General features: G+C 48.1%; 59 protein-coding genes, 1 pseudogene and 1 other annotated feature (2 of these 61 running past the window's edge). Of the genes and pseudogenes, 4 read left to right on the top strand and 56 right to left on the bottom strand.

Translation table 11 applies throughout. The features are described from left to right. The 14 genes and pseudogenes from ftsH to ACUUHJ_RS00760 all read right to left on the bottom strand — a co-directional run. Positions 1–1,733, bottom strand: the 5' portion of a protein-coding gene (gene ftsH, locus ACUUHJ_RS00825; RefSeq protein ID WP_173627493.1) for an ATP-dependent zinc metalloprotease FtsH. Its footprint begins 226 nt before the window's first position; the window shows 1,733 of its 1,959 coding nt (coding positions 1–1,733); the start codon lies at positions 1,731–1,733; the stop codon falls past the left edge of the window. A gap of 69 nt (positions 1,734–1,802) precedes the next feature. Further along, entirely contained in the window at positions 1,803–2,342 is a 540-nt protein-coding gene (gene hpt, locus ACUUHJ_RS00820) for a hypoxanthine phosphoribosyltransferase (RefSeq protein ID WP_012683892.1), read from the bottom strand. Further along, a complete protein-coding gene (gene tilS, locus ACUUHJ_RS00815) occupies positions 2,339–3,766 on the bottom strand; it encodes a tRNA lysidine(34) synthetase TilS (RefSeq protein WP_289675511.1) in 1,428 nt (475 codons plus the stop codon). The genes hpt and tilS overlap by 4 nt, the downstream gene beginning before the upstream one ends. After that, on the bottom strand, positions 3,738–4,190 hold the full coding sequence (locus ACUUHJ_RS00810) for a threonine/serine exporter family protein (RefSeq protein ID WP_012683890.1): 453 nt from the start codon (positions 4,188–4,190) through the stop codon (positions 3,738–3,740). Before ACUUHJ_RS00810 ends, tilS begins: the two co-directional genes overlap by 29 nt. 5 nt (positions 4,191–4,195) lie before the next feature. Further along, positions 4,196–4,945 carry a threonine/serine exporter family protein gene (locus ACUUHJ_RS00805; protein WP_289675510.1) on the bottom strand — a complete coding sequence of 250 codons (750 nt, stop codon included), beginning with the start codon at positions 4,943–4,945 and terminating at the stop codon, positions 4,196–4,198. A gap of 15 nt (positions 4,946–4,960) precedes the next feature. Further along, on the bottom strand, positions 4,961–5,929 hold the full coding sequence (locus tag ACUUHJ_RS00800; protein ID WP_179212522.1) for a serine/threonine protein kinase: 969 nt from the start codon (positions 5,927–5,929) through the stop codon (positions 4,961–4,963). Then, positions 5,886–6,647 (bottom strand): vWA domain-containing protein, encoded by a 762-nt coding sequence (locus tag ACUUHJ_RS00795; RefSeq protein ID WP_289675509.1) that lies wholly within the window; start codon positions 6,645–6,647, stop codon positions 5,886–5,888. The genes ACUUHJ_RS00800 and ACUUHJ_RS00795 overlap by 44 nt, the downstream gene beginning before the upstream one ends. Positions 6,648–6,768: 121 nt before the next feature. Further along, on the bottom strand, positions 6,769–9,243 hold the full coding sequence (gene spoIIE, locus ACUUHJ_RS00790; RefSeq protein ID WP_472298074.1) for a stage II sporulation protein E: 2,475 nt from the start codon (positions 9,241–9,243) through the stop codon (positions 6,769–6,771). Positions 9,244–9,620: 377 nt separating this feature from the next. Then, positions 9,621–9,767: pseudogene (locus tag ACUUHJ_RS00785) on the bottom strand (S1 RNA-binding domain-containing protein); the annotation flags it as partial. Continuing rightward, positions 9,764–10,072 (bottom strand): FtsB family cell division protein, encoded by a 309-nt coding sequence (locus tag ACUUHJ_RS00780; RefSeq protein ID WP_012683885.1) that lies wholly within the window; start codon positions 10,070–10,072, stop codon positions 9,764–9,766. The gene ACUUHJ_RS00780 and the pseudogene ACUUHJ_RS00785, both read right to left, overlap by 4 nt. Positions 10,073–10,090: 18 nt before the next feature. After that, positions 10,091–10,663, bottom strand: coding sequence for a spore cortex biosynthesis protein YabQ (gene yabQ / locus ACUUHJ_RS00775; RefSeq protein WP_064202222.1), 573 nt, complete (start codon positions 10,661–10,663; stop codon positions 10,091–10,093). Next, on the bottom strand, positions 10,660–10,944 hold the full coding sequence (gene yabP / locus ACUUHJ_RS00770) for a sporulation protein YabP (RefSeq protein WP_007726414.1): 285 nt from the start codon (positions 10,942–10,944) through the stop codon (positions 10,660–10,662). The genes yabQ and yabP overlap by 4 nt, the downstream gene beginning before the upstream one ends. A 123-nt stretch (positions 10,945–11,067) precedes the next feature. Beyond that, entirely contained in the window at positions 11,068–13,101 is a 2,034-nt protein-coding gene (locus ACUUHJ_RS00765) for a copper amine oxidase N-terminal domain-containing protein (RefSeq protein ID WP_472298073.1), read from the bottom strand. A gap of 60 nt (positions 13,102–13,161) precedes the next feature. Beyond that, entirely contained in the window at positions 13,162–14,940 is a 1,779-nt protein-coding gene (locus ACUUHJ_RS00760; RefSeq protein ID WP_472298072.1) for an ABC transporter substrate-binding protein, read from the bottom strand. Positions 14,941–15,039: 99 nt separating this feature from the next. On the opposite strand from ACUUHJ_RS00760, the gene ACUUHJ_RS00755 reads away from it, so the two are divergent. Continuing rightward, positions 15,040–16,320, top strand: coding sequence for an MDR family MFS transporter (locus tag ACUUHJ_RS00755; protein WP_289675504.1), 1,281 nt, complete (start codon positions 15,040–15,042; stop codon positions 16,318–16,320). 26 nt (positions 16,321–16,346) lie between these two features. On the opposite strand, the gene ACUUHJ_RS00750 is transcribed toward ACUUHJ_RS00755, so the two are convergent. From ACUUHJ_RS00750 to glmU, 12 genes are all read right to left on the bottom strand, one after another. Beyond that, the gene (locus ACUUHJ_RS00750; protein WP_472298071.1) at positions 16,347–18,482 is read right to left on the bottom strand and encodes a GDYXXLXY domain-containing protein; all 2,136 of its coding nucleotides are present in this window, start codon (positions 18,480–18,482) and stop codon (positions 16,347–16,349) included. 110 nt (positions 18,483–18,592) lie between these two features. Then, the gene (locus ACUUHJ_RS00745; RefSeq protein ID WP_012683879.1) at positions 18,593–18,886 is read right to left on the bottom strand and encodes an RNA-binding S4 domain-containing protein; all 294 of its coding nucleotides are present in this window, start codon (positions 18,884–18,886) and stop codon (positions 18,593–18,595) included. Then, positions 18,876–20,345: a bifunctional methyltransferase/pyrophosphohydrolase YabN gene (gene yabN / locus ACUUHJ_RS00740; RefSeq protein ID WP_472301123.1), complete on the bottom strand. Its 1,470-nt coding sequence runs from the start codon at positions 20,343–20,345 to the stop codon at positions 18,876–18,878. The genes ACUUHJ_RS00745 and yabN overlap by 11 nt, the downstream gene beginning before the upstream one ends. A gap of 9 nt (positions 20,346–20,354) precedes the next feature. After that, positions 20,355–22,019 (bottom strand): putative polysaccharide biosynthesis protein, encoded by a 1,665-nt coding sequence (locus ACUUHJ_RS00735; protein WP_087350646.1) that lies wholly within the window; start codon positions 22,017–22,019, stop codon positions 20,355–20,357. Positions 22,020–22,127: 108 nt separating this feature from the next. Next, on the bottom strand, positions 22,128–22,670 hold the full coding sequence (spoVT, locus tag ACUUHJ_RS00730; RefSeq protein WP_289675501.1) for a stage V sporulation protein T: 543 nt from the start codon (positions 22,668–22,670) through the stop codon (positions 22,128–22,130). A 231-nt stretch (positions 22,671–22,901) separates the two neighbouring features. Then, positions 22,902–23,969, bottom strand: a complete 1,068-nt coding sequence (locus tag ACUUHJ_RS00725; RefSeq protein ID WP_289675499.1) for a peptidylprolyl isomerase — start codon at positions 23,967–23,969, stop codon at positions 22,902–22,904. A 40-nt stretch (positions 23,970–24,009) separates the two neighbouring features. Next, a complete protein-coding gene (mfd, locus tag ACUUHJ_RS00720) occupies positions 24,010–27,558 on the bottom strand; it encodes a transcription-repair coupling factor (protein ID WP_472298070.1) in 3,549 nt (1,182 codons plus the stop codon). A 146-nt stretch (positions 27,559–27,704) separates the two neighbouring features. After that, the gene (locus ACUUHJ_RS00715; RefSeq protein ID WP_007726431.1) at positions 27,705–27,935 is read right to left on the bottom strand and encodes an anti-sigma-F factor Fin; all 231 of its coding nucleotides are present in this window, start codon (positions 27,933–27,935) and stop codon (positions 27,705–27,707) included. A gap of 61 nt (positions 27,936–27,996) precedes the next feature. Next, positions 27,997–28,566, bottom strand: a complete 570-nt coding sequence (gene pth / locus ACUUHJ_RS00710) for an aminoacyl-tRNA hydrolase (protein WP_289675495.1) — start codon at positions 28,564–28,566, stop codon at positions 27,997–27,999. A gap of 104 nt (positions 28,567–28,670) precedes the next feature. Next, positions 28,671–29,279, bottom strand: coding sequence for a 50S ribosomal protein L25 (locus ACUUHJ_RS00705; protein ID WP_289675494.1), 609 nt, complete (start codon positions 29,277–29,279; stop codon positions 28,671–28,673). A 90-nt stretch (positions 29,280–29,369) separates the two neighbouring features. Beyond that, the gene (locus ACUUHJ_RS00700) at positions 29,370–30,320 is read right to left on the bottom strand and encodes a ribose-phosphate diphosphokinase (protein ID WP_007726399.1); all 951 of its coding nucleotides are present in this window, start codon (positions 30,318–30,320) and stop codon (positions 29,370–29,372) included. A 22-nt stretch (positions 30,321–30,342) separates the two neighbouring features. After that, on the bottom strand, positions 30,343–31,728 hold the full coding sequence (gene glmU / locus ACUUHJ_RS00695) for a bifunctional UDP-N-acetylglucosamine diphosphorylase/glucosamine-1-phosphate N-acetyltransferase GlmU (protein WP_472298069.1): 1,386 nt from the start codon (positions 31,726–31,728) through the stop codon (positions 30,343–30,345). Between the two features lie 195 nt (positions 31,729–31,923). Between glmU and ACUUHJ_RS00690 the strand changes: the two genes are divergently transcribed. Beyond that, entirely contained in the window at positions 31,924–32,940 is a 1,017-nt protein-coding gene (locus tag ACUUHJ_RS00690; protein WP_289675493.1) for a CobW family GTP-binding protein, read from the top strand. Between the two features lie 54 nt (positions 32,941–32,994). Here the strand turns inward: ACUUHJ_RS00690 and spoVG are convergent, their stop codons facing one another. The 11 genes from spoVG to metG form a co-directional block, all read right to left on the bottom strand. Continuing rightward, on the bottom strand, positions 32,995–33,282 hold the full coding sequence (spoVG, locus tag ACUUHJ_RS00685) for a septation regulator SpoVG (RefSeq protein WP_007719936.1): 288 nt from the start codon (positions 33,280–33,282) through the stop codon (positions 32,995–32,997). 192 nt (positions 33,283–33,474) lie between these two features. After that, positions 33,475–33,855, bottom strand: coding sequence for a RidA family protein (locus ACUUHJ_RS00680; RefSeq protein ID WP_012683869.1), 381 nt, complete (start codon positions 33,853–33,855; stop codon positions 33,475–33,477). Positions 33,856–33,861: 6 nt separating this feature from the next. Next, positions 33,862–34,695, bottom strand: coding sequence for a pur operon repressor (gene purR, locus ACUUHJ_RS00675; RefSeq protein ID WP_012683868.1), 834 nt, complete (start codon positions 34,693–34,695; stop codon positions 33,862–33,864). 55 nt (positions 34,696–34,750) lie between these two features. Further along, positions 34,751–35,629 (bottom strand): 4-(cytidine 5'-diphospho)-2-C-methyl-D-erythritol kinase, encoded by an 879-nt coding sequence (gene ispE / locus ACUUHJ_RS00670; RefSeq protein ID WP_016740914.1) that lies wholly within the window; start codon positions 35,627–35,629, stop codon positions 34,751–34,753. 214 nt (positions 35,630–35,843) lie between these two features. Further along, entirely contained in the window at positions 35,844–36,023 is a 180-nt protein-coding gene (locus tag ACUUHJ_RS00665) for a small, acid-soluble spore protein, alpha/beta type (RefSeq protein ID WP_012683866.1), read from the bottom strand. 117 nt (positions 36,024–36,140) lie between these two features. Continuing rightward, positions 36,141–36,413, bottom strand: a complete 273-nt coding sequence (veg, locus tag ACUUHJ_RS00660) for a biofilm formation stimulator Veg (protein ID WP_005830485.1) — start codon at positions 36,411–36,413, stop codon at positions 36,141–36,143. Positions 36,414–36,628: 215 nt separating this feature from the next. Continuing rightward, on the bottom strand, positions 36,629–37,522 hold the full coding sequence (gene rsmA, locus ACUUHJ_RS00655) for a 16S rRNA (adenine(1518)-N(6)/adenine(1519)-N(6))-dimethyltransferase RsmA (protein WP_016740913.1): 894 nt from the start codon (positions 37,520–37,522) through the stop codon (positions 36,629–36,631). A gap of 3 nt (positions 37,523–37,525) precedes the next feature. Further along, a complete protein-coding gene (rnmV, locus tag ACUUHJ_RS00650) occupies positions 37,526–38,074 on the bottom strand; it encodes a ribonuclease M5 (protein ID WP_012683864.1) in 549 nt (182 codons plus the stop codon). A gap of 169 nt (positions 38,075–38,243) precedes the next feature. Further along, positions 38,244–39,341 carry a 3D domain-containing protein gene (locus ACUUHJ_RS00645; RefSeq protein ID WP_289675489.1) on the bottom strand — a complete coding sequence of 366 codons (1,098 nt, stop codon included), beginning with the start codon at positions 39,339–39,341 and terminating at the stop codon, positions 38,244–38,246. A 358-nt stretch (positions 39,342–39,699) separates the two neighbouring features. Then, a complete protein-coding gene (locus tag ACUUHJ_RS00640) occupies positions 39,700–40,470 on the bottom strand; it encodes a TatD family hydrolase (protein ID WP_012683862.1) in 771 nt (256 codons plus the stop codon). Positions 40,471–40,497: 27 nt separating this feature from the next. Then, positions 40,498–42,525, bottom strand: coding sequence for a methionine--tRNA ligase (gene metG, locus ACUUHJ_RS00635; protein ID WP_289675488.1), 2,028 nt, complete (start codon positions 42,523–42,525; stop codon positions 40,498–40,500). Between the two features lie 57 nt (positions 42,526–42,582). After that, positions 42,583–42,836: a binding site (T-box leader), on the bottom strand. Between the two features lie 445 nt (positions 42,837–43,281). Between metG and ACUUHJ_RS00630 the strand changes: the two genes are divergently transcribed. Next, the gene (locus ACUUHJ_RS00630) at positions 43,282–43,530 is read left to right on the top strand and encodes an AbrB/MazE/SpoVT family DNA-binding domain-containing protein (RefSeq protein WP_007719913.1); all 249 of its coding nucleotides are present in this window, start codon (positions 43,282–43,284) and stop codon (positions 43,528–43,530) included. Positions 43,531–43,590: 60 nt separating this feature from the next. On the opposite strand, the gene ACUUHJ_RS00625 is transcribed toward ACUUHJ_RS00630, so the two are convergent. The 14 genes from ACUUHJ_RS00625 to ACUUHJ_RS00560 form a co-directional block, all read right to left on the bottom strand. Next, positions 43,591–44,241, bottom strand: coding sequence for a class I SAM-dependent methyltransferase (locus ACUUHJ_RS00625; protein WP_472298068.1), 651 nt, complete (start codon positions 44,239–44,241; stop codon positions 43,591–43,593). A 202-nt stretch (positions 44,242–44,443) separates the two neighbouring features. Beyond that, positions 44,444–45,808: an IS1182 family transposase gene (locus ACUUHJ_RS00620; RefSeq protein ID WP_472298067.1), complete on the bottom strand. Its 1,365-nt coding sequence runs from the start codon at positions 45,806–45,808 to the stop codon at positions 44,444–44,446. Positions 45,809–45,933: 125 nt separating this feature from the next. Then, on the bottom strand, positions 45,934–46,806 hold the full coding sequence (gene rsmI / locus ACUUHJ_RS00615; RefSeq protein WP_472298066.1) for a 16S rRNA (cytidine(1402)-2'-O)-methyltransferase: 873 nt from the start codon (positions 46,804–46,806) through the stop codon (positions 45,934–45,936). Then, complete coding sequence (locus ACUUHJ_RS00610; protein ID WP_007719905.1) at positions 46,803–47,078, bottom strand: GIY-YIG nuclease family protein; 276 nt, start codon at positions 47,076–47,078, stop codon at positions 46,803–46,805. Before ACUUHJ_RS00610 ends, rsmI begins: the two co-directional genes overlap by 4 nt. Beyond that, entirely contained in the window at positions 47,053–47,820 is a 768-nt protein-coding gene (locus tag ACUUHJ_RS00605; protein WP_007719904.1) for a tRNA1(Val) (adenine(37)-N6)-methyltransferase, read from the bottom strand. Before ACUUHJ_RS00605 ends, ACUUHJ_RS00610 begins: the two co-directional genes overlap by 26 nt. Before the next feature lie 108 nt (positions 47,821–47,928). Then, positions 47,929–48,300, bottom strand: a complete 372-nt coding sequence (yabA, locus tag ACUUHJ_RS00600; RefSeq protein ID WP_012683858.1) for a DNA replication initiation control protein YabA — start codon at positions 48,298–48,300, stop codon at positions 47,929–47,931. A gap of 28 nt (positions 48,301–48,328) precedes the next feature. After that, positions 48,329–49,144 (bottom strand): PSP1 domain-containing protein, encoded by an 816-nt coding sequence (locus ACUUHJ_RS00595; RefSeq protein WP_012683857.1) that lies wholly within the window; start codon positions 49,142–49,144, stop codon positions 48,329–48,331. A 3-nt stretch (positions 49,145–49,147) separates the two neighbouring features. Next, positions 49,148–50,128, bottom strand: a complete 981-nt coding sequence (holB, locus tag ACUUHJ_RS00590; RefSeq protein WP_472298065.1) for a DNA polymerase III subunit delta' — start codon at positions 50,126–50,128, stop codon at positions 49,148–49,150. A 16-nt stretch (positions 50,129–50,144) separates the two neighbouring features. Next, complete coding sequence (locus tag ACUUHJ_RS00585) at positions 50,145–50,591, bottom strand: YaaR family protein (protein ID WP_012683855.1); 447 nt, start codon at positions 50,589–50,591, stop codon at positions 50,145–50,147. A gap of 92 nt (positions 50,592–50,683) precedes the next feature. Beyond that, positions 50,684–51,013: a cyclic-di-AMP receptor gene (locus ACUUHJ_RS00580; RefSeq protein ID WP_007719896.1), complete on the bottom strand. Its 330-nt coding sequence runs from the start codon at positions 51,011–51,013 to the stop codon at positions 50,684–50,686. A gap of 142 nt (positions 51,014–51,155) precedes the next feature. Further along, positions 51,156–51,797: a dTMP kinase gene (tmk, locus tag ACUUHJ_RS00575; protein ID WP_472298064.1), complete on the bottom strand. Its 642-nt coding sequence runs from the start codon at positions 51,795–51,797 to the stop codon at positions 51,156–51,158. Between the two features lie 39 nt (positions 51,798–51,836). Beyond that, positions 51,837–53,309: an aminotransferase class I/II-fold pyridoxal phosphate-dependent enzyme gene (locus tag ACUUHJ_RS00570; protein ID WP_472298063.1), complete on the bottom strand. Its 1,473-nt coding sequence runs from the start codon at positions 53,307–53,309 to the stop codon at positions 51,837–51,839. Positions 53,310–53,413: 104 nt separating this feature from the next. Then, positions 53,414–53,596, bottom strand: a complete 183-nt coding sequence (locus ACUUHJ_RS00565) for a sigma factor G inhibitor Gin (RefSeq protein WP_007719893.1) — start codon at positions 53,594–53,596, stop codon at positions 53,414–53,416. Positions 53,597–53,656: 60 nt separating this feature from the next. After that, positions 53,657–54,646, bottom strand: a complete 990-nt coding sequence (locus ACUUHJ_RS00560) for a hypothetical protein (protein ID WP_289675475.1) — start codon at positions 54,644–54,646, stop codon at positions 53,657–53,659. A gap of 195 nt (positions 54,647–54,841) precedes the next feature. On the opposite strand from ACUUHJ_RS00560, the gene ACUUHJ_RS00555 reads away from it, so the two are divergent. After that, complete coding sequence (locus tag ACUUHJ_RS00555; RefSeq protein ID WP_472298062.1) at positions 54,842–55,369, top strand: hypothetical protein; 528 nt, start codon at positions 54,842–54,844, stop codon at positions 55,367–55,369. A gap of 16 nt (positions 55,370–55,385) precedes the next feature. Here the strand turns inward: ACUUHJ_RS00555 and ACUUHJ_RS00550 are convergent, their stop codons facing one another. From ACUUHJ_RS00550 to recR, 5 genes are all read right to left on the bottom strand, one after another. Further along, positions 55,386–55,652 carry a pro-sigmaK processing inhibitor BofA family protein gene (locus tag ACUUHJ_RS00550; protein ID WP_012683850.1) on the bottom strand — a complete coding sequence of 89 codons (267 nt, stop codon included), beginning with the start codon at positions 55,650–55,652 and terminating at the stop codon, positions 55,386–55,388. A gap of 13 nt (positions 55,653–55,665) precedes the next feature. After that, positions 55,666–55,896, bottom strand: coding sequence for a DUF2508 family protein (locus ACUUHJ_RS00545; RefSeq protein WP_289675472.1), 231 nt, complete (start codon positions 55,894–55,896; stop codon positions 55,666–55,668). Between the two features lie 15 nt (positions 55,897–55,911). Continuing rightward, positions 55,912–56,889, bottom strand: coding sequence for a CPBP family intramembrane glutamic endopeptidase (locus ACUUHJ_RS00540; protein ID WP_289675471.1), 978 nt, complete (start codon positions 56,887–56,889; stop codon positions 55,912–55,914). A gap of 59 nt (positions 56,890–56,948) precedes the next feature. Further along, the gene (locus ACUUHJ_RS00535) at positions 56,949–57,422 is read right to left on the bottom strand and encodes an SRPBCC family protein (RefSeq protein WP_472298061.1); all 474 of its coding nucleotides are present in this window, start codon (positions 57,420–57,422) and stop codon (positions 56,949–56,951) included. 95 nt (positions 57,423–57,517) lie between these two features. Then, on the bottom strand, positions 57,518–57,671 hold the 3' portion of the coding sequence (gene recR, locus ACUUHJ_RS00530) for a recombination mediator RecR (RefSeq protein WP_012683846.1). The gene runs 443 nt beyond the window's last position; the window shows 154 of its 597 coding nt (coding positions 444–597); the start codon falls outside the window, past its right edge — the gene reads right to left on this strand; its stop codon occupies positions 57,518–57,520.

The following is a 57,671-nucleotide window of genomic DNA, read 5'->3' as shown; positions in this document are numbered from 1 at the left end:
AGCAATTCTGTACACTTTGCGTAGCACTCGTTGATAATATTTTGCATTTCTTGATCGATCTCGTAGGCAATCTTATCGGAGTAGTTACGCTCATTGCCATAGTCACGGCCCAGGAATACCTGACCTTGACTCTTACCGAATTGCATCGGTCCGAGCTTGCTCATTCCGTATTCGGTAATCATGCTGCGAGCGATAGCAGTCGCGCGTTGGAAGTCATTATGCGCCCCGGTACTAATATCCCCGAGCACCAATTCTTCCGCAACACGTCCACCCAACAGGCCGACGATTTTGTCGAGCAGATCTGTTTTGGTAGCAAAGAAACGGTCTTCCTTCGGCAGCATCACGGTGTATCCGCCAGCCTGGCCGCGCGGAATGATTGTTACCTTATGTACCATTTCTGCATTTCTCAAGTGGTAGCCGATGATCGTATGACCAGCTTCGTGGAAGGCAACCAGACGGCGCTCGTCTTCGCTCACTACGCGAGACTTCTTCGCTGGACCTGCAATCACGCGGTCAATCGCTTCGTCTACTTCCGTCATCGTGATTTGCTTTTTGTTTCTGCGGGCAGTCAAGAGAGCCGCTTCATTCAGCAAGTTCTCCAAGTCTGCACCTGTGAAGCCCGATGTACCACGAGCAATCACTTCCAGCTTCACGTCTTCGCCAATCGGCTTGTTGCGGGCATGAACCTTCAGTACCGCTTCACGGCCTTTGATATCAGGACGATCAACTGTAATTTGACGGTCAAAACGTCCCGGACGCAAGAGAGCTGGGTCGAGAATGTCAGGTCGGTTGGTCGCAGCGATCATGATGATCCCTTCGTTTCCACCAAAACCGTCCATCTCTACGAGCAACTGGTTGAGAGTTTGCTCGCGTTCGTCGTGGCCGCCGCCGAGTCCAGCTCCGCGTTGACGACCCACGGCGTCAATCTCGTCAATAAAGATAATGCAAGGAGCATTTTTCTTAGCATTTTCAAACAGGTCACGTACGCGGGATGCACCCACCCCAACGAACATTTCCACGAAGTCAGAACCGGAGATGCTGAAGAATGGCACACCAGCTTCGCCTGCAACAGCACGCGCGAGCAAGGTTTTACCTGTACCCGGAGGACCTACAAGCAGTACCCCTTTTGGAATACGAGCGCCTACCGCATTGAACTTGCGGTTGTCTTTCAGGAAATCAACGACTTCCTCCAGCTCAGCCTTTTCTTCGTCCGCTCCTGCTACGTCGTCAAAAGTAACGCGTTTCTTTTCTTCGTTGTAAAGCTTCGCGCGGCTTTTACCGAAGTTCATTACTCGGCTTCCGCCACCTTGGGCATTATTCAGAAGAAAGAAAAACAGGATGAAGATGATGACAAAAGGAATGATAGAGGTCAAGAACGTGAGCCAAATGCTGTTACCCTCGGCAGGATTAACAACTACATTCTTCATCTTTTGTGCATCAATTTTCTCTTCGACTAGCTTAATAATATCTGAGTCATACAAAAAAACATTGGTGAAGAATTTGTTGCTTTCCTGTCCCGGAATAGCTTTAGCCAGCGTACCCTCTACTCTGTAAGTACCATTTTCAGGTCGAATAGACAAATCGGTGACGTTGTCAGCTTTTAGCTGTACCCGGAATTCCTGATATGTAAGTTTCCCAACCTTATCAGTACCGGAGAGGATGAAATTCACGATCCCGACCGTGACAAGAAAAATCAGTAGGTAGAACCCGGTATTACGAAAAAAGCGATTCATTCCTTACCTCCTCTCACGAACAGACACTTTTCACATTTTATCATAGAAAGTACGGTCTCCACAACAAACCTACTTCGTGTAGACCTCAGGCTTCAATACACCGATATAAGGCAGATTACGGTAGTGCTCGGCATAGTCCAAGCCATATCCCACAACGAATTCGTCTGGAACATCGTAACCCTTGTAATCCGGTGAAATATCCACCTTGCGACGCTCTGGTTTGTTCAGGAGAGTCACCACTTTTACAGAAGCAGCCTCCCGATGGCGCAACAGCTCTACCAAGCGACTCAGCGTCAGTCCACTGTCCATGATGTCTTCTACAACCAGTACGTGTCTGTTTTCCACAGATGTATCGAGATCCTTCAAGATTTTCACCATGCCAGAGGACTCTGTTCCACTTCCGTAGCTGGAAACTGCCATAAAGTCCATTTCGCAGGGAATGCTCATATGACGGATCAGATCAGCCATAAAAATGACTGCGCCTTTCAGCACGCAGATGACCAATGGATTTTTATCCTTGTATTCTGCAGCCAGTGTCTCACCCAATTCTCGAACTTTACCCGCAATATCCTCTTCTGATAGCAAAATCTTCTCGATGTCTTGATTCATGAAAAAACCTCCCGCCAATCTTCTCCAAACTCTACCCGCACGTGTAGAAAACGCCTGGTCTGTCCATTGATAGGCGCTACGGCGGAACGGCGCACACCTGGTACTAAAATCACCTCATCGCCCGCCGTCAAAAGCGGAAGCTTGTCACGCCATGCTCGTGGAAATTTGGCATCAATCAATAAATCCTTTAGCTTCTTTCCATTTGCTGAGCCAAACAGGGTGATGCGGTCTCCAGGTTTTCGGTTACGCAAATACAGCGATCCTGGCAACTGATCGGCATCAAAGACCGCTTCATTCGCCGAGAGTCGCTCCCAATCCATGGGACCTTCCAGGTAAGTAATATGTACCGTGGCCTTGCTCTCGTCGATCCAGGTTACACCGGGAACGGCGAGTTCGTAACTATACGTATGTATGCGATCCTGTCGCTTTCTACGACGAAAAGTGATTCGCTCGTACACCCGGTCGACTACCAGGTCATTGGGCAAATGCAATTCCGCAGAAGGGCGACTTCCCCCTAGCATGTGCAAAACGGTCTCCACATGTTGCGAAGACCATTCGGTATGTTTTGAGAGATAACTTAATATTAGAGTAATCATTCTCCTTTGTAAAGCAACGTCACAAGTTTGAAACTTGTCATTGTCCATCAAAAATGCTTCAGGTTTTTTCTCAATCATTACCTTTTCCAACTGCTCATTCGCCAGCCGCATTAAAAGCGCTTCGTCCTGCCGAATTGCCTCTGCAGTTTCCAAGATATGCTCTCGATACTTGTCATTCACTTTTTCTAATAAAGGCATGACATCCAGACGTAGCAGATTGCGCATATACTTGCGCGATTGGTTGCTACTATCCTCACGAGGGACGAGTTGATGTTCCCGACAGTAGCCTTCCAGTTCTTGACGCGTTTTATGCAAGAGCGGACGCACGAGCTCAATCGGGCAATCCGCAAGCATTCTTCGCTTCGGCATCCCTGTCAGTCCATGCAATCTGCTGCCTCGCACAAAACGAAAGAGAATCGTTTCCACCTGATCGTCAGCATGGTGGGCCAATGCCAGCTTGGTCGCTCCTTGCGCCAGACCTACCTCTCGATACAGCCGATAGCGAATGTCGCGACTCGCTTCTTGCCCGCCCAATCCCGTCTTTTCCATATAAGCGGGGACGTCATACTCAAATAGGTGGAAAACCACGCCGAGTTCACGACACAGCTCTTCTGCATAGAGTGCATCCTGCCTTGCCTCTTCCCCACGAAAGCCGTGATTCAGATGGACAGCATGCAGCTTCCATTGATACTGGTATTGTTTATTGAGAGAAGCCAATATATGCAACAGTGCGGTAGAATCGTTGCCGCCGGATATTCCGACAACAACGCTCTCACCTGGAAGCAAAAGCCCCTCGGACTCAATCTCGTTGCGCACGCTTGCCAGCATAGCGGGCTCCTTTCCAAATCGTCAGAACCGAAATTCCAAATATAAGTCCAGAAGCAATCGCGCCGGCCACCATCAATGTCTTGGTCGCCTGAGTAATCCCTCCGACATAATCGTTGTTTACAAAAGCAAGCATGGCTTTGTAAGCCAACGATCCTGGCACCAGTGGAATAATGCCCGCGACGCTAAAATTCGTAGAAGGAACTCGCAGTATAATAGATAAGAGCTGACTGAGCAAAGAGACAACAGCAGCTGAAACAAACGTCGACAGCAATACCTCTGCACCGTAGATCGGAAGAATGGAGTAAACGAGAAACCCGACCACTCCGGCTAAACCAGCCGCTACGATTGTTCGAACCGGCACATTGAACAGCACACACCACGCTACTGAGGAGGCGAAGCTAAGCGCCAATCCTTTTAACAACATCGTACTCACCTCGTAAACGAAAGAATAATGGCTGTGGCTACCGCTACGGAGACAGCTGTCAGCATCGCTTCTACCCCGCGTGAAACACCTGCAACCAAATCACCAGCCATCAAATCTCGAAGTGAGTTAGTGATGGCGATCCCCGGAAACAACGGAAGCATCGCACCAATAATAATGATGCTTAAATGCAACTGCGGAAAGACTGTCACGGTCAACAACGCGAAAAGTCCTCCTAGTAAAGCGGCAGAGAACTCCGTAAAAAACTTCATCCGGACAAACTGTTCTAAATATTCCTGGCTCAGGTTCACAATCAACCCGGCTATCGCAGAGGGAACCAGACTGCCCCAATCTCCCCCTGCAAGCATAGCAAAGGAACCGCTGGCCGTAGCGGCTGCTAGATGCTGCAACCATTTCGGATAGATCTGCTTTTTCTGATCGATCTCACGCAGCGTCCGATAGGCTTGCTCCAAATTAATTTTCCCACCGACAAACTGTCGGGAAACATCATTCACGAGCGTTATTTTATTGAGGTTGGTCGTACGTTTTGGGGTACGAACCATTCTTGTATGATCGAATCCACTGCAACGAAAGGACAGGATGATACTGGTGGGCGTAGCCGAGCTGTTTACGTCATCCATCCCCGCAGCCTTCGCAATCAATGCCATTGTCTCTTCCGTCCGGTAAGTCTCTCCACCGCTTTTCAAAATAATCGAGCCTGCCAACAAGCAAGTATCCATCACCAAATCTGAGGACACGAACCGTCACATCCTTCACATAAACCATGCGTAATACAAAGTACCAGCCAATAGGAGTAACGAGGCGACAAAAAGACCGCTAATGCCCGCGCCTACATTCCCTTTCGCCCGCGCTTTCTTTTGCGACTTTTGCGGTTTGGCGCCCATGCTATCTCGCAAGACTGCTAACAGCTCCGCTCGCATTTCTTTCGCGGTCGCAAACTTACCGTGAAAAGCCTTCAATAGAGGCTCCCGGTAAGGGTACAGGCTGTCACTTTTTCGTATTATATCACAGAGTAATATCGTGTGACGTGGGTCACCATGGCTGTTTTTCCACGTTTCCGGTCCAACTGTCAGACGCACCATCATCACGGCTGTCGAGAACAGGTCATAACTTACTTCAGCCCGTCTATCACCTGCGTGCCAAAAAGCTCGATCATACTCTTCTGTAAACTGCCGAACCGCATTGCCCAGCTTGGTCACTCCACCGAAATCAATCAAGCGTACCTGCTTGTCCGTTTGGGTAACCATCACATTCTGCGGTTTCAAATCGCCAAAAATATAGCCATGCTGATGCAAAACATCCAGCCGCGCCAGCAATTGAACCATCATCACAGCCACCCAGTCCGTACCCTCTTGCTTGATATATTCATCCAGTTGCAAGCCTTGAAGATACTCCATCGCATAAAACGTACAGGCCTTCCCGTTTACAACGAGATCATCCACGTCGCACAGGAGCGGTCCCACTCTGGAATCCCGCCCCTGCTGTGTGCTTTTCAACACATTCACTTCCATTAAAATATCTATGCCTTCCACACCGACCTTAACCGCGCGCTGTACGCCACCTTGGGATACCAAGTACACGGTCCCATTTGCACCACGCCCCAACTCCCGTAAGACGTGGTACGATTTTTTGTTCCATTTGCCTGTAAAGTGCTTGGGCAGGTCGGGGGTGGCTGCCTTAAAAGACATGGTCACGCAGCATTCCGTTCGAGTCGTCCTCATCGTCTTGGCCGATGTAACGATCTTGCAGCGAGCGTGGGAGCTTGTCCTGCTCAAACAGGGCAATTGCCTCTACGATGGCGGGGCCTGTAGGAGTAATTCCGCTCATTGCCAAATCACTCGTAATTTGATGGGCCTGCTCGACCTTCTCTGTCCACGGAATGCGGATATCGAGATGCTTTTGTTTCCCCGGAAATGAACCGACCGCCATTCTGCTATGGCCACTCCGTGAATGCAGACTGATACTGAAATCGTGAATGGCTTGCTGAACAGCCGACAGCTTTGGCTTCATACTTCCTGAGGTATCGACCAGCATCACGACATTCAAGCTGCTTTTTTCACCCAACTCGTCAACCATTCCGGCAACCTGCACTCTTTTATCAGGTGCCAGCTCCTCTATTCCTGAATCGCCCAAAATCTCTTTTAATTCTTTATTGACCACTTGATGAATGGTGCGCGTCATTGCTTTTCGCGTTAGCATTTGTACCGTTTGCGCAAGCTGTTGGGGGTACACGATGTCGCAGAGTCCACCTCCTGCTTCCGCAATATCCCTGATTTCCTTCTCCCCTTTCTCACCCAGCTCACTCTTGTCGATTACGCCAATCACATTAACCGTAATTCCTTGCTCCCTTGCCAATGCCGCCGCAGCAACGGGACTCATCCCTGAGTTGGAGCAGCCGTCTGTCACTACCAGTATTTGACGAAGTGTCGCTTCTTTCACAATAATCTCCCCATTCGATCTGTCTTTGTCAGTCCCAGCTCGGTGTAGCGAACGTTCATCCACTTCACTTCGCAGGATATTTTTAGCAACAGTATCGACGGGTAATAGAGAAAACATACTCTTAACTCACAATCCGTGGACGCTCGAGCTTCTCCATGCCATGTACCGCGATGGCAGCCCACTGTGGTACAAAGCGGTCAATTCGCGCCACCAACACGGTCATATCATCAACAATTTGTCCGGAATGCTGGCGAATGACTTTTTCCAATAGTAAATCAGCGACCTCCTGTGGATCATTCGTCTCCAGTTCGCTGATGATTCGCTTCATCCACGCTTGCCTGTTTTCAATATGGCGCGGCGCTTCATAGATGCCGTCGGACATCATGACGAGCAAATCACCTGGTTTGAGCATACGAGATACGACATCCACCTCGATTTCTTCCAAAATCCCAACTGGCAGGTTGTTGGCCGTAATCGTGATGACATCTTTATTTCTTTTGACAAAGCTTGGGGTGGAGCCGATTTTTACAAAACGGGTATGAGCGGTTTGCAAATCGATCAGAGCCAAGTCCACCGTCGCGAACATTTCCTCCTTGGAGCGCAGAGCGAGCACGGAATTAACGGTTTTGATCGAAATTTTTTCGTCCATGCCAGAACGCAGAAGCTGTTGGAGCATATCGAGAGCGGATTGACTCTCTATGGATGCCCGCTCGCCATTTCCCATTCCATCGCTGATCGCCAGCGCCATTTTTCCATTCCCCAAATCCATCGTGCGGAAGCTGTCACCAGATAGTAGCTTGCCGTCTTTGGCTGCACCTGCAATCCCGATATCGATCTCATACGTTTTGGCGGAAGCAAGGCACATCGTGCATGAACCGTCTTTTTGCGCTTCACAATGCCGCTCGCGAACCACAATGTTTTCTCCCAATATCTCCGTGAGCATGGGAGCCACGATCTTCGCGCATTCATCACGGCCATAGCAAGTCGGCTGACTGATTTCGATATCGACCTTCCCTTCTTCCAAGCTGTGTATTTCGACGCGGCGTACCGACAGACCCAAGCCCTCCAATGCTTGTGAGACCTGCTTTTCCTGAAAGCTCAGCTCCATTCCCTCTCGCTGTATTTCCCGGGCAAAATCACTCATGACCCGAGAGACTCCAGATAGCTGGTCAGCTACGAGCATTCGGCTTTCCTTTATCTGTTTTTTCAGTTGGTCAAATGATTGCTGGCGATCGTATTCCTGCTCCATCACAGTCATGACCTTTTCTGTTTTGACACACTTGCGCTCCCAATCACGGGGCGGAGTAACCCCAGCCAATGTACCGTGCTCGTACACTTTTTCCCTTAAAAAGCGCATGCCCTCATAGGTCGATTGTGTATCTTTTTCCCAGCATTGTTCTTTTTTCCAGCATTTTTGGCAGGTGAATTCAGATACACGGCTGAGAAAGGCATCTGCTTGTTCTTCTATTTCTTCAGGATCGGCTGTCTGGGCAAAGCTATGAGAGAGTTGCGTAAACAAGTCGGAGAATTGCTGGATTTTGCCCGCCGTCACATCGCGAACTCGGCGCATATATTCTTGATGGGATTGTAGATTCTCGGGAGTCCCGGGGATAAATCTGGCTACTTTTTTCCAAAGAGCAGCAGGGGTCAGAATGAAGAGCACAATGGCCAGGGAGGTTTCGATCAAGGAGAAGTAGAGTGTCTCTTCTGCTCCACCGTAAATCGCGAGAATAGCCGTACCGATTAATAAGCCTGCGGATACGCCCACTTTGCCGCCTTCCTTCAGCAGGCCTGCCAAAAGACCGGAAAAAGCAAGCAGATTGATTTGTAAAAGAGCACTCACATTAGCCAGACTGAGGATGAGACCTGTGACCACGCCAACAGCCGCACCGATCGTGCCACCACCGACAAAAGCAAAGATGAGCAGCAAATAGCGTGAAAGTACATGCTCCATCGAAATGCCTTCGACCATCCAATCCACAGTACCCGTCATCAAGGAAGCCAGTAAAATGACTAACGAGACGATCTCTTCATTTTTGAGAGGCTCATAAGGCTTCGCCAAATGAATGATCGATAAGGACTGAATGAATATGAGCGTCAGCACAAAGCCAAGGATCGCTTCTACCGCTACCATCACGAGCTCGTAAGTCGTTACCTGATTGGTCAGAACCGCATACAACAGACGGCTGATGAAAATCGTCCCAACAACCAGCAAAGGCGTCCGTGAAAAATCTTTCTTACGCATTTTATTCATCAGTTTGCAGGCAAAGAAAGCAAGTATCACGCTCAAGGAGGTTTCCAGTCCAACTGGCACCGACTGGGTAAAAGCACCGATAATAAGAGCCATCCCCGTGACAAGCAAACAATCTCTTCGAATATAAAACATGACAATGAAATACGGTATAGCAAAGGGAGTGAGCTCCTCCACGATCAGAGCTCGTCCTAATAAGAAGCCCATAAGGATGGGGAGAACATTCCACTTCTCTATTAAATCTGCTACTTTTTCTCCCCACGTCTGGGCAGTGGTACCCATTCGATCGGACACTTGCCGCGTCCAAGCATGTCCGGCTTGTGTTACGTTTTTGTTCGCAATCATTTCGCTCCACCCCGTTCTTGGTCAATGTGTTTCTCCATTATACGGAGGGGGCATTGTAAAATTTGTCAAAAATCCAATGAACATTCACAGAATCGTGCGACAAATTCAGTAACGCAAATGGACAAAAAAAACCGACGTTATGGCGGATAACGTCGGCTGACAGGTGATTCGCGCTTTGCGAAACGGGCTTAGGATACTGTATTCGTCAAGACTTTGAAATGACCTTCCTATTTTTACATTCAAAATACACTTTCCACAAAGAAAGAAAAGTCATAATTTTCACAATTAAAAAGGCCGACCGCGGCCTTTTCTCTACGCTTTTCTTCAAGAGGGACTGTTCCCGCTGATAGCGGGGTGGCTGATCTTGCCTCACGAAGACTTATTTTTAAAAATGGATGGATGTCCCGGACGTTGATGTCAGCAATTTCACTAATATGCACCAGTCCGGTCACATCGCCTGGCAGATGAACAAACGCTCCGACGCGGAATGTCTCCCTCTCGTTGAAGAGCAGCTGTATACTCAATCCGGAATCATATAGATGCTTTCGCCTTGCTTGGTAAACAAAATTCGCTTACGTACCAGCTCTGCCAAGTACTCCTGATCGTTTAACCGACTTGCTTCATAGGTCAGATCGTCTTGCTTTTGCTGCAAGACCGCTGATTCTTGCTTCAAGACTCCCAGCTCTGTCTCCTTCTTGGACAACTCGCCACTCTGCAAAAACAAGGTATAGCTAGTCCAGACGAAAAAGCACAGGATCACAAAGAAAAAGAGACGCATTCTCCTTCTTTGCCCTTTTCGGTTAATGGAAGAGGTTCTTGATTCTTTCATCAGTACGTCACCTCGAATCTACTCCCGCTTTCTCTTTGAGTGAAACCAATTCTTCCAATTGGTCCAAAATCCTGTTGTTTTTCCGTACATTTTTTTCCCCAAATGTTGACCCCATCTGGCAAAAGGAGAGGTGACAAAACGCGTCACTTTCCACAAAAAGCCGAGGATCGCGAGCAACACAGAATACAAAAATGTCAGCACCATGATGATCACGCGGAAAAGAAAGAGGACAGGACGTACTAGCAGGATGTCTATAATTTTTACGACCGTACGGTAAAACCACTGACAGAATTTTATCACGCGGTGCAAGAAAAGGATATACTTCTTACTACCTAATAAGAAATATAGCCACGCGCCAAATATCATTCCAAAAAATATCGGAAACCGAATGATCCCGTCGTTCACTTTCACCAAAACTATGAAGACAACGCCCATACTGCCCACCCAAAAAAGGATGTCAAAGAAAAAGACCAACCAGAGTGGCAGTCTGGCCTTGCCCTTAAATACATGATACGTATCAAATCCCATACCCATCAGTGCACCACACGTCGACATGGCCAATACCGTCTGCAACTGGATGACGATGTTCACTTGAATAACTTGCCGAAGAATCCTCTCGACCGATCGCCGGCCTGCCCTTGCTCCAAATAGGCCATCTCGTGAACGAGCCCCTCGATCGCTACTTCTCCGGTTTCCAGACTCAGATTTTTCATATGCAGGTTTTGGCCTCGTATGGTTAAAAAGCCGCCGTCCGTCTCCAAGAGGAATTCTTCGCTGTCAAAGCTTTCGACGTTTTTTACTCCCGAAATCGCTAAGCTGCGACGATTAATCATCACGACTTCATGACGTGGCCGTCTCGTGTGATCGTTCATGATTACTCCCTCCTCACGTACCCTTCTTGTACTATCGTATGGGGAGGGATGTCCTGTTAGAACAAAAACGGTCCATACACAAAAGAAAACCCCGTATAAATACGGGGTTTCGTCTCACTATCTTTACTTGTAAACGGTGTAGTTCCCGTTCACGTAGATGATTTTGTAACCGGTACGCTCCGTGATGGTTTTCAGAGGCAGGGTAGGAACGTTGTTTTTCAACTGAACCGCTGCAGGCAGCGTTACATTTTTGCCATTGATGGTCGCTACGTTTGAACCGACCTTGAATTGCATGACCGTATTGCCGCTCACGACTTTTGCCGTTGTTTTGGTGTAGCTGATCGAAAACCCGAGGGCATCACGGAAAAACGTAGTTGGCATTAGCGTGTTGCCATTGACGGTATACGGTGCCACCGCGAGTCCGGTTGTTTTACCAGCCTTCGTAAAGGAAGCGACGCTCTGCTTGAAGCTCACGCCATTCAGAGCCACGATGGTCGCCGGACGGGAGAAGAGCAGGCCTCTCTCCTCGGAGTTGTAGACGCCAATGCTGTACACACCTGGAGTAGCCGGATTCACAATGCCAGCTGTCTCGGCGATATTGACCTGAGCTGCTGTTTTCGCCGGAATATCCTGGGCAGGAATAATAATCAGATTTTGTCCGCGTACACCAACAAAGTTAGCGGCCACACCGTTCACCGTTACTGTGTTCGCTGGCAAGTAAGCTGGAACACGGAAGCCCACTGGGAGTACGACTTCAATGAAGCCCTGATTACGAACAATCGGAGCACCCATAGCTTTGATACCGATTGAAATACCAGCAGGAGTAGCGGCAGTCGCTCTCGTCAGCCCAACCGTTGCCAATGTATTATCCACCGCGACTGGTGGAGTCACTCCGGAAACTTGAAATTCCTTCGACTTATAGGTCTTGTTGTCGATCTTGGCCGTCACGGTATAGGTTCCCGCTGTTCTCGGAGTGGTCAAGTAGCCTTCGAATGCAAACTTGATGCTCGCGCGATTCGTACTAGTGAATCCGTAAGGTGTGCGGAAATAAACCTTATTCCCCAACACGCTTACATTCGTCACTTGTGCGCCATTGACGGTGACGCTGTTACTGGTAAGAACCGGTGGAACGGTTACTCCATTTGGGAATTCGACCTCGATTTCTGCGTTCGACCCTAGCTTATTGGAAAGATCCACGTCAAATGTATAGCTCGTACGCGCTCCCGCTGCACTATCCGACAAAGAAACGGTGAATGGCGTATTGCTTGTGTTTGTAATCTCTACATCTTTTGACTTGTATTCTTTGCTGTCGTATTCAATTTCAAACGAATAGTACTTGTCTGGTTTCGATGGGTTTACAATTCCCGCGGAAGAGGTAAACTCCAGCTTTATGTAGCTATCTCCGTCTGCACCGCTCGGGATCTCAATCCGAATCGAGTCGCTGTCGAGAATCGATACGTAATCCGGTTTGTACCCGTTTACCTTCACATCAGATTTGCTGATGCTCTTTGGCAGCATGTCCTTGGAGGGGAAATTGACATAAATGTATTTGCCCTCTTTCAGCCTGCTTTTTGAGCTGAGATTAAATTTTCCGAGCGTTAAGGAGATGGAGTCCTCGGCATTTTTACTGCTAGGGGAAGCCTCGAAGTCACCCTTGCTACTGCTGCTGCTACTGCTCGAAGATTTGCTGATCGTAATCTTTTCGCCCTTGTAGCTGGTCTCCGCACTTGTTTTTACTTCGATCTCGTAGCTGCCCTTGTCTTCCGGGTTGGTGATATTATCAATGGTTAGTGTAAGCACAGTGCCTTTTTTGATCTTTTCATCGACTTCGATCTCGACCACATTCTTGCTTACGGATACGCTGTCGATCGAAATTTTGTCATCGTCATCATCTTCCAGCTTGACGTCCGATTTTTTTAATTTTTTATCCACTGAATAGTCAGATGGGAACCTAACGAAAATACTGTCGCCTGATGATAGATCCTTATTGATTTCAAACTCAATCGTATATTCTGTTTCCTCGTCCACACGTGTACTGTCTGCAGAAACATCCTCGATAGAGAGAGCATAAGCCGCTTTTGGCTCGAGCATCACTGGACTTGCCAGTACCGCAGTGGCTAGCAGCACTGAGATCCCTTTGTTTACGCTTTTGTTCAACGGTAACGCCTCCTTCTCTAAAGTTCCCTACTATGATAGGAAATGTTCGGCAGGAAAGGGTTACAGACTGGTAACGAATGATTTTACCCACAGCTTGGAAAAGTCGATCCACCCAAACGAATCGACCGCAATTCCTTGCAAGGCGGGATGGTAGTGATCCAATCGCTTCGTATGGTACAGGAAAAGCAGCCACGCCTCATCCGTAAGTATGTCCTCCATCTTTTCCAACGCCCACATACGTTCTTTGCTGTCCTGTAGCTGAAGAATTTTTGACATCCGCTCCTCAACAATCGCCAGCCTGTCATCATCTAAAAAACGATGTACCAAGGAGCATTTGTTTTTGTATATCTCAATCAGCCCCAGCTCGATATCACGTTGCAGGACTTCCCCCATCATAGCCATATCGGCATGTTGAGCTGTATCGTACGACAAGAACTGGCCTTTCGTAATGCCCTGCAATTCAAGTCGAATGCCAACCCGCTGACACCTCTCCTGAAGCCACTCTGCTTCTTCTCTCTCTTTTTTCGCGTCGTTAAAACTCAACAAGACAGCCTCGCCCTGATACGCGCTTTTTTGTAGCCAATGAGCCGCCTCCTCTATGGTATGGGAGGAAAAGTGCATGCGTTGGCTTCTCTCCGGCAAAAAGCTTCCGGCAGGCGTACACGTCTCTTTTTTCAGTTCTCGAATCATTTGTACGGGGTCGATCAGTAGTTTGATCGCCTGGCGAAAAGCGAAGTCGTGCTGAATACCTGGCTTTCGAAAGTTGAAGTTCAGATAGTGACAGCCTACCTCTTGAACCTCCAAAGATTTGCTATCATCTTCCGTCGCTTCATCCTCAGCCAGCGAGAGCTGATACCGTTGCTTCGAAGAACATGATCCCGGTACTCGCCAGATTTCTACCCGATCCAGAATGGCCCGCTCCCGATAATAGTCGTCGAACGCTGCCAATACCAACCGATCCTCTGTAAATTCGACCATCCGAAACGGGCCTGTCCCTACAATTGCAGACTCCGAAAACGGCACATCATGCGGCAAGATCGACATTCCGATGCAAGATACTAAATGCAAGAAAAAACCGTTTGGCTTCCGTAGATGAAAAGTAATGGCTCCATCATTTCGCTGTTCGATCCAATCGATATCGTCCACTTGCCAACGATACGGCGAATCCAGCTGAATCAGTCGCTGAACGGTATAGCTTACATCTTCTCCTGTCAGTACACGACCATGGTGGAATCGGACTCCTTTTCGTAAATAGAAGGTCCAAGCAGTCATATCCAGATTGCTTTCCCAAGCATAGGCTAGCTGGGGCTTAAAATCTTGTGTTGCCAAATCGAAAATGACAAGCGTGTGGCAGATTTGCTGGATAAAATGACTCTCCGCCGCTACTGCTACGAATGCAGGGTCGATGGTGGAAAAAGCTCGTTCACGCGGAATACGTAAAATCTCCTGACTCCTCTTATCGTTCTCTATTGCAACAAATCCGAATTGACTGTCCCATGTTTCCTGCAAAAGCCGCTTCGCACCCACAGGCAAATTTTTATGATGAAAAAGCTCCACTGCTTCCCCAACTTTTCCGTCCATCAGTAGCTTCTGAAAGTAACTAGCCAAAAAGTCAGTGATATCGCAGAGAATCGTGAGCCTCGAATGATTGCCCCGTCCTACCCCTGCCTTCCATAAAAGAAGCCCCTCACTCTCCCATTTGCGCAAAATCAGTTTCACATTGCGGGGCGTACAGCATAGAAGATGGGACAACTCTTGTATACCGATCTTTTGTTCGCGCCCTGTCTCCCATTCGGATAGCCCGAGTAGCATCTGCATAAAGTGCTCATTGCTTTTCATAAGGCATCTCATTCCTTAAAAGGTGAAATTCATATAGGAATCTTACCCTTTTTCTTCTCCTTTTCATAGCTACAATTGGAAAAAAAGGAGGTCGTCCCCATGAGCTTTTCACAACTCCATCCCAACATTCGCATACGAATCGTGACTTCCTTTCTGACACGTCTAGTAGGAAATATGATCTTCCCTTTTATGGCCATCTACTTTTCTGCCAAGCTCGGTCCTGCTATAACGGGGCTCCTGTTAGTCCTGACCGTATGTGCGCAAATCTTGATGGGCTTCTACGGCGGCTACCTGGCTGATCGGTGGGGCAGAAAAAAAGTGATGGTATACGGACAATGGATTCAGTGCTGCGCTCTCTTCATCATGATGGCAGCGAACTCCCCGTGGCTCGACTCTGCTTGGCTCACGTTTGCCATGATGCTCGTCCAGAATGCGAGTAACGGAATGATTAACCCCGCCGCAGATGCGATGCTCATCGATGTCAGTACGAAAGAAAACCGGACGTATATGTACGGCATCAACTACTGGTCAAACAACTTATCGATTGCGCTAGGTTCTGTGGTGGGAGGACTCTTGTTTGCTACCCATCGCTTTGAACTGCTTCTCGTGCTAACGGTTGTCAGCTTTCTCACACTGGTGATCATCGCCTTTTCCATCAAGGAATCGTACCAGCCAAAGCCAATGCCCTTTGTCGGATCGAGGACAGGTATCTTACGGGATATGGTTGCAAGCTACAAGCTGGTAATGACTGACCGTCGTTTCATCCTCTTTTCACTAGGCGGCATGCTCATCTTTGCACCGGAATTCCAAACACCTAACTACATCGCTGTCAGACTTGGTCAGGAGTTTGCCCCGCAGAGCATTGGTTTATTTGACTGGTTCACTGTTGAACTAACTGGCCTCAAAATATTCAGCCTGATCCAGCTCGAAAATACGCTTCTCGTGGTATTTTTCTCTCTTGCCGTCACCAAGCTCATCGAGCGCTTGAAAGAAGCACCTGCCTTGTATATAAGTGGACTGATGTATATTGCCGGGTACTCACTGATTATGTACAGCAACTCCCTTATCGTTATCCTGGCTGCGGTGCTTATAAGCACAATAGGCGAGCTGATTCACGCTCCCATTCGCCAAACCTATCTGGCGCAAATTGTAAAAGATGATTTACGTAGCTCCTACATGGCTGTGAACGGACTTGTTGTGCCCGGAGCGCGGATCATGGGGGCAGTCGGAATCACTTTGGGAGCTGTCCTCCCGTCCTATCTAATGGCACTCCTCATCTTTTCGCTGGGGGTCGCAGGTGTCATCCTCACCCGCTCGATCGTGTTGCAAATGGATTCCAAAGAACGTTTACTTCCTCACACAAAAGAAGCTGCCACATGACACAGGCAGCTTCTTTTTTTGAAAGGTTACTGGTTCGTCAGGCTCTCCAAAATGGCATCGCCTCTCTCGCCAATTTTCACAATAGCGTATTTGGCATTCCGCTCCACTTCAAGTCCGGTTCCTTCCGGGACAAAATAGCTTTCTATGCCGTATTCCACTCGATTGCCACCGATTGTGCTTCCATTAATGATCACATCCGATGGCTGAGGCTCGTAGGCCCGATTCCATCGACCATTGCGCTCATAATAGCCACTATAGCTGTGCAAGCCATTTGCTTGTTGACGGAGTACGACACGAATCTTATCCCCTGAGTCAACCTGTTCTTGGTCCAAAGCAGATATGGTGTAGCCAAGTCTGACGTAATCTCCTTGCAGCAACGAACGCGGATCGATTGGAACCAGCTCCAGCTTCACCGTTTTTCCATTGGCCAGGATCGTCTCACTGCTCCATACTTGATAGCCAATCAAAGCAAATTGCAGCAAAATAACAGGAATCAACACAAGCGCTTTTCTCACAAAAAGGGAAGGTTCGCTTTTTGGCCACTCGATTTTCGCCCTTCGATCCCACCACAAGGTAGCGATGAAAAACACCAGACTGAGCAAAAGCAGGCTCAGTGACTTGTGCAGCAAGCTCCATAGCATGTCGTAGTACTTCATGAGGAGAAAGGCAAACCAGAAACCGAGCACGATTCCGAATCTCACCCTATTTTGCTGATGCAATGTCCGGTACAACAAATACGTGCTGACTGCGAAAAAAGCCAGATTCACGACCACATTCATCCAGCCTGATTGAAAGCTTTTCTCCGTCAGGATCAAAAGCGAGAGTAAGGCGTACACCAACGAGCTGTTTTGCAAAACGACTGGCAATTGCTTTACGTAATGCATCGCCATCTGCGTAGCAAAGATGATTACGAGCACATATTCAAAGGAAGGCAGGTACTCATCCAGCTTCGCAGCGAGGACGACTAAAAAGGTCAACTGTGTCAAAAGCCTCGCCGGAATGGCAGAGACAGCTTTCCACACGTATAACAGTACCAACAGGAAAACAATCCAATAAGCTCCTTCTAAAAAGAGAATAGAACCGACACCCAGTAGATAGCCCATTGTGAGCAGCGTATATCGTACCGTTGTATTCATCCTGCTCATAAACACCACAGGGCCAATAAAGCCAATTAATGAAAGGAAAAACAGTAAATCAATAACCACTTCGTCTTGAATGATCAGAAAAAGCAGACCTGCTATCGAAGTGGCTCCAATGGATGCGGCAATGGTTGTGATGAGAACCGTGAATGCCTCTTGAAAGAACACAACCCATTTGCTTTTTTGATGCGCTGATTCCTTGCGCAGCCAATTAATCCCTGCAACTGCTCCCCAAACAATGAGTACAGTCAGCAGCAGCATGAAAACAAAGAAGCTTTCTGAGAAATATTGCACCATATAGGATATGAAATTAGTGAGCACAAACAGCGCGAGCAACGATGCCGTCACAATCAGAAGCCCGCGACTCGGCACCCATTTTAAAAACGTAACAAACAGAATCCCGCCCGTCAGGACATATAAAAGCTCAGGGAGCGGACCATACACTTCGGTGAAGGATGCACCGAAAATACTGAGGGAAAACGTCAGAAACGATAGGTAGTAAATCGGCTTGGAATGCCACCTCCCGGTAGAGGTTAACCAGAACAGGACCATATTCCCCAACGCAATCAACCAAAAAATCATGAACCACCACTCGTCTTCACGCGCTACATGAATGACGGATGGATGGAGACAGAAGTAAATCGCCAAATGAGCGAGGACATAGCTGATGACATAGAATGGCTGATAGCGCGTGAAAATCGCGAACAGCAAATTCGGTATGAGCCATACGACGAACAGCATATAGCTGTCGGCATGTGAATTGTATATTTGCCCCAACAAAGCCACACTGGTGCCAAAAGCCAAGCCTCCAGCTACCAGAAGCCAATTGCTCAAAAACGAATGTCGTTTGATAAAACGCAGTCCATAGGATAATAAATAAAAAAGAACGAGGATTGCCACACTGACGCCGATCTTTTGTTCCCTGACCATAAGCGGCCAGTTCGAAGCAAAAAAGTATAGGATAGATGATAACAGAAGCGAAATGGACAAAAAGTAGCCCGTTCGAACCCCGTTTTGTTGCATACTGCACACATCCCTTCGGAAAATGCCTTCAGGTACTCCCATTATATCCCTTCGTTGAAAAAAAGCCTAAAAAAAGACTGCCATCCCGGCAGTCTTTGTTCGTATGCACATTACCCTTTGAGGTAGGCATCTTCTTCTTTTTCATCACGCGGAACGGGAACTTCGCCGATGACGGTATACAGTGAAGCCGCTTCTTCTTTGCGTGGGTTTTCTTTGATATCCTCTACTTTTACCGAAACGATTTTTTGTCCGAAACGGATCGCCAGCTTGTCGCCGATTTTCACATTACTGGATGCCTTTGCTGGGCGATCGTTGATTTCCACACGCTGTTTGTCGCACACTTCTTTTGCGAGCGTGCGCCGCTTGATCAGTCGAGACACTTTCAAGTATTTATCAAGTCTCATGTTTGGCTTCCTCCCACCATTTGTCCATTTCTTGCAGGTCCGTCTGCTCAAAGGTACGACCCGCTTCTTGCAGCTTGCCTTCAATATAGGAAAAGCGCTTCTTGAACTTGTTGTTGGTCAATGCGAGGGCTTCCTCCGGATCGAGCCCGAGGAAACGCGCCAGATTGACTACCGCAAATAGTAAATCCCCCAACTCGCCAGCTCGTTCTTCCTCTGATGCTTCTTGTAGTTCGTGGTATTCCTCTTCTACCTTTTTGTACACGTCTGCAATATCGTCCCAGTCAAAGCCGACTTGGGCTGCTTTCTTTTGCAGCTTGTACGCATACATCAGTGCTGGCAAGTCGCGCGGTATTCCCGCCAACTGTGATTGAACCGTTACATCGATGCCTTTTGCTGCTTTTTCCTGTGCTTTGATCTCCTGCCAATTCGCCAGCGCTTCCTCGGAATCATTCGCGCTCTTTTCCCCGAATACGTGCGGGTGGCGGCGAACTAGCTTTTCATTCAACGTCGCGACAACATCATCTACCGAAAAATATCCGTCTTCGGCTGCCATCTGCGAATGGAGCATGATTTGCATCAACAAATCACCCAGCTCCTCACACATCGCATCTGGATCCTCGTCGTCAATCGTCTCCAAAACCTCGTACGTCTCTTCAATCAAGTTTTTGCGGATGCTTTGATGTGTTTGCTCGCGATCCCACGGGCATCCATCCGGACTGCGCAGGATGGCAACGATCTCTTTCAAGTAGGAGAATTGGCGGTACGACACCTTCTCGTCCTTCGTCGGCGGTACATACACCAGGGACAAATTCCCGAAATGATCGAGCCTGTCCAGTTCATACAACGGGACTGTCTCAATGATTTCTTGACCCGCTACCCCTACAGCTGTCGCTACGGTCACCTCGTAATCATCCGGCAGCACTTCCATCAAGGTCAGCTTCACATCAGAGGCCACAAACGCATCGTACACTTGCGCGATAATCGTGTGCAGACCCGGTGATACTTGATGAGCAGCGAGCGCCGTCCCATCCAGCAGAGAGAATCCCTCAATCGGATCGATATGTAGGCGGGCAAACAACGGATCGATAAAGCTCTGTCCACCGCCGATTTCGATTTCTACGCCACGGTTTGGTCCCTCTGCCAACAACAACTGCACGGTACGTTCCGCCACCAAAGGATGACCTGGTACGGCATAGACAAGGCTGCCCGCTTCGTTTACCCGTGAAAAAAGCCGTTCTACAATATCGGTGTACACATCGGAAAATGTATCGTGCTGCTCATATACATCGTCAAAGGATTCAATCGTGATGCCTTCTTCGATCAACTCGGCTACGACCGGATGCTCTTTCGTGCGCAAATACAGCTGTTTGGCAGCTTTGAGCGTACGATAGATGCCATAAGGAAGCTGGTCCAAATCTCCGGCACCAAGACCGACTACGGTAATGGTCTTATTCTTCATTTCCACTTGTCACGCCTCCTTTTCGTTCATTCTCGCCTTCTCCGCTGGGAGGAGCTTGTATTTCGTTAACAGCGAAGCAATTCGCTTTCCTTTTGGCAAAAATTGAATATCACTTCTCGTGAGTCCACCCGTTTTCAAAAGCGCCAGCAAATAGAACAATGCTCCTAAAGCGACAGCAATCAAGCCTACCAGCGTATAGAACAAGCGATTGGAAAGTCCGGCACTGGCCAGCACTGTATTAGCGAGCCACTCCACAATCAGCACGACAATCGACATCACAACGACAGACACAAATGGCTTTTTCACCGTTTGACGGAATCCAATGTTTGCTCCTGTGTATTTAATTACCGCTAAAACGTTTAGTCCCATGGCAACCAAATAAGCTAAAACGGTGGACACTGCTGCACCAGAGATACCCCAGAACGGGACGAGTGCCAGATTGAGGATGAGCTTCACCAATACACCAATAAACAGGTTGCGGGCAGGTCGCATTACACGCCCCAAGCCTTGCAAAATTCCCGCGCTAGCAATGCTCACCGTGGCGAAAATAATCGTGAAGGACTGTACAGCGAGGGCCTCGGTACCGTTGCTATCTCCGTAGAGCATGACGTTGATCGGCTCCGCCAACAGAGCAAGTCCAAAGGAAGCAGGCAATCCCAACAGGAATGTCAGTCGAATCGCCACTTCGGAACGATGAGAGATCAATTGATGCTGACGCTGGGCAACAGCTTCACTGATTGCAGGCACTAACGCCAGCGACAAGGACGTGGCAAAAAACGTACCAAACTGAATGAGTGGTTGACCACGGTCAAATGCACCCTTCAAAAGCTTGGCCAAGTCCTCTGGGGTCCCGCTCCATTGCAGCATATTGACGACGGTCATCGAGTCTACAAGCGGAACAAGCGGCAGAACCAGTGCGCCCATACAAATCGGAACGGCATAGGTCAAGAGATGACGAAGTATTTGACGATTGGTCCACGGTTGCACGGATGATTGCTGAACCTGACCCATGGACAGCTGCCCCATCTTCTTGTCCGCTCTCCAATACCAAAGCAAGACGAGAATAGCTGCAATAGCACCTGGAAAAGCAGCAAAAACGGCACCTGTACCAGCCAGGTAAGGGTCCTGATACACGTTCATCGCCCAGAATGCAGCAACCAGAATGAAAATCACGCGAATGAACTGCTCAGCAACCTGAGAAACGCCAGTCGGCATCATGTTTTGATGCCCCTGAAAATAGCCGCGCAAGATCGCAGCCATCGGTACCAATGGCAGTGACCAAGCTACCGCTCGGAGCGGGGTAATCAAATGCTCATCACCCATCATACTGGCAATAATAGGTGCCCCTCCATATAACAGTAAGAAGAAAAAGATCCCGAGAACGACCAGCGATATACTGGCTACTCGAAACGCCCTGCGTGCCCCGATCGCATCCCCGACAGCGACGCGCTCGGAGACGATCTTGGAAATGGCAATGGGGAAACCCGCCGTCGCTAGAATCAACAACGCGGTATACAGCGGGTATACTTGCATATATACGTACAAGCCGATATCTCCGGCAATGTTTTGGTATGGGATGCGGTATACAGCGCCTAAAAGCTTGGAGACAAGACCGGCAATTCCAAGTATCGCCGCGCCTTTCACAAATTGAACGGAAGCTTTTTCTTGACCCATGTGAGTGAAATTTCTCCTCTCCAACCTAAAACTTCGTTCATTATACCACAAGGCCATGGGCACAAGAAAAACAGCCCCGGGGTACGAGGCTGTTTTTGCTGAGCGATCTTACTGCTCCATTTGCTTTGCCAGGAAACCGGCCGCTGTTTCCGACATTTTGATCTCCAAATCACTCATCTTCGTTGACTCGTTTTTGTTGAGGAGGATCACGGACCCGATTGGATCGCCTCCTGCAACAATCGGTGCGATGACGAACGAGCCCATCGTCTCGTTCAAATCACGACAAATTTCATAAGAGCCTGTGTTTTTCTCCAGTCTGGTCTTTCTTTCCTCCAAGCATTTCTCAACAATGCTACCAATTGGTTTCTCCAAGTATTCCTTTTTGGAGGCCCCTGCCACAGCAATGACAGTATCCCTGTCTGAAATCAGTACGGTATGATTCATGCTTTCATACAAAGAGTCGGCGTACTCTTTTGCAAAATCACCCAATTCTCCAATCGGTGAATACTTTTTGAGAATGACTTCTCCGTCACGATCCACAAAAATCTCAAGCGGGTCGCCCTCACGAATGCGCAGTGTACGACGAATCTCCTTAGGAATCACGACCCGACCGAGGTCGTCAATTCGACGAACGATACCAGTTGCTTTCATGTCTTGTTGCCTCGCTTTCCCGTAAGAAGTGGGTAGTGTATAGATGGTGGTTGGTTGTATTTTTTCCTCAAATTCTAATTTTAACTATGGGTGATGGTATCAATTTTTGCCAGTTACTTCAATTACTCTCCCCCGGGTGGTAGCGAGTGATAATAGTATTTGCCCACGTTTGAAGAATATGCGAGAAAACGAAAAAACAGGGAAACGAATTCCCTGTTTTCTTCGGACTTCCTATTTTTTTGCCGGAGCGTCATTTTTGGACTGCGGGATGTTGAATTTCGTAATGAGCTTGTCCAGCTCGGTCTTGGCGAAAGTATCGTACGCTTTCTCCAAAGAACTCGCGCGGAGCTGTTCTTTCATCTCATCAAAGGTCTTTTCTTTGCGATTCTCGACCTTAATAATATGGTAACCAAAATTAGTTTTTACTGGCGGTCCAACTTCACCGACTTTTTGTGTCAGGGATGCTTCTTTAAATTCTGGTACCCATTGTGTTACATCCGCATTTTCGTACAAGCCCCCAGACTGCTTGCTGCCTGGGTCATCTGTGAACTCTGTTGCCAGCTTCGCGAAGTCTTCACCCTTTTTCAGGCGCGCTTCCAAGTCGTTGGAGATTTTCAACGCCTCTTCTGGTGTGCGCTTTTCGGTAGAGATCAGGATGTGGCGAACAGAAGCAACGGTACGGGAAGCTTTGTCCATTTGATCATAGGTTTGCTTCAGCGTAGCATCGTCGATATTCTTTTTCATCACATTGATGGACTGGTTGATCAAGTCCATCTGATTGATGATCATGTCCTTGGTTACGCCTTGGCCATCCATGAGCTTGTTGAACTGAGCTTCATCCTTGCCCAAAAAGCCCATGTACTGTGTTTTGATTTTCTCGAAAGTTTTCTCAGCGAGTTCTTTGGACTCTTTTTTCATAGCGTCGTCGGAACGGCTAGCCAAAACCTTGGTAGCTGTGAACTCACGAGCAAAAGCCTTCAGTGATTTGCTATCAGCCATTTCAATCATGGTACCTTGTTGTGGGTTCATGAAGTTAATGACACGCAGGAACTCTTCGAATTCTTTTCCTGTTACAGTTCCTCCTTGATACTCCACAATGACAGCTTTCTGGTCTGCTGCGTAAGGCAGAGTGAGTTTAGGGAATTGTACCAAAGGATCATTAGCAGCTTGTTTACTGCCATCTGTCTGATTCGCTGGAGTTTTTGAGTCTTGTTTCGCTTCTTCTGCTTTTCCACCGCAACCAGTCATGAGTGCCACGACCAGAACAGCCGAAGATAGAATCGCTACAGAACGTTTCATAAATAAGGTTCTCCCTTCTCAGGCAAGCCCATTTTGTCAGTTAAGACACAGGGCTCTCCGTACCGGTGTCTCTTCGCACCTGGTGAAATTGACGCAGCAGCTTTTCAACCAACTGCACGCCCTCATCTTCTTTTAACCCCTTTACTTTAACAGCAATCGTGATCTGTTGTCCACCCGACAGCCCAACCCTCTTGCTCCAGTTACTGGTAAGCGCAAACAGCGCTCCACCATCGATATTGTTGTTCTGACTAGGGTGCAGTAACAATTTAATCTCGTCTGGATTCTTCTGGCTAATTTCGGTGATGTGGTGCTTCAAGGCATACACACGCAAATGGGAAATAGTCAACAAATTATCAACCGGCTTCGGAACTGGTCCAAAACGGTCTAGCAGCTCCTCTGCCAAATCGTCGACGTCTTCCAAGGTAGACACCGCGACAAACTTTTTGTACATCTCGATTTTTTGTCGGCTGTCCGTAATGTACATCGACGGAATATAGGCATCCAGTTGCAGATTGATCTCCACAGGTGTGACAATTTCGTGTTTGACTTCGCCCTTCAGCTCATCAATGGCTTCTTTCAGCATCTGGCTATACAAGTCGAAACCAACCGTATTAATAAAACCATGCTGCTCCGCGCCCAGCAAATTACCCGCTCCACGAATGGACAAGTCTCGCATCGCGATCTTGAAACCAGAGCCGAGCTCGGTAAATTCCTTGATGGCTTGCAGACGTTTTTCCGCTACCTCTGTCAGCACCTTGTCCCGTTGATACGTAAAGTAAGCGTACGCAATTCGATTGGAACGACCTACACGTCCACGCAGCTGATACAGCTGAGACAAGCCCATTTTATCTGCATTGTAAATAATCAGCGTATTGACGTTCGGGATGTCCACCCCGGTCTCAATGATCGTCGTGCTGACCAATACGTCAAAATTCCCTTCCAAAAAGTCGAGAATGACGCCTTCCAGCTCGCTTTCGTTCATCTGTCCATGCGCTACAGCGATGCGTGCGTCAGGAACGAGCATCGAAATCTGTTCCGCCATCTGTTCGATTCCCTGTACTTGGTTGTAGAGGAAGAACACTTGACCATCACGAGCCATCTCACGCTCAATTGCTTCGCGAACGAGAGCAGGGCTGTAATCCATCACATACGTCTGCACCGGAAAACGATTTTCTGGCGGCGTTTCGATGACAGACAAATCACGCACACCGAGCATCGACATGTGCAAGGTACGTGGAATCGGTGTAGCGGTCAGAGTCATAACATCCACATTCGTTTTAATCTGCTTCAGCTTTTCCTTGTGGCTCACACCAAAGCGCTGCTCCTCGTCTACGATTAACAGACCGAGCTCGCGGAATGTCAGGTCTTTGGAAAGTAGACGGTGCGTACCGATGACGACATCGACTGTGCCTTCCTTCAGTCCTTTTAGTGTGGCATTCTGCTCTTTGCGGGAACGGAATCGACTCAATACCTCCACGCGGATCGGATATTCCGCAAAACGCTCACGGAACGTCTCGTAATGCTGCTGCGCCAGAATCGTAGTTGGAACCAAAACGGCTACCTGTTTCCCGTCCATGACAGCCTTGAAGGCAGCACGAATCGCAACCTCAGTCTTCCCGTAACCTACGTCCCCACAAACGAGGCGATCCATCGGACGTTTGCGCTCCATGTCCGCTTTCACTTCCGAAATCGCGCGGAGCTGGTCTTGTGTTTCCTGATACGGGAACATCGCCTCAAATTCACGCTGCTCTGTCGTGTCGGGAGAGAATGTATGACCGACAGCAGATTCGCGGGCTGCGTACAGTTTGATCAAATCTTCGGCGATATCCTTTACAGACGACTGGACTTTGTTTTTGACGCGTTTCCACTCGCTGCCGCCCAAGCTGTAAATCTTCGGCTGTGCCTCTTCACTCGCCACGTACTTCTGCACATGGTCGATTTGATCAATCGGAACAAACAGACTGTCTCCTGCTGCGTATTGAATATGAAGGTAATCTTTATGAATTCCGAGAATTTCCTTGGTTTCAATTCCAAGGTATTTTCCAATCCCGTGATTCACGTGCACGACGAAATCACCGGGCTTGAGCTCGAGGTAGTTTTTGATACGCTCGGCGTTGTTCATCGTCTGCTGAACTTTGCGCGCCTTGCGCTGTTTCGCAGTAAACACTTCACCTTCCGTAATAACAACCAGCTTGTTTAGTGGAAGCTCAAAGCCTGTCTGGAGGTTTCCTAAAATGATCGTAGGACGCCCCGGAGGTACTGTCTCGACTGCTTCTGTCAAAACATCCGCTTCCATTTCGTAGTCATGCAGGACACGCTCCAGTCGCTTCGCACGCTCCAAATCTGCTGCGACAAAGACGATCTGATCCTGGGACTTCTTCCAACGGGCCAGCTCTGTTTTCAGCACGTTCATCTGTCCATGGAAGTTTTGCATGGTACGACAAGTCAGATTTACAATGTTTTGCGGCTGGGTCTTCGGTGATTGTCTCAAAAATAGAGAGAGGTAAACGATCTGGCGCTTTTTCGTCGACACGATCTCGTCGTACGTGCGCGACAGGCTGAGATTGGACATATATTCACCCTGGAGGATGCGTCCCGTCAGCCATTCCCCTTCTTCTTTTTGCAGTTGCGCTGCCGTATCCAACACACGGGAAGGCTCATCAACGATCAGCAAGGTATCGGAAGGCATATAGGACAACAATGTATCACCCGTCGGGTAAATGACAGAGATGTACGAATACAGCTGTGCAAAACGCTGTCCCTGCTTCATTCTCTCTGCATCAGAGCCGATTCGCTCCATGACTTTTTCCTTGGCAGCCCCATCCTTCAAATTGGCGAGGGTTTCTCCCAGCTTTTGTTCTAAGCGAACAGCTGATTCCTGCAATAACGGAGTCGAAGCAATCATTTCTTTTGCCGGACCAAGAATATATGTCTGGACCGATTCCAATGACCGTTGGGAGAGCATGTCAAACGTACGGATCGAGTCGATCTCTACATCAAAAAGCTCAATCCGCACTGGCCACTCCGAATCGATCGGATACAAGTCGATAATTCCACCACGAATACTCATTTCTCCCTTGCGCTCAACCATGTCCACTCGCTCATAGCCAAGCTCAATACATCGGAGCAAAAAGGACTCGATATCGAGCTCATTACCAACGGATAACTGAATCTGCGCTTCCTTCCATACTTGCGGAGGAACGACCAAGCGACGCAAGCTAGCAAAAGGGGCAACCAAAAAACCCGTAAAGCCTTGGGCCAGACGGTTGAATACATGAATTCGCTGCGCCAGCATTTCAGGGCTGGCAATAGCAAGCTCAGAGCCAATTAGCTCATTACCGGGATAAAGCAACACCTGATCAGAGGGAACCAACTCGATCAAATCTTCGTATACTTTTTGTGCTTGGTACATGTTATGCGTCACTACACAGACCGGACGATCTGCCATTTGTTGCAATGACGCCATCAATACTTGCCGGGCGGAACCAGCTAAGCCAGAGACAAGCTGCTCATGTAGCCCCTTCTCCAAACCAGCCACGATTGTCCCGACGTTCGTGTCCTGTTTCATCGGGTTAATGATGACTTGCATTCACTAATCCCCTCTCTAATTCTTCTGTCAACTAAAATCAGAGCTTCGCTTACGCTCACAACAACCGCAGGTCAGCCATGCGAAAAGAAGCCTTAGCTCCCCAAGCTAAGGCCTTGTCAGTGCAAGCCTCCCTAATGCGTATCCACTTATTGAAGTGGGTTTCCGACTAGCGAAAGCTCTGGATGCTGAATCAGCGCTTCACGGCAATAGTCGCACGTGATGCTGACGACCGTATCTCCACTTTGTTCTCTCGATATTATAAGAGCACGTTCCTCCGGGGTCAAGGAATCAAACCCGAGTTGCGCTTCTGTTACTTGCGATTCGTCAAATTCTGCAATCTTCATGCCGCAGCAACGACATGTATAGCGTATGCTCATGCACATACCACCCCCATACTGTTCCTATCGGTTAGTATGGACGAACGGGTGGGAAATCATACTACTTCTTCAAGCTGTTGTAATGGTTCATGACCTTTAAAAACGACTCTCTTGTCCACATGGCGCATGCATCAGCAGCCAAGCTCACCGCTTCTTGAATGTCGGCTCTTTCCGCCACCGGAAACGTATTCAAAACATAGTCGCTGACGCTCCGCCCTGGTTCAGGACGACTGATTCCGACCTTGATTCGTTTAAACTCCTGTGTGCCCAAATGCTGAATCATCGACTTGATGCCGTTGTGCCCACCAGCACTGCCTTTTTCCCGCAGACGAAGTTGGCCAGTTGGTAAATCAAGATCGTCGTAGATGACGACGAGATCGTCCGGAATGAGCTTGTAAAACTTCAGGACTTCCGCAACCGATTCACCGGAGAGATTCATGTACGTCTGTGGCTTCACCAGCAGCACCTTCTCACCCTCGATTCGGCCTTCGCCCACGAGTGCGCGAAACTTGTTTTGTGTAACAGGAATTCCCCATTTGTCGCTAATCTTATCTATGGCCATAAAGCCAGCATTATGTCTGGTGTCTTCATATTTTTTGCCGGGATTACCCAATCCAATTATGACTTTCACGCTTATTCCCTCCTACTCTCTTCCCATTGTACTCCAATGGTCGCGTGAACAAAAGGAAAAGGGCAGAGATGAAATCACCTCGCCCTGCTTTTTCATGCTCTATTTTATTCGTTCGCGGCTCCTGCTTTTTCAGCCACTGCTTCTGCATCTTGCTCCGCATCAATCGATTCTTCGGACTTGGCCTTAACTGGCAGGACACTGATCAACACTTCCGTGGAATCAAGCCCCAGCTCCACTCCTGGCGGGACTGTCAAATCCCCTACCAACACGACATCCCCGATGTTGAACCCGTCGACATCGACTAGGAACGATTCTGGTATATTTCCTGGCAAGCAAGTCACTTCCACACTGTGGCGGACAAGGGTAGCTACACCCAATTCCGGATCTCCTGTCATGAGAACAGGGACAGACGTGTGTATTTTTTCATTCATATTGATCTTCTTAAAATCTGCATGCAAAATGTTCCCCTGCAAAGGATCCCGTTGCAGCTCATAAACCATGACATCATGCGTGTTCCCGTCTACACTTAACCGGAATGGCTTGTTCGTCGACTGCTGACGCAGGGCCGCATCCAGCTCTCTTCCTTTGACCTGAATCGGCTTATTGCCCACTTCGCTGCCGTAGATAATACCGGGAACCCAGCCTTCCTTGCGAAGTACCTTTACAGCATTGCCTGCCTTTTTTTCGCGAGACTGTGCTTGTAATTGTTCCACAAAAAAACCTCCTTCGGACCGCTAGTAAAAGTTTCCTCACTAGCTTGTCCATCGGAGGTTTAGTTCAACCCCCAAAGAGGGGATTGTATATTAATCGAACAACTTGCTTACGGAAAGCTCTTCGTGAACACGAATGATTGCTTCACCAATGATTGGCGCTACGGAAAGAACGGTAATCTTATCGATAATTTGTTCTTCTGTCAGCGGAATCGAGTTGGTCACAATCAGTTCCTTGATCTTCGAGTTAGCAATACGCTCAATAGCAGGACCAGACAGAACTGGGTGCGTGCAGCATGCATATACTTCACGTGCGCCTGCTTCTACAAGTGCACTTGCAGCCAGTGTGATCGTTCCAGCGGTATCGATAATATCATCGATGATGATCGCTGTTTTGCCCTCGATGTTTCCTACGATGTTCATTACTTCGGCTACGTTTGGTTCTGGGCGACGTTTGTCAATAATGGCAATAGGCGCTTCCAGACGTTCTGCCAATTTACGAGCACGGGTCACTCCACCGTGATCTGGAGATACGACAACGATATCTTTCAGACCCTTTTCAGAGAAGTGTTTACCTAGGATAGGCACACCCAGCAGATGATCTACTGGAATATCGAAGAAGCCTTGGATTTGTGTTGCGTGCAGATCCATCGTAATCACACGTTGTGCACCTGCAGTCTCGATCAGGTTAGCAACCAGCTTCGCTGTGATTGGATCGCGTGCACGTGCTTTACGATCTTGACGAGCATAACCGTAGTAAGGAATGACCACGTTGATACTCTTAGCCGAAGCGCGCTTCAATGCATCGACCATCACCAAAAGCTCCATCAGATGCTCATTAACGGGAGCAGATGTTGGCTGAATGACAAATACGTCACAACCGCGAACGCTTTCATTGAGTTTGAGTTGGCATTCGCCATCACTAAAGCGCACTACTTGTGCGTTTCCGAGTGGTACGCCGATGTGTTCAGCGATTTCTTTTGCCAGTTCCGGGTTTGCGTTGCACGTAAATACCTTCAGTTTTGGGTCGCGGTAGTTAGCCATGATCTTCTCAAGAACCTCCCGTTTATGATTGCTTTTTGCCCTTGCGAGGCATTTTGTTCGCGTAATCGATTTTATTTACTTGACGCTCACGTGCGATCGCAAGCGCATTATCTGGCACATCTTGATTAATGGTCGATCCTGCAGCTACATAAGCATTTTGTCCAACTGTAACTGGCGCAACCAGATTGCTGTTGCATCCGATGAATGCCCCATCTTTTACTGTTGTTTTATGCTTCACTGCCCCATCGTAGTTGACGGTAATCGTTCCACAACCAATATTGACTCCGTCTCCGATTTCCGCATCTCCTACATAGCTGAGATGTGGAACCTTCGTACCGTCACCAATTTTCGCATTTTTCAATTCCACGAAATCACCGATTTTGGCGTTGCTTCCAATCTGTGATCCTGGTCGAACATAAGCAAATGGCCCGACAGAAGAATCGCTTTCTACACGCGAATCAACCATCACTGAGTAAGAAATGGTCACGCCACTCGCTACTTCCACATTCGTCAGATCCGCTTGGGGTCCGATTACACAATCAGCTCCAACGGTTGTTTGTCCACGCAGGAAAGAACCTGGGTGAATCACAGTATCTGCCTCAATCTTCACATCAGTTTCGATGTACGTATAAGTTGGGTCGATGATTGTCACACCATTACGCATGTGACCAGTCATAATACGTTTTTTCATGTAGGCTTCTGCTTCCGATAGCTGCACACGATCGTTCACACCCATTGTTTCCTCTGGGTCAATCGCTTCGTACCCCACTACCTTTTCACCTGCATCACGCAAAATACCGACAACGTCTGTTACATAGTATTCGCCTTGTGCGTTGTCATTTTTCACTTCCGCCAAGGCTTTCCACAATTTTCGGTTGTCATAGCAGTATATGCCCGTATTAATTTCTCTGATCGCCCGTTCCGCTTCCGAAGCGTCTTTATGTTCCACGATTCGCAATACTTCGCCCGCCTCATTGCGCACGATACGCCCATAACCTGTTGCGTCAGGTAATACGGCGGTCAATACAGTTGCAGCCGCTTGCTGCTCCTCGTGATAGGTCAGCAAGGCCGACAACGTAGTCGCTGACAAGAGGGGAACGTCTCCATATAAGAGAAACGTAGTACCTTCTTTATCTTGTAAAAACGGCGCTGCCTGCGAAACGGCATGGGCCGTTCCCAACTGTTCTTCTTGCAGTGCATAAGTGACGTCCTCGCCTAGCTTGGCACGGACAGCGTCAGCACCATGACCTACGACGACAACGATATCCTGAACCTGCATGGACGCCATCGTATCGACTACATGCTGAACCATTGGCTTTCCGCACACAGGGTGCAGGACTTTGTACAGCTTCGATTTCATCCGTGTACCCTGACCAGCAGCCAGAACCACGGCATGGATCTTAGACATGTCAACCCTCCATCGTAGAAGTTCCACAATGACTATATCCTAATTCATATGTGAATTTCAAGACAATCGATACAGGATTCTCTCTGATTCCTTGCATTGCCAGTAGTTAGACATAAGCCAGACAACATTTAATTTTCTGACAGAAATGTGATATATTGTTGGGCGAAAGGGGTTATTTAAAGGAGGTAGGATGAGATGAGCGCAGAGGTATACTTGCTAACTGGGTACTTAGGAAGCGGAAAAACCACCCTTTTGCAAAAATGGCTGACTCATTTGCGCATCACAGACCAGAAAGTAGTCGTCTTGATGAATGAAATGGGGGAAGAAGATATTGACGGGGAACAATTGCAAGGCTTCGGCTTTCCTGTCAAAAAAATGCTGGATGGCTGCATATGCTGCTCGATCAAAGGCGAGCTAACGGAAGGCTTGAAAGATATTATGAACGCCATTGCGCCAGACCGAATCCTCATCGAGACTACTGGCGTAGCCGATCCACTCGATGTCATCGATACGATTACCCATCCAGAGCTTTATGATCGACTGGAGTTAAACGGGACCATTAGTGTTGTCGACGCCTCTCGTTTTCTCGACCTCAACTCACGATTCTCCTCGACTGCCACTCTGGTCAAAACGATTCGAAATCAAGTGCGTTACGCAGACCTGCTTCTTCTGAACAAAACCGATTTGACTAGTCCTGATGTCATAGAGCGAGTCCGTCAAAAGCTCAGTGAAATCAATCCGACTGCACCCATACACGCTACTGTTCAGGCAGAAATAGAAGTCTCCCGGCTTTTGTCAGTCAAACGCACCGTTCATGAGCGATCGCCAGACAACGAGACAAGCCGCCCCATCGCTGTACAGAAAAGCATCGGCCGAATGTCAACGATGGACAGGCTCAAGCAATCCCTTGGCCTAAAAACAAGCCAACCCTCTCTCTACAATAGTATCGAAACGTTTTCCTATGTATTCACCGGGCCCGTAGACGCGAAAAAATTCGAGGACTTTCTGTACGATCTTCCCAAAAACGTCTATCGGGCAAAAGGCTACGTCCAGTTCCACGGAAAGCCCGAGCTGATCTCGTTTCAACATACCGATAATCAGGTGCTCCTGTTCCCTTTTGAAAATTTCGGACCGAAAATGGTAGCTGTCTTCATCGGGGAAGGAATGGACCGAGAAATTATTTTGAACAATCTAATAAAATGTTATGGTTAACGGACGCCGAAACACCCTGCCGCAAGTGACAGGGTGCTTTGTGTTCAGGACTTTTTAAGCACCAGCTTCGATAGTGCTCTCTTCCTCTTGACCTACGCGGTCGTATTCTGTTAGTACTGCTGCCTGGATTTTTTCACGGGTAGTCGAAGAAATCGGATGTGCAATATCACGGAATTCTCCATCTGGTGTACGCTTGCTTGGCATAGCTACAAACATACCATTGTTTCCGTCAATGACACGGATATCATGAACCACAAACTCATGGTCAATTGTAATGGATGCAATCGCTTTCATCCTACCATCCGTATTCACTCGGCGAAGTCTTACGTCTGTTACTTCCATCTAGTTCACTCCCTTTATCTATGTAACGCGTTTAGGATTATTTCCACCCGCTGGGTAAATATTCCTGCTTACCATTATGCAATATTTGAAAAAATATATAAATATGTTTATATGTCATTTTTTGGAAACATTTTCTGCAAGTACAAAAAACAGCCCAATGCGCGTAGCATCAGGCTGTTTTTCCATTATTTTCTATTCGATATAAGCTACAATCTCGATTTCAACTTTTACGTCACGCGGCAGTCGTGCCACTTCCACAGTGGAGCGAGCTGGCTTGTGATCACCGAAATATTGACCGTATACTTCGTTCAGTTGACCAAAATCATTCATGTCCTTGATGAATACAGTCGCTTTCACTACGTTCGTCAGGCTGCCACCGGCCTCTGCCAGTACCGCTTGAATGTTGGAAAAAACCTGATGGGTTTGCTCCACGACGTCACCCTCTACCAAAGTGCCGTCTGCACGCAGCGGAATTTGACCTGATGCAAAAAGAAATGGACCTACCTTTGCAGCTTGACTGTAAGGACCAATAGCGGCAGGAGCCTTGTCAGTTGAAACAAAAGAGATTGCCATACCTATCTACTCCCCTCTTTTTTCAAAAAAACTGCCTAGCTCTATTTCAATTTGCTTGCCCTTGAAGTCTACATCCTGCAGTTTTGCAAGCGATACGTATTCATCTACCAAACGCTCAGAAACATCCGCTGTCGTTTCTACCAGTACGCCGCATCCCACTACGGTTGCACGGAATTCCTGCAACAAATCAATCATGCCCCGCAGCGTCCCGCCAGCCTTCATAAAGTCGTCCACAATGAGGACACGAGACTGCTCGGCCAAACCGCGGCGAGCGAGTGACATGGTTTGGATTCGTTTACTGGAACCTGATACATAGTTAATGCTCACTACTGAACCTTCCGTCACCTTGTTGTCACGGCGCACAATCACAACAGGTACATTCAAAAACATAGCCGTCGCATATGCAAGTGGAATCCCCTTTGTTTCCACCGTCATGACGACATCCACATTTTTATCCGCATAAGCCGTTGCAAAGAGCTTTCCGATCTTCGCCATCGTTTGTGGATTTCCGAGAATGTCTGACATGTACAAGTATCCACCTGGTAAAAGTCTCTCTGGATTAGCGAGTTGACCGATCAGTTCGCGCATGAAGTGAAGGGCCTCTTCCGTTTTGACCTGTGGAATATACTTCACTCCGCCTGCCGCTCCCGCCACCGTTTTCAACAAGCCTACCCCTTGGACTTCAAAAGCCTCTTTGATGATAGACAAGTCTTCACTGATGGATGATTTCGCTGCGCCGTATTGTTCCGCGAACAGAGTGAGAGGAGTCAGCGTATGGGGATGGGCGAGCAAGTGCTGCGTCATGTCAACCAGACGTGCACTTCTGCGCAATTTCTTCATGGCTCTTCCTCCAAAACCGAATAATATGCTGATAATGTATCATTTCCATACGGGTTTATGCAAGTATTTCCCCTTCTTGAGCGCCTAACATTCGGACAACAAACACATCTTTGACAAAACCTCGCAACGCGTTGTAGATCCGATGTACTTTCGCTTCCTTTTGCACAAGAGCAAACACAGTAGGGCCGCTGCCAGACATCAGGACACCATCTGCTCCTGACGCGATCATGAGATCCTTGATCTGTCTTACTTGTGGATGGAGCGAAAGTGTAACATTCTCCAGCACATTCCCAAGAGATTGGCACATGAGTGAAAAGTCTTGCGTCGCGATGGCTTGCAGCATCTGTTTGGTATCAGGATGATTATCGATCTGGGCCACACGCAGGTTGCCGTATACATCTGGGGTAGATACTCCGATAGGCGGCTTGGCTAGAATGACCCAGCACGGTGCAGGAGCCCCCAGATGCGCAATCTGTTCGCCACGCCCCGTCGCCAGCGCTGTTCCACCATAAACGCAAAATGGCACATCAGAGCCAATCTCCGCTCCGATTTTAGCCAGCTCATCTCTGGTCAACCCGAGATTCCATAATTGGTTCAAGCCGCGTAGTGTTGCCGCTGCATCACTGCTGCCACCTGCCAGTCCAGCCGCAACAGGTATTTGCTTGTCGATATACAAGTGTACGCCCTGGCGTACTTGAAATTTTTCTTTCATGAGCGTTGCCGCTTTATATGCATGGTTACGGATATCATCTGGTACGAAGCTGGCAGAACAGTCCAGCGTAATCTCACCATCTTCGCGTAGAGTCATGTCCACACGATCTGCCAAGTCTACGGTTGTCATCACCATTTCTACTTCGTGATAACCGTCCGGCCGTTTGGCAAGCACATCGAGAGTCAAATTAATTTTGGCCGGAGCTTTGACCGAGATACGCACGTAATTCACCTCTGCCTACTTTCTAAATTTCCTAGTTTCTTATTGTAGCATAGGCAAACTCTCCCATGCCACTTGATCAATTAAAAAGAATAGATCGAGAGCATTATGGGTATTTCGAAAATTCAGCTCTCTTTCCAGAAAAAAAAGCCGGGATGCCCCGGCCTTGTCAACGAGTTTTTATGGTGAGAAACGTCCGTGCGTTCAAACCCAAACGCTACAATCGCTTAGCGGCTAATGCTTCCTCAGCAAGCTGAACAGCGCGCTTGACCATGTTACCCGCGTCCCGTGTCGTGATGCCTCCCCAACCCTCGGATTTTACCGTATCGTAAAACCCAAGCTCTTTGGCCAGTTCCATCTTAAACTGCTCTGACATCAGTCCTCGTCTGCGACCCATAGCACCCTCCTTCTCGTTGACAGGCTTAGTGTGCTCCATACTGCTCTTTTTATTGCCTGAACCAAATGTTCAGAGCTTTTCGATATAAAAAACAAAACAGTAGAACCCAAAAGGGCTCTACTGTTGTACAAATGTGATGCGGATGTGCTCGTTTTCGCGGCACACCGTCAATTCTACTGTTTCCGTCAAGATGTCAGCATAGCTGTAAGATACCCGCTCAAAGAGTTGGTCGTCATCCAGCTTTACCACAAACACAGATGGGTAAGTTTCTTCGAGGATGCCACTACGTTCAACGGTTTTGCGGCGACCGCCATTAGCCTTCAGCAGGATGCGCTCACCAATGTGTCCGTCCAAACTACGTTTAATGTCAAGTAACGCGTTTCTTGCCATTGTTCCATCCACCTCGCTTACATCTATTATAACAGCTCACTTATATTTTGTCAAAGAAATAAAAAATTATAGCAACCCTGCAGATATTTTGTCAACGGGGTTTTTTTCATAAAAAACGTAGATATTTGTCAAAAGATATGCATAAAGGGCATAAATACGCAAAAACCCCCTTTCTGGGGGATCGCGCCCAAAAATAAGGGGGTTGTCTACACGATTTACGTAATCAGTCCGCGGCGCATACCTTCGTTCGCTAGGCGGGCAAATTCGTCCAAACTGAGTGTTTCACCACGTCGGGTCGGATCGATCCCGATGTCAGTGAGCATCTGTATTACTTCATCCTTTTGGGTTTTAGGAAACAGTCCATTCATTAGGTTGTTCAACAATGTCTTGCGACGCTGTGCAAACGAGCTGCGTACCACCCGGAAAAACACGTCCTGATCATCTACCTCTACTGGCGGACGATCTCTTACCTTTAAACGAATCACTGCCGAGTCGACATTCGGACGCGGGATAAACACACTTGCAGGCACAATCATCGCTACTTCTGTATCTGCATAGAATTGAGCTGCGACTGACAGAGAGCCATAGTCTTTCGTTCCTGGTTTGGCTGCAATTCTCTCTGCCACTTCCTTTTGAATCATAACTACGATGTTCTCGAGGGGCAATCTCTCTTCCAGCAGCTTCATCAGGATCGGTGTCGTCACATAGTAAGGCAAATTCGCCACTACGCTCAGCTTTTCCACTCCTGTCATCTTTTCTTCTATTAACTTCTTCAGATCCAGCCCCAGTACGTCCCCATGAACGACTTCAATATTTTCATAGGGTGACAGCGTGTCCTGCAAAATAGGCAAAAGACGCTGGTCGATTTCGATCGCCATCACTTTTTTGGCTGCTCGTCCCAATTGCTCCGTTAGAGCACCGATACCGGGCCCAATCTCAATCGCTCCCTTTTCCTTGGTGAGGTCTGCCTCTGAAACAATGTTGTGTAAAATGTTGGTGTCTATCAGGAAGTTCTGGCCCAGACTCTTCTTAAAAGCAAAGCCGTACTTCTCCAATATCTCTTTTGTACGCGTCGGTGTGGCAATATCCTTGCCCGCTATTTGGGTCATGGCTTACTCCCTCTCTTTGTTGATGGCTGCAATAGCCGCTTCGAATTCTGCTCGACTGATTTGGAAGGCATTGAGCCGCTGCAGCATTTGCTTGGCGTTGGCATATCCGATCCCCAATGCTTCTCCCAGCTTGATTCTGCGTTCTTTGGCATCTACACCAGACGTCAGGCCATTTGCCAACAAGTCGTCAGAGGTAATCTCCCCAGCCGTTTCCGCCATTTCGGTACGCACTTCTGAGAGCGCACGAATAATCACGTCAGGTGTCGCGTTTTCGACACCGATGTCGCCCTTTTTGGTTCCATCCTCCTGGGTAATAAATGCGTGCTTACAGCCTGGAACTGACTTGCTAATAATTTTTCGGATGCGCTCCCCTTGATAATCAGGGTCTGTGAAAATAATAACACCGCGTTTTTGTTGCGCCAGCCTGATTTTTTCAATCGTTCTTTTATGAATGGCAGAACCGCCAGTTTCAATCGTATCGGCATTAACCGCGCGCTTGATCGTTGCGGTATCGTCTCGTCCTTCGACCACGATGACTTCCTTGATCTTCATCATGTGCTCCCACTTTCGTACAAAATCGGTACGATACTATTGTTCCAAAAAAACCGTACCTCAAGCAAAAAATACATGAAACATTTGGTAAACAAGATCGTCTAACTAACAAACAGCTTATCACAATAACCATCTAGGAAACAGAAGAACAGGAGCAATCGCTCCTGTCCTAAGGCTTCTGTGGTCCAATAATATATACAGTTTTGTTGCGCTTGCGACCGAAATTCCTCGCCTCGGACTCCGTGCCTACGAATACGTCGATTTTGCCACCTTTCATGGCACCACCCGTATCTTCAGCTCGACGATACCCAACACCTTCAATGTACACCCACCATCCATACGGAATGACGTTAGGATCTACAGCGATTGTGTGACCTACCTTGGCTTTTGCCCCTGTTGATGTGCGTCCATATCCCGGAGAGCTTGGGTGTTTGCCACCTCCCGAAGGAGTATAAGCGGTCAGGGTAACCCCGTTCAGCACTTTTTTCGGCCTAAATACTTTTCCACCACGCGAGACCGGACCCGCTGCAGAAGCAACCAGGACCCGATCTGGTTGACCCTTTTTCTGCAACATTGGGATTGCGGTACCCACGGCTACAACATTATCTTTCTTCGGTACAAGTACATCTCTTTTGACCAGATCACGGGAGACTTCTTTCCCATCTTCCATGATTAGCTTGTAGTGTGCAATTGCCTTACCTTCTTGCCCGCTCTGTAATACGCGGGTCTTACCTTTTTCCAGCGCTGGATCATTTTTGCGTATTTCTTGAAAGGTGACTCGCTCATCGACTTTTACCATTTTCTCAACAATTCGCTTTACGCTGATCGAGGAGTCCTTGGTAAGTGTAGCGGTCAATGCCGGTTCTACCCGGTCCTTCTCACCTAGCACGATGCCGCCGTCCTTCAACGCACCAGCAACATCACGACTAAGTGTCTCTATCGTTTTTTTCTGCCCGTCAACCTGGATTGGTATGGACCAGGTCGTATATAAAGTAATGAGTGCTCCGTCTTTTAGCTTCGTCTCTAGTGTCGGTTGAAGGGAATCCTTTTCCGTTACCGTAATGTTTCGCTCGGTTAAGAACTGCTCAACAGTCGTGGCTTTTGTAGCGACCGTCTTACTTTCTCCGTCCAACGAAAAAGTGACCTGTTTTGGCTGAGTAGCCTGGGCAGAGAAATAGCCAATCATGGGAACGAGCACAAGAGCAAGGCAGCCAAACATGACGAGCCCACGATTCTTATACCTTTCCCATATCGCGCGTAACTCCATTTCCCACACTCCTTTTCCTAGAAAAGCACAAGGCTCTTCTTGTCTAGCCAGGTAAGGGTCGATGTAATTGCACTAATATTCTGGAAGTGGCCGGTACTTCACAAGGTCGGCTTTGATTGTATTTCACTTTCTCTCCTTTGTCAAATTTACCCTCCCTTTTGGCTGAAACGATAATGGTATCAGACTAGCAAAATAGGCTTGGCGAATGGTAGCAGAAACCTGTCGAGAAGCTATGTCGGATGGACAATAATCGTTCGACACATTGTTCATCGTATGCGTCGACAAAATCGAGTAGAACCCGGTTACTTCACACAAAAAAACGGGAAATCACGTGATCAATCGTGATTTCCCGTTTTTATTAACCATTCATGCGAAAAAGACGTCTGGCGTTGTCTGCGGTAATTTGCGCCATTTCCTCGTAAGACAAACCATGAATGTTCGCCATTTCCTCACAGACGTAACGGACATATCCACTCTCATTTCGCTTTCCGCGGAAAGGATGCGGAGTGAGATATGGGCAATCTGTCTCTATCAACAACTTGTCTAGCGGTACCTTCGCTGCTACTTCTTTTGGCTGCTTGGCATTTTTGAACGTAAGCGGACCACCGAACGAAATATAAAAATTCATATCGAGTGCCTGCTTCGCTGTTTCCCAGCTGCCAGAGAAGCAGTGCATGATGCCGCCAACATCTGCTGCCTTCTCTTCCTTCAGGATCGTCAAAACGTCTTGGTGCGCATCGCGATTGTGGATGATGATCGGCATGTCGAGCTTGCGAGCCAGACGAATCTGCTTGCGGAATACCTCTGCCTGCACATCACGTGGCGACGTATCCCAGTAGTAGTCCAAGCCCATTTCACCCAATCCCACTACTTTCGGATCACGACTGAGTTCCTCGATCCATTCCAGGTGTTCGTCTGTCATATCCTTGGCGTCCTGTGGATGCCAACCGATGACGGCGTAAATAAAATCATACGCATGAGCCAAATCCATGCAGCTTGGAATTGTTTCAGCATTGAATCCGATGTTCACAATCGTACTGACGCCATTTTCTTGCGCACGAGCAATGACTTCTGCACGATCTTCATCGAATTCATTCGCATTTAGATGAGCATGGGTTTCAAATAACAAGATGGGTCCTTCCTTTCCTTGCCCTCGTTACTTCACGATTGCTCCGTTTGGCATACTTGGGTCAACAGTCGCAAGTGTCAACTGATCTCCTGCCGATGCTGCCAAGATCATTCCTTGGGACAGCTCACCACGAAGCTTCACTGGCTTCAGGTTAGCTACGAGGATCACTTTTTTGCCGACCATATCTTCTGGGGAGTAGTATTTCGCGATACCGGAAACTACTTGGCGCTTCTCGTAGCCGAGATCCAATTGCAGAACCAACAATTTGTCTGCATTTGGATGCTTGGCACATTCCACTACCTGTGCGACGCGCAGCTCTACTTTTCCAAAATCGTCGATGCTGATTTCTTCTTTTGCATCAGCTGGCTTGTCAGTTGTTGCGTCTGTTTGGTTGGTGTTTGTTTCGCTCACAGGTGCTTCCCCTTTCAAAGCTGCTTGCTTTTTCTTGTTTTCTTCCGCTTGGCGGCGTGCCTCTGCAGTCGAATCGTCGATGAAAGCCAGTTCCGCTTGAACATCCAGACGAGGGAAGAGCAGTTCCTTGCGGCTAACGGTGCTTCCAGCAGGCAATCCACCCCATACACTTGCAGATTCCCAGTTGGTTGCTTCTTCATTGCCCAAAATACCCAGTTGATCCCAAATTTTCGCTGGTGCTTTGGTCATGAACGGTTGGATCAGGACGGAGCTAATGCGGATGCTTTCCACCAAATTGTACATAACGGTTGCCAGACGACCTTTGGTTTCTTCGGATTTCGCCAAATTCCAAGGCATGGTCTCGTCGATGTATTTGTTTGTACGTCCCACCAGCTCCCAGATGTGAGCCAGTGCATTGGAGAAGCGCATTTCTTCTATGTGCTCTTCCACCAGCGCCTTCGTTTTCATCGCAAGGCCGATCAAGCTGTCATCCGGCTCTCCTGCATCCTGTGGAGCTGGAACGATACCATCGAAATATTTCTCAATCATCGTAGCGGTACGGCTTAGCAGGTTTCCGATGTCATTAGCCAAGTCGTAGTTCAGGCGCTGCACGAACGATTCTGGCGTGAAGATGCCATCCTGACCGAAGTTGATTTCACGAAGCAGGAAGTAGCGAACGCCGTCAGAACCGTAACGGTCAATCAAAACCTTCGGGTCAATGACATTGCCCTTGGATTTTGACATTTTTCCATCCGGCATCAGAAGCCAGCCATGACCAAAAATTTGTTTTGGCAACGGGATGTCCAATGCCATCAACAGGATTGGCCAGTAGATCGTATGGAAGCGCAAAATGTCTTTTCCAACCATATGAACATTGGCTGGCCAGAAGTTACGATATTTGCTGTCGTCCTCGGACAAATACCCGAGAGCAGAAATATAGTTCGTCAATGCATCAATCCATACGTAAATAACATGCTCTGGATCGCTTGGCACCTTGATTCCCCAGTCAAATGTACTGCGGGATACGGACAAATCCTGAAGGCCTGGTTTCAGGAAGTTATTGATCATTTCGTTGCGGCGGCTCTCCGGTTGAATAAATTCAGGGTTTGCTTCAATGTGTGCAAGCAGTCTGTCCTGATACTTGGACATGCGGAAGAAGTAGTTTTTCTCCTTCACTTTTTTCACTTCGCGGCCACAGTCTGGACACGCATATCCGTTGTCCGTTTTCGCTTGGGTTTCTGTCCAGAAAGCCTCACACGGTACACAGTAGAAGCCCTCATACTCGCCCAAGTAAATATCACCTTGATCGAGCAGGCGCTGGAACACTTTTTGTACGACTTCTTTATGACGAGGCTCTGTGGTACGGATGAAATCGTCATAAGAGATGTCCAGCTTTTCCCACAGGTCCTTTACCCAATCGACAATCGGGTCGATGAATTCGAGGGGTTGTTTGCCCTCTTCGGCTGCACGCTCTTGGAGCTTTTGACCATGCTCATCTGTCCCTGTCAGGTAATACACATCATAGCCGCGCAAACGCTTATAACGTGCCATAGCATCACACGCGATTGTGGTGTAAGCGTTACCGATGTGGAGCTTGTTACTTGGATAGTAGATCGGTGTTGTAATGTAATAAGTAGGTTTCATTGCAACTATTCCCCTCCTGTTTACGTTAATGAAAATAAGGAAAAGCCCACCCCAAAAAATTGGGGCGAGCTCTATCTCGCGGTACCACCCAAATACTCCGTCCCCTCACGGAAAACGGACTTGGTGAGTCAAAACATGACTCTACCCGTAACGTGGGCATACGTCACAAACTACTTGGTACGGTCAATGCCGTCACTGTTCATTTGCAAGACTCAGGGTCCATGTTCAGCTTGCTCGCTTATACCGGTTTTCAGCTACCCCGGCTCTCTGAAATAAGGAGATCGGCTTACTCTTCCCATCATGGTCGTTTGGTATCATTTGCTGTATTTATCCTCTATTGTACACGACCAACCTGTTTTGTAAACATCCTCGACAAACCCATCTTCCTGAGTGATTTTATCGCTCGCCTCATGCCAACTTTACAAATTACAAGTAGAAAGGGGAAAACTTGGGGTTTTTGTCGAATCATCATGTTGGGTTTCGACATTCGTCGACTCATTCGACACCCAATAATCCCAGTAAATTTTATCCATAAAAATTTCCATATTCCTTCCATCACTTTGATAAACACCTATTTAACAGCATTTCGGTTTTGAAAAAACATTTTGCTTTTCAAGGAATTGTCAAAATCATGTTGACACCTTTGGGAATGGCTGGTATGATTATCCCAACAGAAAATGTCGAATATTGACGATAAATGATGAGCGTATAACAATAGCATCGACATATACAGTATTTTGGGAGGAGATTTTAACTATGATGAAATCAACCGGTATTGTTCGTAAAGTAGATGAATTGGGTCGTGTTGTTATTCCAATCGAATTGCGCCGCACTCTGGGTATCGCTGAGAAAGATGCTTTGGAAATCTACGTTGACGGAGAGCGCATCATCCTGAAAAAGTATGAGCCTGCATGTATCTTCTGTGGAAACGCTGACAAAGTATCTCACTTTAAAGGTAAAATTGTGTGCCAAGATTGCCTGACAGAAATGCCTGTTAAACGCTAATATCATTTGATTACATAAACATGCCTTTGTGGGACGAGCCTCACAAAGGCTTTTTGTTTGCTATTTTTTCTTCAAAAGCGCTCGGAAGAAGAACAGCCTTGGCTCATACAAATCAGAATAGACCACATCTGTCGGCATTTCAAAGGATACATCGCCAGAAAACTGTAATCCAACCTCCGCCAAAACTTGCTGTAGTCGAGCTAAATTGATTAGCGGGTAATCAAAAGTGAGCACGAGCTGCCCATCGTCTTTTAACACCCTGCGAAATTCACTGAATGCTTGCACCATAACCGGGTCTTCAAGATGCTCGAGAACAGAGATGCAAAATACAGTATCAAACTTTTGATTTGAGTACGGCAAGTAGGTTAAATTGGCTCGACAATAATGAATAACATCAAAATAATGTACAGGCAGGCTGTCTGCTACCCTTTTCCCAAATACGTCCACAATATCTTGATAGATCGCTTCCTTAGATAGTATCCGATTATCGAGATCACAAGCGTGTACTTCTCTACAATGATCGGCCAAATAAAATTTGAATGGGTGGCAGATCCCACAAGCTGAATCAAGCACAACGTCATTCGGATTGGCAAACTGTTTGGCCCAAGCATATTCGTACGGTCTGCTGTTCCATATAACGGGCAGCGTAAATATGAAGTGATCGTCTTTTTCATCTGTATTCACAATAAAACGAGAATCACGTATACTCACTGTTGATTCCCCCTTCCATTCCTTCCGAAAACACCGCGGTGCCCCTTACCATCGTATTAAACGTAACCCGTCGAGATGACGAAAAGAAAAAAGCCGACCGTATCGGGGCTGTTGACAAAAAGGGTTAGGGACCCAATGCCCTAACCCTTTTGCCGTTTTTTCACTTATACGTCGTCGGATTGTTTTGTTTCGTAACCTGTGATTAGTTTGCTTTTATCATTCGTTTAATGTTAATTGCCATTGCAGAAAAGAGGCAGTGTTCGGATACATTTCGAATGCCTCTTTTGTATGTTTCTTTTAAGTTATGCTGCCTTTTCATTGTACCGAAGGTACCCTCGCACCATATTCTTCTTTGCCTTTGGATAACACTGTACTCTTGGCTTTGCTTCCTTGCTTGGTTGCGTTCTTTAGCCTCTTGGAATAATGGTCTTTCTATTGTTTTGCGAGATGCGGTTTGTCCAAAACATTGTTGGCGTAACTCACAGGACTTACAGTCCTTTGTTTGGGCAGCATAAATTTTGCTATAACTTTGTTTCCAACTGTGCCACTTAACATGAGTAAATTGAAGTGCCTTGCCATTCGAGCAATAATAGGCATCGTTCATTTCATCAAATGTAAATTGTACTGACCTTTCGGTCTGATCAATAACACCTTTTATCGGAGAGATATAACCGGTTATCTTTAAATTTTCTAATTCATGGTGTACTCCAGAGCGATCATACCCTTTATCTGCGCCTACTTTGCCAATATGTAAACCAAATTTCTCTTTTTGTATCTGTAATCGCTTTATAAATGGTTCGTGGTCATTCACATTAGCAGCCGTAACGTGTATATCAGTTATGATTCCATGCTTAACGTCCACACTGGTATGCGCTAAATAGTGAAATCCCTTGGGTTTATTAGGACGGTTCAATAAACCTGACTCCGGGTCTGTTGTGCTCTGTTTTACTTCCTTCTCAGGAGGAGAGGTTTTAGGTTTTCTTCCTCGTTTTTTCCTAGTGGGATCGTTATCTCTGTCTTTTTTAATTCTCCGTGCTTCCTTTTCTAGCTCTTCAAGGTACTCAGTAGGCTTTTTCTCCACTAAAACTTTTTCTGACCTATTAATCGATGCATTCGCTTTGATGTGAGTAGAATCAACAACAATTATTTCCCCAGTAACTAAACCAGTTCGAATACATTCCGAGACGATGTGATCGAAGATCTCCTGAAAAATATGACTTTCTTTAAATCTACGACGGCGGTTCTGGCTCAGTGTGGAATGATCGGGAACAGTGTCAGTTAAGTCCAATCCTAAAAACCATCGATAGGCCAAATTCACTTGGATTTCTTGTTCCAACTTCCTTTCGGAAGGGATGCCATAAAGATACCCGATAAGGATCATTTTCATTAACAAAACTGGATCAACTGAGCGACGACCTACAGGCGAGTATAAGTGTTGCACTTTCTCATAGATAAAAGAAAAATCAATCTTATTACGAACAACACGTAAAAAATGATTCTCGGGTACAAGATCATCCAAATTTAAGAACATAAACTGGTGCTGTTTGTCTCCATCGATTCCCATCATGAGATAGCCCTCCAAAATAAAAAGAACCGTATAGAAATGATTTCTACACGATTCCCAGAAACTCCTATCTCTACGGCAATTTGTCAACAGCCCCGTATCGGCCAGCTTTGCTCACTCATTCCCTTTTATTCACGATGATACTCGTTGTAAACATCTCGTTTGGATACGTTTCGATCATCAGCTGCTTGCTTGATGGCTTCCTTTTTCCCCATGCCTTGTGCGCAGTAATGATCCACGTGCTCCACGATACTCAGTGATTGCCACCATGCATCATCGACTTCCGCTTCCAGCGGACCGGTGTTGCCTTCGACAATGACACAAAACTCACCGCGCACCTCGCCGCTTCTGAGCCATTCCAGCAGCTCGTCCAACGTCCCGCGCGCAAATTCCTCGTAGCGCTTTGTCAGCTCTCTTGCCAGGACAGCTCGCCGATTCCCCCACACTTCCCGCATGGCCGCAAGTGTCTTTTCCACCCGATGAGGAGCTTCATAAAAAATCAGCGTTTCTGGATATCGCTTCAATCGTTCCAGCTCTTCGCGTCTTTCTTTGTTTTCGCGTCCCATAAATCCGCAAAATACAAAGCGATCAGTAGGAAGACCGGAAGCGATCAAAGCTGTCAACGCCGCATTGGCACCCGGAACGGGGATGACAGAAAATCCCGCTGCGGTCGCATCTCGTACCAGCTCCGCACCCGGGTCGGAAATAGCCGGCAAACCAGCGTCGCTTACCAAGGCAATCTTTTTGCCCTCGGCGAGCCACTGCAACAACCCATTTCCACTTGCTTCCTTATTATGCTCGTGATAGCTGACCGTACGTTTTTCGATTTGAAAATGATTCAGCAACTTTCTCGTCTGGCGCGTATCTTCACACGCGATGACATCGACTTCACGCAACGTATTTAGACACCGCACCGTGATATCATCGAGATTACCGATGGGTGTAGCCACCAAATAAAGGACTCCTGCTTCTTCTGACGCAAAACTGCGTTGCACATTCATTCGGAGGCCCCTCCAATCAATTCTTCTTTTTTCTTGCGGGTTAATCGTTTGATGCTCTCTTCACGCTTGAGACCCCAGGAACGGTCTGCCCCTTCTTCCCAATAGAGCAGCTCCACTGGCCCGCGGCCTCTCGTATACTTGGCACCCTTTCCTTCATTATGAGCAGCCAAGCGACGGATCAGCTCTGTTGTATATCCGGTGTAGAGTGTCCCATCCGCACAAGAGAGAATGTAGACATAGTGACTCTTACTCGAGGGAATCTCGTCTGCCATAATAGATTTCCTGTAGTTCTTCACAGTATTGTTCTCCATTTTCATACACAATCAGCGGCGGCTGAATTCTCAGCTCCGGCTTTCCACCCCTTATTCCCTCGATCAGAACCATATTCGGCTCTGCTTCCCTACGCGGATAAACCAGACGCATTCGCTTCGGCTCAATGCCATATTGGCGCATAAGCGAAACGATGTCGATCAAACGTGTGGATCGATGCACGAGCGCCAGTTTGCCGCCATTTTTTAGCAACTGACTCCCCACGCGAATGACATCCTCCAAGGACAGCATAATCTCATGACGAGCGATCGCAAAGTGCTCGCTGATGTTTTTCTCCCCACTGGTCGCAGGCATATACGGTGGATTGCAGGTGATCAAATCGAAATTCCCGTGCCCAAACAGCGACACCGCATCCTTCACATCGCCATGATGCATCGTAATTCGCTCGTTCAAACCATTCAATGTCACATTGCGGCTCGCCATGCTGAACAAACGCTCTTGAATTTCGATTCCATCAAAACTGGCTTCTGGCGTACGCGTCGTCATAATGAGCGGTATAGCTCCATTGCCCGTGCACATATCCAATACTTTTCCACGCTTTGGCACCGATGCGAATCGCGCCAAAAGAACCGCGTCCATCGAGAAGCAAAACACCTCGTGGCTCTGGATTATTTTCATTTCATGTGTCAATAAATCATCGATGCGCTCTGTTTCGTAAAGCGGCACGTTGGTGACAGGTTCCATCTGCGACTCGTACTCCCTTTTGTTCTTGTCTTATTATTCCTATCCGGAAAAAAGCGACCTGACACGTGGCCCAGGTCGCTTTTTCATGTGGTGCTGGTTACTCACCGCTTATTTTTGAGGGCCGCCGCTCAGGAATGAGAGACAGAACAGGCAATCCCCTTCTTTTCGCAGGCTGCCGAAATGCACATTACAGATATGAAATCCTTCCGCGTACAAACGGGCTAGGTTGTCATATCCTTCGCCGACCACTGCCTTTTTGGCTTTTTCCTTCGCGACAGGGCTTGTTCCCTTTTGTTTTGCTTGGGAGCCGGTCTTTTTCCTGTCTAGTCGGTTGCGAAGGTGCTGGTTTTCAACGAGTAATTGGGCGTTTTCCTCCATCAAAACAACGATGACGTCTTTCAGTTCACCAATTTCCTTATAAAGGTCACCAATACGTTCTTCAATGCTCGCCATCTTGACGAAGATTTCCCGTTTGTCCACTAGCTCACCTCTCCCCTACCCCCACACTTTATTCAAAGGTGGGGAGACCTATCGCAATCTCATCCAATCCGAATTCGGTGACACGTTTGTCAATTGAAAGCTCTACTTGAACAGATTGGTCAAGCACGTTTACGGAAACGACTCGTCCATTCCCCATCGGGGTGGTGACCAATTTGCCGACGTCCGGCATCTCATCCTTCGAGCTTTCATAGTTGTCGTTCTCGTATTTTAAACAGCACATCAACCGGCCGCACAGACCAGAGATTTTGGCTGGATTCAACGAAAGATTTTGGTCCTTGGCCATTTTGATCGAGACAGGCTCGAAATCGCCGAGGAACGTCGAACAGCAAAGCAACCTGCCACAAGGCCCGATCCCGCCGAGCATTTTGGCTTCGTCACGCACACCGATCTGGCGAAGCTCAATCCGGGTGCGGAATACGGAGGCGAGGTCTTTTACCAGCTCACGGAAATCAACCCTGCCGTCAGCAGTAAAATAAAAGATAATCTTGTTGCGGTCGAACGTGTATTCCACATCAACCAGCTTCATATCGAGCTTGTGCTCTTTGATCTTCGTCTGACATACAGCAAAAGCATTCTTGGCGGCTTGCTTGTTTTCATCCACCTGTTTTGCATCTCGCTCGTCTGCCATCCGAATGACCTTTTTCAGCGGCAATACGACATCAGACTCAGCCACTTCTTTTTTGCCAATGACGACCTTGCCAAATTCGACCCCTCGCGCCGTTTCAACGATGACGGTGCAGTCTTGCTCAATCGGCAGTCGGTCAGGGTCGAAGTAATATATTTTGCCCGCTTTCTTAAAGCGGACCCCAACAACCTCGTACAAGGGTTATCCCTCCTGGAATTGAAGAACCAACCGCTCAAGAGCCAACTGTGCGTTGGCATTTCGCTCTATCCGATTTTTCGTCTCCATGACCAAATCTATCCCACGCAAGAGCTCAGCTTTTGTCCATACCAGTGCTTGTCCTTGCAGCACATCCTGTTGGTCGCTGTTAATGAGATGGGCATGCCTGCCTACTTGCAAATACAGGATATCGCGCAGCCAAAGGATGAGCAAATCTAAAAAGAGGGGTAGTTCCTCTTTACTTTTGTCGCTCTTTTGCAACATATCATGGATCGTTAAGAGTGCAGATGAATTGCGCTGTTTGCACTCCTGCACCAATTGTATCACTAGATTTCTTAGCTGTGCAAACGATTCTGATTGGCTGAGTGTCATAGCTTCTTCCACATTTGTCGTAATGTGGGAGGCAACCTGCGCCATTCCCGCCAAAACGCCCTCTGCACGCAGCTTTTCCGCAATCAATTCTGCAGATAGTGGTGAAAATTGAACGTTTTGGCATCGAGATAAAATCGTAGGAAGAATCGCATGGCTGTGCTCTGTCAATAGTAGTGCCAGTACACCAGCGGGCGGTTCCTCCAGAAACTTGAGTAGACTGTTGGCAGCCTGTGTCGTCATTTTATCGACGTGCTCGATGATATATACCTTGCGTGACGACTCGACGGCCCGCATCGCCATTTCTTTTTGCAGTGAACGGATCTGGTCGATCTTAATCGAAGCCCCATCAGGCGTAATAAACAACACATCCGGGTGGTTGCCACCCTCTATGCGCCTGCATGTAACACAGGCCCCGCAGGCGTCTGCCTCCCTTTCCGAACAAAAAAGGGACTTCGCCAGATGCAGGGCCATCTGCTTTTTACCTGAACCTTTGGGACCCGCCAGCAAGTAGGCGTGTGCCAGTCGTTCGTTGCGCAAACTATGAGACAGCAGTTCCTGTGCTCGTGGCTGCTGAGAAAAACGGGTCCATGTCATGATGGTTTCACACCCACTAAAAATACAAATTGATCAACATGCCGCGGATTTCGCCAATCCTGGCTAACAAATCAATCGTTGGTGCCTGCTCGCTCAAGAGCTCATCTGTCAGTTTGAGGAGCTCTGCATCCACCTCTTTGACGATCTTGTACAGCCTGCTGCGACCACGCCGATTCATTCCTCGTCTGTCATCTAGGGCAATGCCGAACTTCACAGCCTCTTCCATGAACTGCTTGACGAGATTTTTATAAGCATAGAAGTCACGAACGGCGCGGGAACGAGCAAGAATCTGTCCCTGCTTGTCTATGTCTGTCAGCAGCCGGGTAAGCTTCTCCTGAGACATACGTTCGTCTTCTCCTTGAATCATCGTGCCAAAATTCAGCTTTTCCAGTTGAGGATTCTTGCGTGAATCCGTCGTTTTAATCAAGTCCAGTTTAGGCCGTAACCCATCACTGATTTTCATATCGCCACCTCCGTCGCCCGATCCAATACAGGGTTTGTCCCCATGAGATCAAGTATATACGAAAGCTGCGAAAAAAGAGAGAAGGAACCACATTAAAATGAGTGGAACTCTCCGACATCCAATACGAATACTGCCGCACCACCCACCTGTACTTCCAGCGGATATGGCATGAACGAGTCTACAGCATTGCTGAGTGGAGAGACGGGAGTGACCATTTGTTTGCGGGATTTGCAATTATGCGCAATGATGTCGATTACTTCCGGCACGCTTTCGTCAGACGTACCGATCAAAAAAGTTGTGTTACCGGCGCGTAAAAAGCTACCCGTACTAGCCAGCTTCGTAGCACGAAAACCTTTTTTCACCAGTTGTTGAGACAGACGACCACTATCTTTATCTTGGACGACCGCAACTACCATTTTCATCGGCTATCACCCTTTCTCCCATGATCCATTCCCAATTTGGCTTCTTCATTGTATGAAAAACACGTAGGCTTGGTACGTTATTTCGCTTAAACATATTATACAGCATGTACATCATCCTGCGGTACAGGGAACCTTACAGCCTTTACAATCTGTCTAGCAGTGCCTGTAGGGCAGATTGATATACTTGTTCCATCGGCTGCTCGGCATCAATGACGACAAAGCGCTCTGGGTCACGTTCCATGACCAGCTGATACCCTTCCCGAACAAGCTCATGGAAACGCATCCCTTCCAGATCGAGACGATTTACTTCTCGTCCACGGGAGGCATTAATCCGTGCCAATCCGGTTTCGGGCTGTACATCAAAGAACAAGGTCAATTCCGGCATACAGTCACCGACAGCAAATCGGTTAATCTGGTAGACAGCATCAATGCCCAATCCCCGCGCATGTCCTTGATAGGCAAGACTACTGTCGATAAAACGGTCGCACAGTACCAGATTGCCCTCTGCCAAAGCAGGCAACACCTTTTCCGCCAAATGCTGACCACGTGCTGCCGCATACAAGAGAGCCTCTGTTCTTTTATCCATCTGCGTGTGCGCTGGATTTAAAATAATTTCCCGAATTTTTTCGGCGATATCAATTCCACCGGGCTCACGAGTCAAAAGCACATCGACTCCCCGCATTTTCAGCTCTTCGTACAGCTTGGCGATGACGGTGGATTTCCCAGCCCCTTCTCCGCCTTCTATCGTAATAAATCGGCCTTTTTTTCCTGTTGCCACTTCCATACTCCTTCCACCCCTGTTGTAGCAGGCCAGTTGCTTAAATTATCGTAAAACCTGTATCGTTTGTAGCTGGTCGTCTTGTACGCCGTGGAATCGTGTTTGTCCTCTCGCCAATTCCTTTAGCATCGCCAGACTTTCTTCATCGATTCGCTCGCCTGGCACCAGCACCGGAATCCCTGGCGGATACGGAATCACCATCTCTGCCACAATGCGTCCCAGAGCTTGCTCCAAAAGAATCGACTCCCTCGGGCAATCAACGGCTTCATGCATCGGCAATGCCTGCTCGCGCAAATAATGGGAAGACACGACTCCCGCCAAAAGAATGCGCTCCTCCCCCGGTTCTACTTGTGGCGCCATCGATTCAAGCAATCTCCACAAAGCTTCCAGGTCACGGGAGGCTGTTCCTGTCGAGGCTGCGAGGAGTACATGAGAGTCATCCGCCAGCTCCGAGAAAATCCCGTGCTTTTCCATCCATTTCTGCAAGTCAAATCCACTGAATTGGGCTGTTCGCAGATGGAAAAACAGCTTCAACGGGTCAAGCGTAGCGTATACGCTGTTTGTGGACAGTCGCGGCCAATCCAGCCAGTCCAGTAGATCAAGTCGCTCCCGAAACTTGTCCAAAAGCGGCAACAACCTGTTCCACTCCTCGGTCGCCTCCAACACCAGATGACGTCTGGCTACATCGAGCGAAGCCATCAGCACATAGGATGGGCTGGAAGACTGAAGCATGGCAAGATGGCGGTACAACCGTTCACGATCAATCCGCTCCCCCTGAATATGCAGCATCGAGGACATCGTCATCGCTGTTCCCATTTTGTGTGTCGATTGGACCGAAGCATCTGCACCTTCCTGCATGGCAGAACGCGGAAAGGCAGGATGGAACCCGTAGTGGGCACCGTGAGCTTCGTCTATCAACAGCGGTACGTCAAACCGATGGACAGTAGCCGCCATTTTCGCCAAATCGATACCCATTCCATAATAGGTCGGATTCGTCAAAAAAACTGCCTTGGCATCGGGGTGTGCAAGCAGCGCACGCTCTACATCTTCGCGCCTTACACCCGCAGCGACTCCTGTTGCCAGATCGACGGCAGGTACTAAAAAGATCGGGGTTGCTCTCGCCATCATAATGCCGTTGAATACAGACTTATGGCAATTGCGTTGTACGAGTATCTTGTCGCCCGGTCTGCATACCGTCATGATGAGGGCGATATTTCCTACTGTACTTCCTCCGATCAAAAACTTGGTCTGTTCCGCATGGAAGGCTTGCGCCGCCAAATCCTGCGCTTCTGCAATGACACCCTGTGGCTGATGCAGGTCATCTGTCCCGCTAATTTCCGTTACGTCCAGCTCCAAAATGTCTTGAAAACGATTTTTCGCATGGTTATCAAAGCTGTGGCCCATTTTATGTCCTGGCACATGAAACGGATGCGGCCGATGCTTGGCGTGCCGTTCAAGCTGTTCATAAAGGGGCGCACGCTTTTGTCGCTCCCGAAATTCAACATCTCTCTCCAACACGCGCGACTCACGTCCTTTATTTTTATTCCCCTATTTTAGCATGATTTGGACACGCATGAATCCAGCAAAAAAAAGACACCGGAATGCACCGATGCCTTCTTTCTTCACGCATCTTTTCGCAACCAAATGCGTCTCATCTGATGAATAAAAAATGGATACTTTTCATCCTGTACATCGGTATTGACCATTTCCTGTTCGCACCGTTGACAGATAAACTGCTCACAAATGGCGATTCCGTCATTCTGCTCCTGTTCACAGACGATACATCGCTGAGCAACTTTTTCCATAGTGAAAACGCCTGCCCTTTTCCTCAATATACCAATCATTATACCCTATTATAGTCAGGATCATTCCCAAACGTTCGTGTTTTCGCCGATAGCTCGGTAGGCTTGGAAGTAGGACTGGGCTTCCTGCAAAGGGAAGCAAGCTGCCGCATCAATGACATAGGAATGCTTCATTCTGCTAACCAGCTCTGATAACGGCAGCTCTGCAATGGTCGTTCCCGCAGCATTCCCGATCACGAGCAAATCCGCATCCTTTATAGCATCCTGCCACGAATCGTATAGCGTCCAACGCGTCATCCTTTTGTTCAGAATTGGCTTGTCCTCCCCCGTGTACATGGCAACGTCCTTTCCAGCCAACCAGTCAGAAGACATCTGCTCCCATAGCGAATCCTCTCCCCAAAGTACGATCCGCTGTATATTGGCTTTTTGTAGAACGAGCCTGCATTCTTTTTCAAGCCATCGAACGATGAGAGAAGAGTCCTTGCGGGACGGGTAGAGCCAGCCGTGACCGATTCGTTTGTCCATACCGAGCGCGCGACTGACTTGGAGCAGAGAAATTCCCTTCTCATCGCAGCTGGCACCAAGTTCGATATAAAACTGCTCCTTCCACGCCAAATAGCGCGGCAATTGCCGAAGCGCTTCATCCACTTCGCGCATACCGCATACCATCGTCACCAGTGAGTAACGAGCGAGCTGCCTACAGAGGAATCGCATCCATCTCCCATCAGGTTCCCCTCCAAGCAAAGCACGCTCGCGGGTTAATAACGCCATGCGGATGACCTCATACTTCCCGGTATGCTCGTATTGGGTACATAAAGTATTCGCCCAGTCGTATGGCACGTCGCTTCCGTAGACAAGTGCGAGCCATGGCTCCGTCCCCAGCTTTTGCATCCTTTCTAGCAAAAGCTTGCCATCACTCTCTTTTGTCAGCAAAAATCCATTGGCGCCTTCTTGAATGGCATCTGTGCTGCAAACAATCAGCTCGATTCCACATGCTCCTAGCTCATTTCCGAATCTGGCTACGACCTCCTCTGAAATGACCCAAAGCTTCACGCTCTTCTTCCCTCCTCACGCCCTACCCCTATCATTCCTTTTATCCTTTCCATAACAAAAAGCCGTCAGTCTAATCAGGCTAGACAAACGGCTTGTTTCATTCGTTGTATGAGCTTTCTCAAGATTTGCGACTGTGCGATAATGGAAACGCAGACTTTCATTCATCCAGACCGCTGTCAAAGGAAGTGACTTCTCATGAAAGAAACCGCCGCTCATACGATCTATAGCTACAAGCTGCTCTATCGTTTTCGTTGGCGATTCGTCGGCTACCTTTTTCAACTGCTGTTGATAGGCTTGTCCCTTATTTGGCACTCATTCTTGCTACAAGTCCCCGCTTATACGCTGATTGTGACATTAGCGATTCTACCCGTGATACCGATCTGTCATTTGTTCTTATTTCGATTGTATGCCCTTCTGCGCGGCCATAAACCAAAGACAACTGCCGATATGCTCGTCTCTCCATGGTGGGGGGCAGGCTATCCACTTCCCGTCCCGCTCTCTGTCTATCGGGGAAGTGAGCTGACGGTAAACGTGGGGAGTATGGCGATTGCAGCAGGGGCTTATGTGTGGCTTTCGGGAGGATACGGGCTCACCTTGATCACCGGAACGTTGATCGTCTCGCTGCCACGTCTCCTCGCCTTCCTTGCTTCCTTTCGTCAGCCAAGTCGTAGCCGTGTGAAATACGAGGATCGCGGCGTTGCTTTTTTGCTTACCGATGGATAAACGAATCGATACACCTTTACATAACCCATAGCTTGATGACAATCAACGCCGCCAATCCAGGCAAACGGAGAAGTCCGACGAGCAGAGCCGTCACCGGGTTGATCGGGATGTGGAAGTTAGCCAGCTCTCCAACCAGATTGGTGAAAAACAGCAATAGTGCCCCAATCACGACTTGCATGATCCCAAATCCAATCCACCTGATCGGGCCCGTGACAGATTTGCTGACGGCAATCACCAGCAAAATTCCAACTACAATCAGTGCTATAACCCACCCTGTAGTCATCGGCTTTTTCCTCCTATGCCTGTTGGCGATTCCTTTCGCGCTTTGCTTGCGCGAGCAAATACATATACCGCTTTTCGGTCAAATGCAAATAGTAAATGACATCATCCAAACCGCCATCCGGTTCACTGATCTCCACAAGATGGCGGGCATGCTGCCAGTCCATTCGCGCCTGATTGACTGCTACATCCAGGCTCGCTTCATTCCATTCCACCACGAACCGCGCTTTTTTTCTCCACCTACTCACCAGCAAGCCTCCCCCTCAGTGAAAGTAGTAAAGTACCCCTGTCATGTTGTTCAACGCATGCAACAAAACGGCTCCCCAGATTGATTGGTACCGATGTCGAACGAATCCGAGTAAAAGTCCAATGACAAAAAGTGGAGCAAATAGGGCGAGATCCATATGTAGGAGCCCAAACCAGAGACTGCTCAGGAAAATACCCAAAAAAGGCCCAATTCTCTGAACCAGATAAGTCTGAATCACGCCCCGAAACAAAATCTCCTCCGCAATCGGAACCAAGATGCCAATGACCACGAGCGAGGTGAGCGCCGCCAAAATATCCGTTTCTTTCGCCTGCACAATCTCTTTTTCGATCTGCTGCTCTCGCTCCGATGACAGAGACAGTCCAAACCAGTCCGCAATCGGGTTAGTCACCACCGCATCCATCACTAGTGCAATCAAAAGAAACAGAGCAGCGAGCATCAACAGCATCCGGCCTAGTCGTACAGGTCGGCGAACGCCGATTTCCCCCAGTCGTCCACGAAACCACAGTGGAATCAAAATCAACAGGAACAGTTGAAAGATAGCTGATTCCAATATCCCTCCGATCGTTCCGATGGAAAAGAAGGTACCTTCCAGTAAAAAACCATACAACAGCAGTACGCCCGTTTGAAACACATGCAGCCAAGCTACAATATGCAGTACATCATTCCCTGTAAGCTCGTCATATTGCCATAGCCATGACGTCAGCTGCCGTCTTTCTTTTAGCAGGCTCACAATGAAACCAACGGTCGCAATGAAGCTAAATACCGTCACCCCAAATGCAAGTAATCCTAACCACACCTCCGGTTGCCCGACGGTAGTAGCGACCCACTTTCCGTCTACCCCCTTGTGAAAACGAATCATGGATAACTCGGCAGCAAACATGAGCCAATACCCAATAAACAGCATGATCGCCCATGGAGTGGACTTTTGTCGCCGTATCCCACTCGCAAGCGACAGCCCTGGTCCTGTCAGCATCTCCTCACGCTCCTATTTCACTGTATGTCTCGTCCATTCAAAAAAGTCCGCCATTTCTATCAAGATTGCAAAGCTTTGATCTGTGCTTCCGCTACTTGCTTGAGATATTCATTACGCGTTCGTAAAAATCGCGTCATATACGCCTCCAGGAACAACCAATCCGCGAGCTTTCCCAAAATACCCAGCGGAGATGTGTAATCAAAAATGTCGATCATCCTCGTCTGGTTGTCCGTTATCGGAATGAACTCATGCGTGTGATGAAACCGTTTGAATGCACCAGAAACCATTTCATCCACGAAATAGCACGGTTCCTCCATCTCTGTGATTTTCACCGTCAAATTTTGCTTGATACCGAAGTGAACAGCTTCCCAGGTAACCGTCTCCCCCAGGTTTATCAGTCCGCTCGTTACTCCTCCAATGGCTCTCTCCTTCGTGCTGGCGGTTGATTCCATATGCAAATCAATGCTTCTGGCAGCATCAAAGCAGACCTGTCGTGGAGCATCTATCAAAAACTCCATACGAATAACTGGCATCCTGCATTCTCCTCTTGAAACGAAAAAAAGACAGGCAGACCCCGTCTTCTTTTCTATCTATATCGTACTCTTGGATGATATTTAAAAAATTTCCTTTACAGGTCGCGTCTGCCTTCCAATGCTTTGGTCAGCGTCACTTCATCGGCGTACTCCAAATCTCCACCGACTGGCAAGCCGTGGGCGATACGCGTAACGCGGATGCCAAAAGGTTTAATCAGCCGAGAAATGTACATCGCTGTTGCTTCCCCT

This window comes from Brevibacillus schisleri, from assembly GCF_055685845.1.
This window is presented reverse-complemented; position numbering and strand designations above follow the sequence as displayed.

What these genes read in the sequence shown, in the direction of transcription:
- hpt (WP_012683892.1), bottom strand. Translation starts at nt 2,342, where the DNA reads ATGAATCAAGACATCGAGAAGATTTTGCTATCAGAAGAGGATATTGCG.
- tilS (WP_289675511.1), bottom strand. Translation starts at nt 3,766, where the DNA reads ATGCTGGCAAGCGTGCGCAACGAGATTGAGTCCGAGGGGCTTTTGCTT.
- ACUUHJ_RS00810 (WP_012683890.1), bottom strand. Translation starts at nt 4,190, where the DNA reads ATGTTGTTAAAAGGATTGGCGCTTAGCTTCGCCTCCTCAGTAGCGTGG.
- ACUUHJ_RS00800 (WP_179212522.1), bottom strand. Translation starts at nt 5,929, where the DNA reads ATGAGGACGACTCGAACGGAATGCTGCGTGACCATGTCTTTTAAGGCA.
- spoIIE (WP_472298074.1), bottom strand. Translation starts at nt 9,243, where the DNA reads ATGATTGCGAACAAAAACGTAACACAAGCCGGACATGCTTGGACGCGG.
- ACUUHJ_RS00780 (WP_012683885.1), bottom strand. Translation starts at nt 10,072, where the DNA reads ATGAAAGAATCAAGAACCTCTTCCATTAACCGAAAAGGGCAAAGAAGG.
- yabP (WP_007726414.1), bottom strand. Translation starts at nt 10,944, where the DNA reads ATGAACGATCACACGAGACGGCCACGTCATGAAGTCGTGATGATTAAT.
- ACUUHJ_RS00760 (WP_472298072.1), bottom strand. Translation starts at nt 14,940, where the DNA reads ATGAAAAGCAATGAGCACTTTATGCAGATGCTACTCGGGCTATCCGAA.
- ACUUHJ_RS00755 (WP_289675504.1), top strand. Translation starts at nt 15,040, where the DNA reads ATGAGCTTTTCACAACTCCATCCCAACATTCGCATACGAATCGTGACT.
- ACUUHJ_RS00750 (WP_472298071.1), bottom strand. Translation starts at nt 18,482, where the DNA reads ATGCAACAAAACGGGGTTCGAACGGGCTACTTTTTGTCCATTTCGCTT.
- ACUUHJ_RS00745 (WP_012683879.1), bottom strand. Translation starts at nt 18,886, where the DNA reads ATGAGACTTGATAAATACTTGAAAGTGTCTCGACTGATCAAGCGGCGC.
- yabN (WP_472301123.1), bottom strand. Translation starts at nt 20,345, where the DNA reads ATGAAGAATAAGACCATTACCGTAGTCGGTCTTGGTGCCGGAGATTTG.
- ACUUHJ_RS00735 (WP_087350646.1), bottom strand. Translation starts at nt 22,019, where the DNA reads ATGGGTCAAGAAAAAGCTTCCGTTCAATTTGTGAAAGGCGCGGCGATA.
- spoVT (WP_289675501.1), bottom strand. Translation starts at nt 22,670, where the DNA reads ATGAAAGCAACTGGTATCGTTCGTCGAATTGACGACCTCGGTCGGGTC.
- ACUUHJ_RS00725 (WP_289675499.1), bottom strand. Translation starts at nt 23,969, where the DNA reads ATGAAACGTTCTGTAGCGATTCTATCTTCGGCTGTTCTGGTCGTGGCA.
- mfd (WP_472298070.1), bottom strand. Translation starts at nt 27,558, where the DNA reads ATGCAAGTCATCATTAACCCGATGAAACAGGACACGAACGTCGGGACA.
- ACUUHJ_RS00715 (WP_007726431.1), bottom strand. Translation starts at nt 27,935, where the DNA reads ATGAGCATACGCTATACATGTCGTTGCTGCGGCATGAAGATTGCAGAA.
- ACUUHJ_RS00700 (WP_007726399.1), bottom strand. Translation starts at nt 30,320, where the DNA reads ATGGCTAACTACCGCGACCCAAAACTGAAGGTATTTACGTGCAACGCA.
- glmU (WP_472298069.1), bottom strand. Translation starts at nt 31,728, where the DNA reads ATGTCTAAGATCCATGCCGTGGTTCTGGCTGCTGGTCAGGGTACACGG.
- ACUUHJ_RS00690 (WP_289675493.1), top strand. Translation starts at nt 31,924, where the DNA reads ATGAGCGCAGAGGTATACTTGCTAACTGGGTACTTAGGAAGCGGAAAA.
- spoVG (WP_007719936.1), bottom strand. Translation starts at nt 33,282, where the DNA reads ATGGAAGTAACAGACGTAAGACTTCGCCGAGTGAATACGGATGGTAGG.
- ACUUHJ_RS00680 (WP_012683869.1), bottom strand. Translation starts at nt 33,855, where the DNA reads ATGGCAATCTCTTTTGTTTCAACTGACAAGGCTCCTGCCGCTATTGGT.
- purR (WP_012683868.1), bottom strand. Translation starts at nt 34,695, where the DNA reads ATGAAGAAATTGCGCAGAAGTGCACGTCTGGTTGACATGACGCAGCAC.
- ACUUHJ_RS00665 (WP_012683866.1), bottom strand. Translation starts at nt 36,023, where the DNA reads ATGGGTCGCAGACGAGGACTGATGTCAGAGCAGTTTAAGATGGAACTG.
- veg (WP_005830485.1), bottom strand. Translation starts at nt 36,413, where the DNA reads ATGGCAAGAAACGCGTTACTTGACATTAAACGTAGTTTGGACGGACAC.
- rsmA (WP_016740913.1), bottom strand. Translation starts at nt 37,522, where the DNA reads ATGACCCAAATAGCGGGCAAGGATATTGCCACACCGACGCGTACAAAA.
- rnmV (WP_012683864.1), bottom strand. Translation starts at nt 38,074, where the DNA reads ATGAAGATCAAGGAAGTCATCGTGGTCGAAGGACGAGACGATACCGCA.
- ACUUHJ_RS00645 (WP_289675489.1), bottom strand. Translation starts at nt 39,341, where the DNA reads ATGGAGTTACGCGCGATATGGGAAAGGTATAAGAATCGTGGGCTCGTC.
- metG (WP_289675488.1), bottom strand. Translation starts at nt 42,525, where the DNA reads ATGAAACCTACTTATTACATTACAACACCGATCTACTATCCAAGTAAC.
- ACUUHJ_RS00630 (WP_007719913.1), top strand. Translation starts at nt 43,282, where the DNA reads ATGATGAAATCAACCGGTATTGTTCGTAAAGTAGATGAATTGGGTCGT.
- ACUUHJ_RS00620 (WP_472298067.1), bottom strand. Translation starts at nt 45,808, where the DNA reads ATGATGGGAATCGATGGAGACAAACAGCACCAGTTTATGTTCTTAAAT.
- rsmI (WP_472298066.1), bottom strand. Translation starts at nt 46,806, where the DNA reads ATGAATGTGCAACGCAGTTTTGCGTCAGAAGAAGCAGGAGTCCTTTAT.
- ACUUHJ_RS00610 (WP_007719905.1), bottom strand. Translation starts at nt 47,078, where the DNA reads ATGGCAGACGAGATTCCCTCGAGTAAGAGTCACTATGTCTACATTCTC.
- ACUUHJ_RS00605 (WP_007719904.1), bottom strand. Translation starts at nt 47,820, where the DNA reads ATGGAACCTGTCACCAACGTGCCGCTTTACGAAACAGAGCGCATCGAT.
- holB (WP_472298065.1), bottom strand. Translation starts at nt 50,128, where the DNA reads ATGACATGGACCCGTTTTTCTCAGCAGCCACGAGCACAGGAACTGCTG.
- ACUUHJ_RS00585 (WP_012683855.1), bottom strand. Translation starts at nt 50,591, where the DNA reads ATGAAAATCAGTGATGGGTTACGGCCTAAACTGGACTTGATTAAAACG.
- ACUUHJ_RS00580 (WP_007719896.1), bottom strand. Translation starts at nt 51,013, where the DNA reads ATGAAAATGGTAGTTGCGGTCGTCCAAGATAAAGATAGTGGTCGTCTG.
- tmk (WP_472298064.1), bottom strand. Translation starts at nt 51,797, where the DNA reads ATGGAAGTGGCAACAGGAAAAAAAGGCCGATTTATTACGATAGAAGGC.
- ACUUHJ_RS00565 (WP_007719893.1), bottom strand. Translation starts at nt 53,596, where the DNA reads ATGGAAAAAGTTGCTCAGCGATGTATCGTCTGTGAACAGGAGCAGAAT.
- ACUUHJ_RS00555 (WP_472298062.1), top strand. Translation starts at nt 54,842, where the DNA reads ATGAAAGAAACCGCCGCTCATACGATCTATAGCTACAAGCTGCTCTAT.
- ACUUHJ_RS00550 (WP_012683850.1), bottom strand. Translation starts at nt 55,652, where the DNA reads ATGACTACAGGGTGGGTTATAGCACTGATTGTAGTTGGAATTTTGCTG.
- ACUUHJ_RS00540 (WP_289675471.1), bottom strand. Translation starts at nt 56,889, where the DNA reads ATGCTGACAGGACCAGGGCTGTCGCTTGCGAGTGGGATACGGCGACAA.
- ACUUHJ_RS00535 (WP_472298061.1), bottom strand. Translation starts at nt 57,422, where the DNA reads ATGCCAGTTATTCGTATGGAGTTTTTGATAGATGCTCCACGACAGGTC.